A 41,531-nucleotide genomic window follows, 5' to 3' on the forward strand; every position below is an offset into this window, starting at 1 on the left:
GGCTGCCCGGACTCGACGTGCAGATCGTCGCGTTCCCGCAGTTCGGCCTGCTCACGAACCCGGGCAATGAGGAGGCCGTTCAGAAGGAGACACCAGCGATGGTGCCCCCTTCTGGGCGGCCTTTTCTATTATTGGCGCGTGGATGGCACGCGCAGGCACGAGGAGGCCACATGAGCAACGACCGCAACAACGACAGCGGCGACCGTCGAAACGACGGAGACCGGGGCAACCGCGGCGACCGCAACGGCCGGCGCGACTTCGGGTCCCGCGACTTCGGCTCGCGTGGCTCCTCCTCAGACAACCGCGGCGGGTACCGCGGCCCCAAGCGCGGCGACGGCCCGCAGGGCGGAAGCCGCAGCGGAGACCGCTTCAGTGACCGACCCGCACCGCGCCAGGACCGCCACGGCCGAGACGACCGCGGAGACCGCGGCGATCGCCCCCGCTACGACGGCGCGGCGCGCAAGCCCTTCCGCGACGACGACCGCCGCCCCCGCCGCGACGATCGCGCGCAGGGGGATCGGAGCTACGGCGACCGCCCCCGCCGCGACGACCGTCCCCAGGGCGACCGCCCCTTCCGCAGCAACGACCGCTTCCAGGGCGACCGTCCCCGTCGTGACGACCGTCCGCAGGGGGATCGTCCGTTCCGCGAGGACCGCCCGCGTCGCGACTTCGGGGACCGCCCGCGCCGTGACGACCGTTCCACCGGTGATCGTCCGCGTCGAGATGACCGCCCGCAGGGCGACCGCCCCTTCCGGGATGATCGTCCCCGTCGCGACTTCGGCGACCGTCCCCGCCGCGACGACCGTTCGCAGGGCGCCCGTCCGTTCCGCGACGACCGACCGCGCCGCGACGATCGTTCGCAGGGCGATCGTCCGTTCCGCGACGACCGCCCGCGTCGTGATGACCGTCCGCACGGTGACCGCCCGCGCCGCGACGACCGGGGCCAGGGGGAACGTTCCTTCCGGGATGATCGTCCCCGTCGTGATTTCGGCGACCGTCCTCGCCGTGACGATCGTTCGCAGGGCGATCGTCCGTTCCGCGACGACCGACCGCGTCGTGATGACCGTTCGTACGGTGACCGCCCGCGTCGCGACGACGGACCCCGTCGTGATTTCGGCGACGGTCCCGGCCGCGATGACCGCCCGCAGGGGGATCGCCCGTTCCGCGGTGATCGCCCGCGTCGCGACGACCGCGGATCGAACGACCGCTTCGACAACGCCCGCGGACGCGGCGGCACCCGCGGTGGCGGGCGCAGCGACCGCGGCGGTGCGGAGCGCGAGTTCACCGAGGCCGAGCGCCTGCAGCACTCGCTGCGTCCCGTCCGCGCCGAGCACGACGACCCCATCATCCCGGACGACATCCGTCCGAACGACCTCCACCCCGCCGCGCGCAACGAGCTCAAGACCCTCCAGGTCGAGCTGCAGGAGCGCGTCGCACGGCACCTCGCCATGGTGGCGCTCCTGATCGACACCGATCCCGCGCTCGCCCACGAGCACGCGCTCTCGGCCAGCCGCCGCGCCGGTCGGATCCCCGTGACCCGCGAGACCCTCGCGATCACGGCGTACCGCAACGGAGACTTCGGACTGGCCCTGCGCGAGCTCCGCACCTACCGGCGGCTCACCGGATCCGACGCGCACCTCGCGCTCATGATCGACTGCGAGCGCGGCCTCGGCCGTCCGCAGAAGGCGCTCGAAACCGGCCTCGAGGCCAAGGACGCCGAGCTCGACATGGAGCAGCGCGTGCACGTCGCCATCGCCATGTCGGGTGCGCGGCTCGACCTCGGCCAGACCCAGCAGGCCCTCTTCGAGCTCGAGATCCCCGAACTGGACCCGAAGCGCGCGTACTCCTGGAGCCCCGACCTGTTCGGTGCCTACGCGACCGTGCTCGAGGACCTCGGTCGCGAGGCCGAGGCCGCCAAGTGGTGGGCCAACGCCGAGCGCGCGGCCGGCGCACTCGATGATCACTTCGGCGCCCGCGACGAACTCGAGGTCTTCGAGGTGTTCGAGCACGACTACGTCGAGTCCGACGACGCGGATTCGACCGACGAGGCCGCTTCCGACGAGGCGACTTCCGACGAGGCCGCTTCCGACGCAGAGGCGTCCGAGGAGGACGCGCCGGAGGTCGCCGAGGCTGAGGCCGCACCTGCAGCCGACGCCGACGCCGATCGCATCGCGGATGCGGACGCGCCTGCCGACGCCCCCGAGGTCGAGGATGAGGTGCCCGCCGCCGAGGACGCAGCCGACGCGGCAGTCGAGCAGCCCGGGGCGGAGCCGAAGCAGTGAGTCTCTTCGGGCGCCGCGCGGCGGCCACGGGTCCCGCGCCGATCGAGGGACGCGAGCTGCTGCTCGCCGACCTCGACGGCGTGGTCTACCGCGGCGAGGGCGCGATCCCCGGAGCGGTCGAAGCCCTGAACCGAGGTGCCGCGCAGGTCCCGCTCGGGTACATCACCAACAACGCCGCCCGCACCGACGAGGCCGTGGCGGAGCACCTGCAGCGCCTCGGCCTGAACGCCGAAGCACGCGAGATCGTGACCTCCCCGCAGGCCGCCGTCGCACTGCTGCAGCGCACCGTCGCACCCGGCTCGCGGGTGCTCGTGGTCGGCGGTGAGGGCATCGAGCGCGAGCTCGAGCGCGCCGGGTTCGAGATGACGCGCAGCGCCGACGACCGGCCGGACGCCGTGATCCAGGGCTTCGCCCCGCACGTCGGCTGGGAGCACCTCGCCGAAGCCGCGTTCGCGCTCGCCGAGGAACCCGGTCGCGAGCCGATCCCGTGGATCGCGACGAACACCGACTGGACGATCCCCGTCGCCCGCGGCCTCGCGCCCGGCAACGGCACCCTCGTCTCGGCAGTGCACACCGCGGTCCAGCGCCTCCCCGTGTTCGCGGGCAAGCCCGAGACGCCGATTTTCGAGACCGCGTTCGAGCGGTTCGGGACCCGCAACGCGCTGATGATCGGCGACCGCCTCGACACCGACATGGCCGGAGCTCAGGCCGCGGGGATCCCCTCGCTGCACGTGCTCACGGGCGTCGACCGGCCCAAGCAGCTGGTCGCCGCCACGCAGAACATGCGCCCCGACTTCATCGTCGCGAGCCTCGACGAGATGTTCGAGCCGTACCCCGAGACGCGCACGCTGAAGGACGGCACCGTCGTCGTCGGCGACGCGAAGGTGCGCATGAGCGCGCACGTCGCCGAGGTCGTCTCCGAGGGCACCGACCCGCTGAACCTGCTGCGCGCCGGCTGCGCGGCGATCTGGGCCTCCGGGCTCGCGATCTACGGGCTGAAGGTGCCCGAGGTCCTGTACGCCGACCACTGGCGCTGACCGCGCCGACGGAACAGCCGTCACCGGCGCTGCGAACCGACACTACGAGGCCCGGTGGGGTCGATCCTCGGATCGGCTCCACCGGGCCTCGCTGCGTTTCCGGGCGGTGTCGGGCTAGGCCTGCCCGGTCGCGGTGAGCACGACGAGCAGCACGTTGAGCGCGACGATCGCGACGGTGATGAGGATCGCGACCACCTGCAGGGGGACGCGGTTCGAGAAGCCGCCCATGTCGGACTTCCGGCTCGTGAGCCAGACGAGCGGGATCAGCGCGAACGGGATGCCGAGCGAGAGGGCCACCTGGCTCACGATGAGCGAGAGCGTGGGATCGATGTTCAGGCCGAGCACCAGCAGCGCGGGGATGAGCGTGATCGCGCGGCGCAGCAGCAGCGGGACGCGGATGTTGATGAGTCCGGCCATGATGTCGGCGCCCGCGTAGGCGCCGACCGAGGTCGAAGCGAGGCCGGACGCGAGCAGGCCGATGCCGAAGATCACGCCGATGGCGGGGCCGAGGTGGGCGCTGATCGCGGCCGCGGCGCCGTCGATGGTGTCCGTGCCGTCGACGCCGGGAAGCGCGGACGCGGCGAGCAGCAGCATCGCGATGTTGACGCCGCCGGCCACGACGAGCGCGAGCGCGACGTCCCAGCGGGTGGCGCGGAGGAGACGACGCACGACGCTCGGGTTCTCGGAGGTGCCGTGGCGATCGCGGGACAGCGTGGAGTGCACGTAGATGGCGTGGGGCATGACGGTGGCGCCCAGCATGCTCGCGGCGAGCAGCACCGTCTCGGGGCCCTGGAATCGGGGGACCATGCCGCTCGCGACCCCGCCCCAGTCGAGCGGGCTGAAGAACAGTCCCGCGACGAAGCCGACGGTGATGATGGTGAGCAGCGCGAGGATCACCAGTTCGAAGCGGCGCTGGCCTCGGCCCTGGATCGCGAGGATCGCGAGCGACACGATGCCGACGATGACGCCGCCCACGAGCAGCGGGGTGTCGAACAGGATCTTGAGGGCGAGCGCACCGCCGACGACCTCGGCGAGGTCGGTCGCGATCACCACGACCTCGGCCTGCAGCCAGTACAGCACCCGGCCGGCCTTCGGCATGCGTTCGCCGAGCAGCTCGGCGAGGCTCTTGCCGGTGACGAGGCCGAGCTTCGCCGAGAGGTACTGGACGACGACCGCCATGGCGTTCGCGACCACGAGGACCCAGATGAGGAGATAGCCGTACTTGGCGCCCGCGGTCAGATTGGCCGCGACGTTGCCGGGATCGACGTAGGCGATGGCGGCGACGAACGCGGGTCCGAGCAATCGGAGCAGGCCTCGTTCGGGGCGGGCGGTCGTGGTCACTGCGGGAACCTCCGGATCGGTCGACGGCCGACGCTGATCGCCGGGTGCTACGACCATACGCGAGATCAAACTACGTCGCAACGTAGTTTCATTCTCGGGTGCAACGAAAAGCCCCGCGAACGGCGTGTTCGCGGGGCTCCGAGGTGATCGTTCTAGTCGGTGAGCACGGTGGCCCAGACGGAATCGAGGGCGACCTGTCCGAGCGGGAACGATTCGGCGGCACCCGCGATCGCCACCTCGACGGCGCCGGAGAACGGCGCCCCGGCGCGCAGCTCGATCTCGGTGCCGATGCCGATGCCGTGATCCGCGAAGAACTGCAGGAGCGCCGGATCCTCGTCGGAGATCCGCTCGATGCGTGCCCGGCTCCCGGCGGTGAGCGTGCTCAGCAGCACGGCGTCGGGCAGCTCGAGCGTGCCGTCGGCCGCGGGGATCGGGTCGCCGTGCGGGTCGCGGGAGGGGTGCCCGAGGTGGACGTCGATGCGGTCGACGAGGAAGTCGGAGACCGCGTGCTCGAGCGCCTCCGCCTCGTCGTGGACCTGATCCCAGCGGTAGCCGAGCACCTGCACGAGGAAGGTCTCGATCAGCCGGTGTCTGCGGACCATGGCGAGCGCGAGTTCGCGGCCCTCGTCCGTGAGCGAGATGGAGCCGTATCGGGCGTGGTCGATCAGTCCGAGGTCGGCCAGTCGGCGGACCGCGTCGGACGCGCTGGAGAGCTTGACTCCCGCCTTCGCCGCGAGGGTCGACGGGGTCACGGGGGCGTCCGACCACTCCTGCAGGCTCCAGATCGCCTTGAGATAGTTCTGGTTGCTGGCCGAGAGCGTGGAGACGGACATGCCTCGAAGGGTATCAACTCGGGGCAGCGGTACGCTTGGTCCATGAGTCCCGAGGAGATCCCCGAGCCGGTCCCGGAGCTCGCGAGCGCGGGCGACGACGGCCTGCTCGATCGCGCGGCGCTCGTCGAGGCGCAGCCGCTCGCGCAGCGCGCGGCCGGCTTCGACCAGATCGCGGAGGAGCTGCTGGCCGAGCTGCAGCGCAGCGACCACGAGGGCGCCGGTGGCTGAGCGCGACGCGAGCAGCGCGGTCTGGCAGGGTTCCGCCGAACGTCTCGATCGGGTGCTCCCCGAACTCGGCCTGGTCCGCTCCCGGAGCCGTGCGGCCGAGCTGATCGCGTCCGGGGAGGTGCGGGTCGATGGCCGCGTCGCGACGAAGGCCGGCGCGCGCGTCGCCGCCGGAGCGACGATCGTGGTCTCGGGGACCGACCGGTACGTCAGCCGCGGCGCGCACAAGCTCATCGCGGGTCTCGACGGCTTCGGGATCGCGGCCGCGGATCGCCTCGCCCTCGACCTCGGTGCGTCGACGGGCGGCTTCACGCAGGTGCTGCTCGAACGGGGCGCTCGCGAAGTGCTCGCGGTCGACGTGGGGCACGACCAGCTCGTGCCCGAGCTGCGCGAGGATCCGCGCGTGCGCGTGGTGGAGGGCTGCAACGCCCGCGAGCTCACCGCCGCGGGTCTCGCCGCCGACACGGGCGTCGCCGAGGCGCCGACGCTCGTGGTCGCCGACCTGTCGTTCATCTCGCTCACCCTGATCCTGCCGGCGATCGCCCGGGTCGCGGCGCCGCGCGCGGAGCTGATCCTGCTGATCAAGCCGCAGTTCGAGGTCGGCCGTACCGGGATCCGCGAGGGGATCGTGGTGGATCCGGCGCTGCGCGCCGAAGCGATCCGTACGGTTCTGGGATCGGCGGCCGAGAACGGCTTCGCGGTGCGGGGCCTCGCACCCTCGCCGATCGCCGGTTCGCACGGCAACCGGGAATTCCTCGTGCATCTCTCGCGCGGCGGAGACGCGGATCCGACAGAATGGGAAGCACGGATCGCCGAGCTCGTCCCGGAATCCACCGACTGACCGGAGCGCACCGGGAACCCCCGACAGGAGGCGACATGAGCCGAGCCGACGCGGCCGAGCGCCGCATGCTCGTGGTCTCGCACACCGCGAAGCGCGAAGCCATCGAAGCGACGATCGACGTGGTGTCCGCGCTGCGCGCCGCCGGGGTCACCCCGGTGATGGCCCCCGAGGATCGCATCGAGTTCGCGCCCCATCTGCCGCTCGACCGCACGGCGGAGCTGGGCGTCAACGCCGAGGTCTCGGCGCTCGAGATCGCCATCGTGCTGGGGGGCGACGGCACGATCCTGCGCGCGGCCGAGCTGGTGCGCGAGTCCGACTGCCCGATCGTGGGCGTCAACCTGGGCCACGTCGGATTCCTCGCCGAGATGGAGCGCCACGACCTCGCCTCCACCGTCGAGCAGGTGCTCGCGGGGGACTACACGGTCGAGGAGCGCGTGACGCTGGAAGTCCGCGCCACGCTCGACGGGGCGGTCATCGCCGAGACCTGGGCGGTCAACGAGGCCAGCGTCGAGAAGCGCCAGCGCATGCTCGAGGTCGCCGTCGGCGTGGACGGCCTCCCGCTCTCCTCCTTCGGCTGCGACGGCGTCGTGCTCGCCACGCCCACGGGATCCACCGCGTACGCGTTCTCCGCGGGCGGCCCGGTCGTCTGGCCAGGGGTGCAGGCCATGCTCCTGGTCCCGATCGCGGCGCACGCGCTCTTCAACCGGCCGCTCGTCGTCGGGCCCGACTCGGTCCTCTCGGTCGAGATCCTGCCGCAGAGCGTCGGCGAGGGCGTGCTCTGGTGCGACGGACGCCGCCGTTCGGAGCTGCCGTCGGGGTCCGTCGTCGAGGTGCGGCGCTCGGCTCGGCCCGTGCGCCTCGCGCGGCTCGACGAGGCCGTCTTCACCGACCGCCTCGTCAACAAGTTCAACCTGCCGGTCACGGGCTGGCGCGGACGCAGCGGAGGCGAAGCGTGATCGAGGAGCTCAGGATCCGCGACCTCGGGGTGATCGGCGACGCGACGCTCGCGCTCGGCCCGGGGTTCACCGCGATCACCGGCGAGACCGGTGCGGGCAAGACGATGGTGGTGAGCGCACTGGGCCTGCTCATGGGCGGGCGCAGCGACGCGGGCGCGGTCCGATCCGGCGCGAGTCAGGCGCGGGTGAGCGGCCTGGTGCGCACCGCAGATGCCGACGTGGTCGAACTCGTCGAGGAGGTCGGCGGCGACGTCGAGGAGGGCGAGCTCGTCCTCACCCGGACGGTCAGCTCCGAGGGGCGCAGCCGCGCCAGCGTCGGGGGAGCCGCGGCTCCGGTCGGTGCGCTCGGGCGTCTCGCCGATCGGCTGTTCGCCGTGCACGGCCAGTCCGAACAGCTGCGCCTGCGCAGCCGGTCGGCGCAGCGCGAGACCCTCGACCGCTTCGGCGGGGCCGAGGTCGCCGCAGCGCTCACCGCCTACCGGAAGCTGCACGAGGAGCGCGCCGCGCGTTCGGCGGAGCTCGCCGAGCTGCGCGCCGCGCACGACGCCCGAGCGGCCGAAGCGGTCCGCTTGCGCGAAGATCTGGACGAGATCGCGGCGCTCGACCCGCAGCTCGGCGAGGACGACGAGATCCGCACCCGGATCGAGCGGCTCAGCAACCTCGAGGCGCTGCGCGCCGCGAGCAGCGCGGCGGCGCGGGCCGTGGCGGGCGACGGCGACGACCCCTACGAGCGCGACGCGACGGGCCTCATCACCGAGGCCCAGCAGGAGCTCGAGCGGGTGGCCGCGCACGACGAACGGCTGGCCGCCGTGCTCGAGACGCTGCGCGGCATCGGATTCCAGCTCGCCGACGCGACGCGCGAGCTCGGCGGCTACCTGAGCGACCTCGACGAGGACGGCCCGGGCGAGCTCGAGCAGGCCAACGAGCGGCTGTCGGCGCTGAACGCCGTGATCCGCCGATTCGGCGGCGGACTCGCCGAAGTGCTCGAGATCGCCGAGACCGGCGCGCTGCGCCTCGCGGAGCTCGACGGCGACGACGAGCGGGTCGACGAACTGGACGCGAGGCTCGCGGTGCTCGTCTCGGAGGAGCGGGCCGCTGCGGATCGCCTCTCCGAGCTGCGCCGCTCGGCGGCGGTAGAGCTCGGCGAACGCGTCTCCGCCGAGCTCCGGCACCTGGCGCTGCCCGACGCGGAGTTCGCGGCGCTCGTCGAACCGGGCGAGCTCGGGGGAGCGGGCGCGGACGAGGTGACGTTCCTGCTCCGCTCGCATCCCGGCGCCGAGCCCCGGCCGCTCGCGAAGGGCGCCTCCGGCGGAGAGCTCTCGCGCATCATGCTCGCGCTCGAAGTCGTGGTCGCCGCCACCGATCCCGTGCCGACCTTCGTGTTCGACGAGGTCGACGCCGGCGTCGGCGGTGCGGCGGCCATCGAGATCGGGCGACGGCTCGCCCGGCTCGCGCGCACCTCGCAGGTGATCGTCGTGACCCACCTGGCGCAGGTCGCCGCGTTCGCGAACAACCACCTCCAGGTCGTCAAGGATTCCTCCGGCGGGTTCACCGAGAGCAGCTGCCGCCGCCTCGACGGCGACGAGCGGCTCGGCGAGATGGCGCGTCTGCTCTCGGGGCTCTCGGACTCCTCGAGCGCGCTCGAGCACGCCGCCGAGCTCCTCCAGCTCGGGCGCGAGGCGTAGCCGTTCCGACGTCGGTGCCGGCTGCTACGCTCCCTGCATGAGCAAGATGCCCTGGCGGCGCAGCCGACCCGCGGATCGCCCGAGCGCCCCCAGCAGCGCGAGCGAAGCGGCCGAGCGCGCGCACCTGCTCGACTCCCATCCGCAGGTGGTGCACGCCGACATCGAGCAGATGGACGCCGAGACGCGCAAGATGTACCGCGACGCGCGCAACGCGGCGATCGAGACCCGCGAACAGGATGCGCGCGAGAAGCGGACCCGCGAGTTCGTGGTGCGCGCCCCGTTCCAGCTCGGCTTCGTCATCACCCTCGGTGTGCTCGCAGCGCTGCTGGTCGGCGCCATGGTCAGCGAGCTGACGACCATCATCATGTACGTGGTCGGCGCCCTGTTCATCGCGCTCGGCCTCGACCCCGTGGTGCGCTGGCTCGAGCGCAAGGGCATCAAGCGGCCGCTCGGCATCGGCATCGTCTTCGGCAGCTTCATCCTGATCATCGCCGGGATCTTCGCGCTCGTCATCCCGATGCTCTCCAACCAGGTCGCCCAGCTGGTGCGCAGTGCGCCGAGCTACTTCAACGAAATCCAGAACCAGCCGTGGTTCAAGGACTTCCACGCCCGCTTCGACGGACTCGTCGACCTCGACGGCCTGCTCAAGATGGGCCAGGACTTCGTCGCGAAGCCCGAGAACTGGGCCCAGTTCGCCGGCGGCGTCTGGCAGGCGAGCATCGGCATCGCCAACGGCATCACCGCCGCGATCATCGTCCTCATCCTCAGCCTCTACTTCCTCGCCTCGCTGCAAGCCATCAAGCGCGGGTTCTACACGCTCGTCCCGCGGTCGGGTCGCGCCAAGGTGATGGACATCACGGAGCAGGTCACCAAGTCCGTCGGCGGCTACGTCAACGGCATGGTGATCCTCGCGCTCATCAACGCCGTGCTCGGTTTCATCATGATGACCATCGTCGGGGTACCGTTCGCCGGCCTCGTCGCGGTCGGGGTCTTCTTCCTCGCGCTCATTCCGCTCGTCGGCTCGCTCATGGCGACCGTGCTCGTCGCCGCGGTCGCCCTGTTCAACTCGCCGGGCGCCGCGCTCGCCGCCGCGATCTACTACCTCATCTACATGCAGCTCGAGGCCTACCTCCTCACACCGCGCATCATGAACCGTGTGGTGTCCGTCCCGGGCTCCCTGGTGGTCATCGGCGCGCTCGCGGGCGGCACGCTGCTCGGCCTGCTGGGCGCGCTCATCTCGATCCCGGTCACCGCGATGGTGCTGATGATCGTGAAGCAGGTCTGGGTGCCGCGCCAGGAACTCCACTGATCCGCGGGCGCGATCCGCTCCCTGATTGGGATCGCGGGGTCCGCGCCCCCTCCGTGCCCGAATGACCGGCGGCGAGAGCCCCAACAGTGATAGGATCGAAGCCCGTGGGAGCAGAGCGAAGCACGACGGACACGACCAAGCACATCTTTGTCACGGGAGGTGTGGTCTCCTCGCTGGGCAAGGGACTCACCGCCGCCAGCCTGGGCAATCTGCTCACGGCTCGCGGACTCCACGTGGTTATGCAGAAACTGGATCCGTACCTCAACGTCGATCCGGGCACGATGAACCCCTTCCAGCACGGCGAGGTCTTCGTGACCGACGACGGTGCTGAGACGGACCTCGACATCGGGCACTACGAGCGTTTCCTGGGCATCAACCTGTCCCAGGCCGCCAACGTCACGACCGGTCAGATCTACTCGACCGTCATCGCCAAGGAGCGCCGCGGCGAGTACCTCGGCGACACGGTCCAGGTGATCCCGCACATCACCAACGAGATCAAGCGCCGCATGCGGCTGCAGTCCGAAGAGGATCCGCGTCCCGACGTGATCATCACCGAGGTGGGCGGCACCGTCGGCGACATCGAGTCGCAGCCGTTCCTCGAGTCGGCGCGCCAGGTGCGCCACGAGCTCGGCCGCAAGAACGTCTTCTTCGTGCACGTCTCGCTGGTCCCCTTCATGGGCGCCTCGGGCGAGCAGAAGACCAAGCCGACCCAGCACTCCGTCGCCGCGCTCCGCTCGATCGGCATCCAGCCCGACGCGCTCGTGCTGCGCAGCGACCGCCCGGTCACCGACGACAACCTGCGCAAGATCGCGCTGATGTGCGACGTCGACGAGGACGCGGTGGTCAACGCCATCGACGTGCCGAGCATCTACGACCTGCCCCGCCTGCTCAACGACCAGGGCCTCGACCGCACCATCATCGAGCACCTCGGTCTCGACGAGCGCGCCGGCGAGGTCGACTGGACGGACTGGCAGCCGGTGCTCGACGCGGTGCACCACCCGAAGGGCGAGGTCACCATCGCGCTCGTCGGCAAGTACATCGACCTGCCCGACGCCTACCTCTCGGTCACCGAGGCGCTGCGCGCCGGCGGCTTCGCGCACTCGACCAAGGTCAACATCCGCTGGGTGCCCTCCGACTCCTGCGAGACGCCCGAGGGCGCGCTCGAACAGCTCGGCGAGGCCGACGCGATCTGCGTGCCCGGCGGCTTCGGCGTGCGCGGCATCGAGGGCAAGCTCGGCGCGCTGCGCTTCGCCCGCGAGAACGCCATCCCCACGCTCGGCCTCTGCCTCGGCATGCAGTGCATGGTCATCGAGTACGCGCGCAACGTCGCCGGGCTCGAGGGTGCCTCGTCGACCGAGTTCGATCCCGAGACCCCGACCCCGGTCATCGCGACGATGGCCGAGCAGGTCGAGATCATCGACGGCGGCGATCTGGGCGGCACCATGCGCCTCGGGCTCTACGAAGCGGCCTTCTCCGAGGGATCGCTCGCGGCCGAGCTCTACGGTGCGTCGAGCGCCAGCGAGCGCCACCGCCACCGCTACGAGGTGAACAACCGCTACCGCGATCAGATCGGTGCGGCCGGCCTGTCGTTCTCGGGCACCAGCCCCGACGGCGAGCTCGTCGAGTACGTCGAGCTGCCGCGCGACGTGCACCCGTTCTACATCGCCACCCAGGCGCACCCCGAGCTGCGTTCGCGCCCGGGCACCCCGCACCCGCTGTTCGCCGGGCTCGCCGAGGCCGCGATCGCGCGTCGTGAGGCCGCCCGCCTGTTCGACGTCGAGGGTCGTGACTAGCGACCGCTCGAGCGAGGGGCTCGTCCGCGTGCCGGAAGGGCACGCCGACGAACCCCTCGCCGACGCCTACGCCGCCGACGTCGGAGTCGAATCCAGCGAACTGCTGACGCGCGGCCACATCTGGGACGTGCGCCGAGACCGCTTCGCCTACGGCGGATCCGTGCTCGAACGCGACTACGTCGACCATCCGGGGGCCGTCGCGGTCCTCGCGCTCGACGATCAGGAACGCGTGCTGCTCATCCGGCAGTACCGGCACCCCATCGCGCACCGCGACTGGGAGATCCCGGCCGGCCTCATGGACGTCGCCGGAGAATCCGGCCTCGCGGGCGCGCAGCGCGAGCTCGTCGAGGAAGCCGACCTCGAGGCCGCCCGCTGGGATCTGCTGCTCGACGTATGCACCACTCCCGGGGGCAACAGCGAGGCGATCCGCATCTTCCTCGCCCGCGGCCTCGCCCCGGTCGAGCACGACTACGTCCGCACCGACGAGGAAGCCGACATGCTGCGGCGCTGGGAACCCCTCGACACGGTGATCGATGCGGTGCTCGACGGGCGCGTGCAGAACGCGCTGACCACGAACGCCGTGCTGGCCGCGGCCGCGGCCCGCGCCCGCGGATGGAGTTCGCTGCGCCCGGCCGATAGCCCGTGGACGCGCCGGGAGCTCGTGCGCGGCGACCGCTCGAAAGCATGAACGGGGCGCTGCCCCCGCGGACGGGCGTCGAACGGTTCCTGCGCCACATCGCGATCGAACGCGGACTCGCGGAGCACACCCGCGCCGCGTACCGGCGCGACCTCGACGCCTATGCCGACTGGCTCGAGTCCCAGCGCATCGACGACCTCGGTCGGGTGACCCCGGAGACGCTCTCGGCGTACGTCGCCGAGCTCGGTGGCGCGCCGGCCCGGCCCGGCGGACCCGGCGGGACGGCCGAGACCGCAGCCGGGGGAACCCCGGTCACGACGCCCGAGCACCCCCAGCGCCTCGCCCCGAGCTCCATCACCCGGCGCATGTCGGTCGTGCGGGGGCTGCACCGCTTCCTCTTCGAAGAGGGCGCCCTCGACGAGAACGCCGGGGGAGCGCTCCGCGCCCCGAAACCGACGAAACGGCTGCCCAAGGCGCTGTCGATCGAACAGGTCGAAGCGCTGCTCGCCGCGACCGCCGGCGACGACCCCGTCGCGCTCCGAGATCGCGCCCTGCTCGAACTCCTGTACGCGAGCGGCGCGCGCGTCAGCGAGGTCACCTCCCTCGACCTCGACGACCTCCTCGCCGGAACCGGCGACGGCGGCGACGCCTGGACCGACCCGGTCGCGGCCCTCGGCGACGGCGGTTTCATCCGCGTCACCGGCAAAGGATCGAAGCAGCGGATCGTGCCCTACGGCCGATACGCCGGCCAGGCGCTCGCCGCCTACCTGGTGCGGGCCCGACCGGCGATGGTCGAACGGGGACGCGGCACGCCCGCACTGTTCGTCGGGCCGCGCGGCGCACGGCTCTCGCGGCAGAGCGCCTGGCTCGTGATCCGAGCCGCGGCGGAGCGCGCAGAACTCGACATCGAAGTCTCACCGCACTCCCTGCGGCACTCCTTCGCCACCCACCTGCTGGCCGGCGGAGCCGACGTGCGCACCGTGCAGGAACTGCTCGGACACGCGTCCGCCACCACCACCCAGATCTACACCCAGGTCACCGCCGACACCCTGCGGGAGCACTACCTCATGTCGCATCCGCGTGCGCGGATCCAGCGCTGATTCGGCGCCGTGGGCGCCGGTTCGCGTCGGCGGGTGAACGCTGGCGCGTTCCCCCTGGCCGTCGCGCATCCGCGTGCGCGGATCCAGCGCTGATTCGGCGCCGTGGGCGCCGGTTCGCGTCGGCGCGTGAACGCTGGCGCGTTCCCCCTGGCCGTCGCGCATCCGCGTGCGCGGATCCAGCGTTGATTCGGCGCCGTGGGCGCCGAGAACTAGGCGACCGGGATCCTGACGCGCACGCTCGTACCCGATCCCTCGCGGGAGCGCACGGCGACGTCGCCGCCGTGCCGCTCCGCGACGATCCGCACGAGCGACAGCCCCAGCCCGCTGCCCTCGACGCGACGTGCGCGGTCCCCGCGCCACAGCTCGTCCCAGACCCGGGCCTGCTCGGCCTCGGGAATGCCCCAGCCGGTGTCCGCGACCTCGACCACCACGAAACCGGAGTCCTCCGAACCTCGGATCTCGATGCGGGCGTCCGGATCCGAATACTTCGCCGCGTTGACCAGCAGATTGCGCACGGCGACCGCGAGCAGGTCCGCGTCGCCCGCGACGGACGGCAGCGGCCAGGGCGCGGCCGGGAGCTGCACGCGGATATCGCGGCGGGCGTCGCGCACCTCGAGATCCTCGGAGAACGCCGCGGTCTCATCGCGGACGACCGCGGCGAGATCCACCGGAACCCGTTCGATCGCGGAGGTCTCGAGCGCCGAGAGCGAGCGCAGCTCGCCGATCAGATTCGCGAGACGGCCCGCCTGGGCCGCGGCGACGTCGAGTGAGGGGGACGGATCCGGGTCGAGCTCGAGCGCGGCGCGGATCGCGGTCACCGGATTCTTGAGCTCGTGGTCGAGCCGGGCGACGAAGCGCCGGTGCGCCTCCCGCTCCTGCTGCGCACCCGCCGCGAAGCCCCGCTCCTCGCGAGCGCGGAGCACCGAGCGCACCCCGAGGCCCGCCCAGATGCATGCGGAGAGCAGCGCGCCCGCCACGACGAGAACGGTCGCGAGCGGGACCGTGACCTCGAACGAACCGTTCACCCGGGCCGCCACCACCGCGACGGCCCCGAGGCCGCCGAGCAGAAGGGGCGCACCGATCCCGATGAGCGACGCGATGCGAACGCGGCTCACCGCTGCACCACCCGACCGCAGAAGCGGTATCCCGCGCCGGGCACCGTCTCGATCCAGCGCGGACGCTGGGCGTCGTCGCCGAGCACGCGCCGGAGCTCCGCGACGCGATGGTCGACGGCCCGCGTCGTGACCGCGAACTCGAACCCCCAGAGCGCCGACAGCAGGTGCTCGCGCGTGTGCACCTCGTCGGGGTGCGCCATCAGATAGTCGAGCAGCGCGACCGCCTTGGGCGTGAGATCGACAGTCCGCCCGTCGACGCGGGTGCGGCGGCCGGAACGATCGAGCTCGAGCGAGTCGCTGAGCAGCAGGTTCGCGGCCGAGAGCGGCCGCCCGCCGATGGTGCGCCGCAGCACGGCGCGGATGCGCGATACGAGCTCCGACGGCAGGAACGGCTTGCCGAGGTAGTCGTCGGCTCCCTCGTCGAGGGCGGCGGCCCGCTCGGAGGCCTCGTCGACCTGCGTCAGCAGGATCACCGGCGTCCAGGTCTCGCTCTGCCGCAGACGGCGGACGAGGCCGCGGCCGTCGAGCCCGGGCATCAGCACGTCCGAGACCACGATGTCGGGGCGGCTCTCGGCGTGGCGCTCGAGCGCCTCCTCGCCGTCCGCCGCGACGACCACCTCGAAGCCGGCCCGTTCGAGGTACGGGCCGAGCGTCGAGGTGATCGCCTCCTCGTCGTCGACGAGGAGCACTCGGGGGCGCTGCGGATCGGGCACGGGAGCGGCGCTCAGCTCGCGGGGGCGAGCACGTTGCCGATGCCCGCGTCGGAGATGGCAGGGGAACCGGATTCCCACGCGACGGTGTTGCCGTTGCCGGTGACGTCGACCGCGTCGAGCCGCTTCGTGAACACGGTCACCCCCGTCCCGGTGACCTGCAGCTTCGCGACGTCGTTCGCGAGCACGGAGGCTCCGTTCGCCGATACCTTGACCGTCGCGCAGTTGCCGTCGATCGCGACCGTGGTGCCCACGTTGACCACCTCGACCGTGCCGCCGACGCAGCTGGCGTGCTTCTCGACCAGGGGTTCGAGCGTGGCGCGGGTGATCCCTTCGGAATCATCGGAGCCGCTCGTCCCGGTGGCACCCGATGCGCTGCCGGCCGCGCTCGCGGCGCCCTCGCTGGCCGCGGCGGAAGCCCCCTCGCTCGCGGAGGTCGACGGTGTCGAGGGGGTCTCGGAGCTGGAGGACGAGGGCGCGGGTTTCTCGGCATCGGACTGCGGCGTGAAGCCGATCCCGCACCCCGTGAGCCCCGCGGATACCGTGAGCAGCGCGGCGATCGCCGCGGTGGAACGGAGGATCGCGGTGCGTGCTGCGGTGATTTCGGTCATGTCGAACCCCTTTCGAATTCATACTCGCACACCGGTTCCGGCGTGCGTCGTCCGGAGCGATCCGAACGCTTCCCACGCTAGGAACCGAGAGGGACGCGGTGGTCGCGGCGATGTCGCAGCCCTGTCGCAGTTCTGCGACATCTTCCGCGCGGGGGGCTCGTCGCCCGATTCGCGCACGGAACGGCGGATGCGCGCAGGATCCGAACGTTTCCCGGCGTCACGATCGCTCGGAACCCCCACGCTGGGATTCGACGGATCGATTCGGTGCGCCGCGAAGCGGCGCACCGCGACACAGGGGGAGACACATGAGAGATCGGCGCACTCGGCGAGGGATCAGGGCCGGAGGCACGCTCGCCTGCGCGCTTGCGATGGTGGCCGCGGCGACGGTCTGGGCCGGGGCGGCGGCCCCGGCTCGGGCGGCGCAGCCCGCGCCTGTCGTGCTCACGAGTCCGGGAAGCCACGCGGTCGTCGTGCCCGCCGGGGCGAAGTCGGTGCGCGTGGTCGCTCAAGGCGGTTCCGGGGCGAAAGCCTATCCGCACGTGTCGCCCACGCCCGGCGCGGGCGCGCGGGTGCTCGCGGACCTGCCGGTCGTGCCGGGGGAGACGCTCGTCGCGGTGATCGGGGGGAACGCCGAAGGTTCGACCGGAGGGGCGAACGGTGGCGCCAGCGGCACCCGGCCCGAGGCATCGACCGTCGTCCACGGGGGTGGTGGCGGTGGAGCCACGGACCTGCGCCGCGGAGGCTCCGCGCTCGCCGACCGGGTGCTCGTCGCGGGCGGCGGAGGCGGTACCTCCGGTCTGGGCGGTACGAACGGTGGATCCGCGGGGGGCCTCACCGGGGCCGCCGGAACGACCGCAGGAGGGTGCACCGGCGATGCCGGGGGCGGAACGCCGACTGGCGGTGGAGTTCCGGGAGATCCCTGCATCGGCGCGATCGGGACCCCCGGTCTCCTCGGGTCCGGCGGCGCTCCGGGGTTCTACGACAGCACGAACAACATGGGCGGTGGTGGTGGCGGTGGCCTCTACGGCGGCGGAGGCGGGAGCCCGTGGGGCGGCGGCGGCGCAGGTTCCAGCTTCGCCGCCGCGAACGCGACGAACGTCTCGATGAGTGCCGGCCCGCTCGGGGCGACGCCATCGATGGAACTCGAGTTCACGTTTCAGCCGGCCAGCCGGATCGCGCTCGCGCTCTCGGCGGGTAACGTCGTCGCCGACGGGACGAGCACGGTCGCGGCGACCGCGACGGTCAGCGACGCCGACGGCAATCCGGTCGCGGGCGAGAACGTCGTGTTCGAGAGCAGCGACTCGGGACAGCGGGTCGGCGACACCGTTGACCACGGTGACGGAACCTACTCGGCCGAGATCCGCGCCTCCGCCCGCGTCGGACTGACGACCATCACCGCTCGCGATCTCTCCGCGGATCCCGCGATCGCGGCGACCGCCTCCCTGCGGCAGGGACCGGGATCCGTCACTGAGATCGGCGGCGAGATGATGCCCGACCGGCTCGTCGCCGACGGTACTTCCACCACGGGGATCGATCTGTACGCCTTCGACGCGTTCGGCCATCGGGTTCCCGGCCAACGGATCACGGTGGAGGCGAGCGACCCGGGAGTGGGGATCGGTGAGGTTCGTGACCGCGAAGACGGCAGCTACCGGGTCCGGATCACCGCGTCGAAGCGGGCCGGGGAGGTGCAGCTCACCGCGATCGACCGATCCGTCTCGCCGGAGGTGCGCAGAAGCTTCACGCTCACGCTGCTTCCAGGAGCTCCGGTTTCGGCCCGGCTGAGTCTCGACCCCGGCACGATCGTCGCCGACGGCAAGTCGTCCACGCGGTTCCGCGCGGACGTCAGCGATGCGAACGGAAACCCGGTTCCCGGACTCGAGCTCGATCTGCGGTCCAGCGACCGCGGCCAGCTCATCGGAGGGATCACCGAGACCGGTCCCGGCACATACGCCGCGACCGTGCGTTCCTCGACCGCCGCGGGACGCAGCACGCTGACGCTCTCGACAGCGCAGGAACCGGAGGAACCGGAGGCGCCGCTCGAGCGCGCCTCGGCTCTCGATACGCTGATCGCCGCACCTGACGCAGTACTCGGAACCGTCGAGCTCGTCCAGCGCGCTCCCGCGGTCGACCCGATCGACCCGACCGATCCCCAGGAGCCGACCGATCCGACGAAGCCGGTACCGCCGGGCCCGGGCGATGCGCCGGATCCGAGCACCGAGGGATCGGGACGGACTCTGGCGACCACCGGCGGTGCGTCAGAGCCGGGTACGGTGGCGCTCGCCGCCGTGCTCCTCGGACTCGGCGGCGGCACGATGCTCGTGCTCAGGAGACGAGTAGAGGCGTGAGCCGGCGCGGTCCGAGGGGTTCCGAAGCGTAGGCTCGGGGTGTGAACGAGCGCGCGCCGGAACGGACGGTGGACATCGAAGGGCTGCCCGAGCGCTTCATCGCGGATCTCGACGCGGCCGATATCGCGCGCGGCGGTGCGCGCCCGGTGGGCGGCGCGCTGCGGATGCACTCGCGCATGCGCACGTTCGGTGCGGTCGTGCTCCATGAGGTGTTCGGATCGCTGACGGAGTTCGAACGCCGGCCGCCGTGGCCGGGATCGCCGACGTGGGATCTGGTGTTCATCGACAGAGGAACGTTCGCGTACCTGAGTGAGGGGACCTGGAAACCGGCGTCCGGACGGCTCATGATCGGCCCGAGCGGGATACCGGGGCGCGTGCGGCTCGGTCAGGATTGCCGCTTCCTCATCGTGCGTGTGCCGAAGGTCCTGCTGCCCGCACCGAGTCGGCTCCGCGAGGAGGTCAGATTCGGGACGCACTTGACGCTGATCGAGGAATCCATGCGCGCCTTCGTCGCGCGGGCCGTGCGCAGCGAGAAGGAGATCGCCGAGGGCGAGAGCGCCGCGGTCGACCGGATCCTCGTCGAGATGGCCGGTGCGGTGCTGCTCGGACGGCTCGGCCGGGATCCGGTGCGGGCCTCGCCCCGCGCGGCCCTGCGCGAGCGAGCACTCGGCGAACTCGCCCGCAGAGCGGCCGATCCGTCCTTCGCTCCCGCGGATCTTGCCCGGGCGACCGGCGCATCGCTGCGGCATCTGCAGGGCGTCTTCGCCGAGGCCGGGATCTCCGTCGCGGGGGAACTGCGCCGGGCGCGCGCCGAGGCCGCGCATGCGCTGCTGCGGGACCCCGCCCACGACGGTCTCGATATGGAGACGGTCGCGGCCCGCGCCGGGTTCGGGTCGGCGCGGGCCATGCGGACGGCCCTCGAACGTCAGCTGGGCAGCGGCCCGCGTGCGCTCCGGTCCGGGAGGGATCGGCTTTGAGCATGCCGGGCGGTCGCGCCTCCCGTCCGCATCAGGGCAGCAGCGCGAAGCCGGTCTCGTACCGGGTCTTGCCGAGCGCGGCCATGATGATCTGCAGGAAGCCCATCGCCTCCAGTTCCCGCGCGCGCGTCAGCGGGCCGACGTCGATCGCGCGCATGCCCGCCGCCTCGACGAGCGCCGCGACCTGCTGTTTGGCGTCCGCGTAGTCCCCGGCGACGAGCACGGTCGTGGGCGTCGTGCCGTTCGTGCCGCTGACGAGCGTGTCGCCGAGGTTGACGTTGAAGGCCTTCACGACCGCCGCACCCTCGGGCAGCTGCTGGGCGAGCTCGGCCGCGGTCGAGGAATCGGCCGGGGACAGCAGCTCGTCGTACGTGCTGAAGTCGATGGGGTTGCTGATGTCGATCACGACCTTCTCGCCGAGCTGGTCCCGATAGCGCTCCAGGATCCCCGGGTACGCCGAGTAGGGGACCGCGAGCACGACGAGATCGCCGGTGAGTCGATCGCCCAGCGCGCCGTACGTGAAGCCGGGCCGTGCGGCGGATGCGCTCGCCGCGCTGCGCTTGACGATCTGGACCTCCGCGCCGGCGCGCACGGCGACCTCGGCGATCGCCGCGCCCATCTTGCCGCTGCCGATGATGCTGATGGTGGTCATGCGGGAATCCTCCGGAATCGGGTGAGCGCCTGCTCGGCGACTTTCTGGGCGTCGTAGTCGAACACCGCGCCGCGTCGGAAGTCGCGCCCGACGCGGATGTCGGCGTCGCGCTTCTCCAGGTTCGCGAACTCGTACTGGGCGTCGAACATGGCGCCGGCGCGGCGCGAGCCGTTCTGCAGGATCGCGGTGCGCTGCATGCGGACGGCGGCGTAGCGGCGGAAGGCCTCGGGGATGCCGTCGACCCCGTCGGCCGCGGCGAGGAAGGTCGCCAGCGCCATGCTGTCCTCGATCGCCTGGTTCACGCCCTGGCCCTGATGGGGCAGCATCGTGTGCGCCGCATCTCCGAGGAGCGTGATCGGACCGTTCGACCAGTTCGTGAGCGGCTCGTGGTCGAACAGGCCCCACCAGAAGGTCCGCTCGATGGCCGCGATGAAGCTCTGGAGGCGCGGATCCCAGCCGTCGCCCGCGAACTCGGCGGCGAGCTCGCTCACCTCGGCCGACCCGGACCACGGGCCGTTCAGCGGCCGGTCGCTCGGGATGCCTGCGACGAAGTTGAACAGCTTGCGCTGCTGCAGCGGGTAGCACATGAAGTGGCGGCTGTCGCCCATCCAGACCTGGCTGATCATGGGCCAGTCCTCGGGGAGGCGGGACGCGTCGACGACTCCGCGGTAGACGATGTAGCCGGAGTAGACGGGGTCGGGGTGCTGGTCGACGGACTTCCGCACCACCGAGTGGATGCCGTCGGCACCGATCACCGCGTCGAAGTCCTCCTCGACGCCGTTCTCGAACGCGAGACTGACGCCGGATCCGAGGGGCTCGACGGATTGCAGTCGATGCCCGAGCCGGATGCGTTCGGGATCGACCTCGGCTGCCAGGGCGCCGATGAGGTCCGGCCGGTACATGCCGATGTTCTGGTACCGCTTGGCGGAATCCTCCCAGGCGGCGTCGGTGACGAGGCCGCCCATCGCGTCCAGGTAGACGCCGTGCCCGTCGGGGACGGCCCCGAGCGAGCGGATCCGGTCGAGGACGCCGAGCGCATCGAGCACCCGCGCCGCGTTGGGGGCGACCGTGACGCCCGCGCCGACCTCGCCGAGCCGGCTCGCCTGCTCGAACACGGTGACGTCGACTCCGGCGATTCGGGTGAGCGCGATCGCGGCGGTGAGGCCGCCCATCCCGCCGCCGATGATCGCGACCCTGGTGGACTGACTTACCATTTCTGCTCCTTGACTGAATTGCGAGGCACGGACGGCGACCTAGCGCGCCGGTGCCGGTTCGAGCGCTTCCGCCCGCGCGGTGAACACGGTGGCCCCGGCGGCCTGCTTGGCCTCGTGGTCGGGACCGAGGGGGATGCCGCTCCGGTCCCGGAGGCAGAGGGTCGCCGCGCCGCCGATGAGGGAGGCGGCGAGGAGGTAGCCGGAGACGGCGGTCGTCGAACCCGTGGCCTCCAGGAGCATCTGCGCGATCATGGGCGCGAAGGCGCCGCCGAGGACCGCCCCGATCGCGTAGGTGATCGAGACGCCCGAGAACCGGATCGATGCCGGGAAGATCTCGGAGTACCACGCGGCCAGCGGGCCGTAGGTGAGGCCGAGCCCGATCGAGATGAGGACGAGCGCGGTGTAGAGCCCGGGCAGTCCGCCGTTGTCGACGAGCCAGAAGACGGGGAACACGACGAGCGCCTGCAGTGCGAAGCCGATGAGGAAGGTGCTGCGCCGGCCGATCCGGTCGGAGAGGATGCCCGCGACGAGCGTCGAGAGGAACCAGACGGCCGCGGCCGTCGCCGCCGCGACGAGCACCGCCGTGGTGTCGAGGCTCTGCACGTTGATCGCGTAGCTGTTGAGGAAGCCGCCGGTGGTCATGTAGCCGAGCGTGCCGTTGCCGGCGAAGACGAGCGCGGCGAGGAGCACGAGGTGCCAGTGCCGCTTGAACACCTCGACGATCGGAACGCTCGGCTGCGCGCCCCGCTCGGCGAGCTCCGCGAACACGGGGCTCTCCTCGACCGTGCGGCGGATCACGAAGCCGACGACGATGAGCACGACGCTCAGGAGGAACGGAACACGCCAGCCCCATTCGAGGTAGGCGGCGCCGGGGGAGACGACGCCGGTCATGAGCGCGGTCACGCCGGAGGCGAGGAGGAAACCGAGGGGCACCCCGAGCTGGGGCCAGGATCCCGCGCGGCCGCGGCGGTCCGCGGGAGCGTGCTCGACCGCCATGAGCACGGCTCCGCCCCACTCGCCGCCGGCGCTGAGGCCCTGGAGGATGCGGAGGAGCAGGAGGAGGACCGGTGCCGCGGTGCCGATCTGCGCATAGGTCGGCAGCAGGCCGACGAGGGTCGTCGCGGCACCCATGAGGACGAGCGTGAGGACGAGCATCGCCCGCCGCCCGAGGCGATCCCCGAAGTGCCCGGCGAGGAACGCGCCGAGCGGGCGGAAGAGGAACGAGATGCCGACCGTCGCGAAGGAGAGCAGCAGCCCGATCTCGTGCCCGGCCGGCTGGAAGAAGAGCTGCGCGAAGACGAGCCCGGCGCTCGTCGCGTAGATGAAGAAGTCGTACCACTCGATCGTGGTTCCGATGATCGTCGCGAAGGCGATCCGGCGTTGCGAGGTCTGCGCGCTCGCGGAGGCTGAAGAGGTCATCGAGGTCCCTAACGTCATTGTTGTCCCTGCGGGAGGGAGGGCTGCCATCCATCGTGATGCGCACGACTCTGCGTGTAAATCACGGTTCTTCGAGGATATAATTCGGTTGAATCGAAGAAGATGCATCGAGGAGGAACCGTGGCCGATGTGAGTCTGCGCCAGTTGGAGCTGTTCGCCGCGCTCCCGAACTTCGCCACGCTCAGCGCGGCGGCGGCACACCTGCACATCTCGGAATCCGCGCTGTCGCAGGCGATCACGGTGCTCGAACGCACCGTCGGCGAGCAGCTGTGCGTCCGCCGGAAGGCTCGCGGGCTCACGCTGACCCCGACCGGGCAGCAGTTCGCCAAGCGGGCCCGACGGATCGTCGCCGAGACGCAGGAACTGGTGCTGGGGGCGGGCCTCGGGCAGGAGCTGCACGGGCCCGTGAAGCTGGGCTGCTACTCGACCTTCGCGACGAACGTGGTGCCCGAGCTCCTGGAGGAGTTCCCGAAGCTCCACCCCGGCGTGCGCATGGAGATCATGGTCGGCACCAACGAGGAGCTGCTCTCGGCGCTCGAAGCGGGGCGCCTCGACGTCGCCCTCGTGTACGACGTGTCGCTGCCCGTCGGATACCGTCGCCGCAAGATCTACGCGACCGAGCTCGAGGTCCACCTGCACCCGGATCATCCGCTCGCGTCGGCCGGAACGGTCGACCTGCCGGACCTCGCCCATCAGCCCTACATCCAGTTCGACGCGACCCCCGGCACCGTGAACGTCACCGACGCGTTCGCCGCCCGCGGCCTCAAACCGTCGATCGAGGCCCGGGTCAGCGAGATCGGGCTGGTCGAGGCGCTCGTGGGGCGCGGGCTCGGCTACGGCCTGCTCATGTCCCGGCCCAACGCGGCCACGACGAGCCTCGAGGGGCGGCCGATCGTCATCCGTCCGCTCGACCCGCCCGTCACGGTCACCCATGTGGTGGGGATCTGGCCCGAGGACATGGACCTGACCTCGCGGGCGCTCGCGCTGCTGGACTTCGCCGCGGAACGGCTCGGCGGTCGCGACGGCGGTCGCGACCGTGGTCATGACCGCGCAGAATCCGGGGCGGTCGCCGCACGCTAGGATGGATCGTTAGCGACTCGAGAGGAGGGCCGGAATGGCGAAGCAGCAGGTCGAGCTCGGTCCCACCGGGCGACCCGAGCGGATCATTCCGGCACCGAAGAAGCTCGATCGCCACGGCCCCGCGCGCATCATCGCGATGTGCAACCAGAAGGGCGGCGTCGGCAAGACGACGAGCACCATCAACCTCGCCGCCGCGCTCGCGCGCTACGGCCGTCGGGTGCTGGCCGTCGACTTCGACCCCCAGGGCGCGCTCTCGGCCGGCCTCGGCGTGCCCGCGCACGACGTGCCGACCATCTACGACCTCATGCTCGGCAAGGTCAAGGACCCGCGCGAGGCGATCGTGCGCACCGCGACCCCCGGTCTCGACGTGATCCCGGCGAACATCGACCTGTCGGCCGCCGAGGTGCACCTCGTCACGGAGGTCGCGCGCGAGCAGATCCTCGCGGGCGTGCTCCGCAAGGTCGTCGACGACTACGACGTGATCCTCATCGACTGCCAGCCCTCGCTGGGCCTCCTCACGGTGAACGCCCTTACCGCGAGCCACGGCGTGCTGATCCCGCTCGCCTGCGAGTACTTCGCGCTGCGCGGTGTCGCGCTGCTCGTCGAGACCATCGACAAGGTGAAGGACCGCCTCAACCCGGCGCTCGAGCTCGACGGCATCCTCGCAACCATGTACGACTCGCGCACCCTGCACGCGCGCGAGGTGCTCGAGCGCGTCGTCGACACCTTCGACGACCAGGTGTTCGACACCGTCATCGGCCGCACCGTGAAGCTGCCCGACGCGCAGATCGCGGCGAAGCCGATCCTCGACTACGCGCCGTCGAACGCGGCGTCGGAGGCCTACCTGAAGCTGGCGCGCGAGCTCGTCGCCCGCGGCGTGGTCGCCTGAGCGGTCCGATGGGCGCGGCATGACCGAGCTCGGCACCGCGGAGGCGGGCGGCCCGGAGGCTCCCGGGTTCCGCGTCTCGCTCGAGGTGTTCGACGGCCCCTTCGACCTGCTGCTGAACCTGATCGGCAAGCACGAGCTCGACATCACCGAGGTCTCGCTGAGCCTCGTCACCGACGAGTTCATCGCCTACCTCTCGTCGCTCGACGGGCAGGGGCTCATCGAGCTGGATCAGGCCTCCGAGTTCCTCGTGGTCGCGGCCACGCTGCTCGACATGAAGATCGCCAGTCTGCTGCCGCAGGGCGAGGCGGTCGACGCCGAGGACATCGCGCTGCTGGAGGCGCGCGACCTGCTCTTCGCGCGACTGCTGCAGTACCGCGCGTTCAAGCAGGCCAGCGCCTGGTTCCGCGGCCGCATCGAGTCCGAGGAGGCACGGCACCCGCGGCAGGTGCCGCTCGATGCGCGGTACCGCCAGCGCGGGCCCGAGCTCATCTGGACCCTGTCGGCCGACGACTTCGCGGCGATGGCCGTGCTGGCCTTCACACCGCGCGAGCTCCCCACCGTGGGGCTCGACCACCTGCACGCCCCGCTCGTGTCGATCCGCGAGCAGGCGGCCATCGTCGTCGCGATGCTGCGCACCGACGGCGCGCACACCTTCCGGCAGCTCATCGCGGGACTCCAGGTCGGGTCGGAGCGCGGCGTGATCGTCGCCCGGTTCCTCGCGATCCTCGAGCTGTACCGGCGCGACGCCGTGGGCTTCGAACAGGCGGAACCGCTCGGCGAGCTGACGGTGCGCTGGACGGGCGCGCACTGGTCGGACGACTCTCTTGCGACACTGGGAACGGACTATGACGGATAACGAGACGACACCGGCCGCGGGCGCTCCGGCCGACGGGACGCAGGCGCCCGGTGCGGCGGGCGAGCTGGAGCGGGCGCGCGCCGAGCACACCCTCGAGCAGCAGCTCGAGGCGCTGCTGCTCGTGGCCGACGAGCCGCTGAGCATCGTGAGCCTCGCGACGGCCACCGACCGCCCGGTGCGCGAGGTGCGCCGCGCGGTCGACCTGCTGGCGAACGACTACGCGGGTGCGCTGGACGGACCGGTGCGCGGCTTCGAGCTGCGCGAGGTCGCCGGCGGGTACCGCTTCTACGTGCGCGAGACGCTCGATCCGGTCGTGTCCGACTTCGTGCAGCAGCAGACCCCGGCGCGGCTCTCGCAGGCCGCGCTCGAGACGCTCGCCGTGGTCGCCTACCGGCAGCCGATCTCGCGGGGCGCGATCGCCTCGATCCGCGCGGTGAACGTCGATTCGGTCGTGCGTACGCTGGTCGGGCGCGGACTCATCACCGAGGTCGGGCACGACGGTGAGACCGGCGCGATCCTCTACGGCACCACCGACACGCTCATGGGGCACCTCGGCATCTCGAGCGTCGAGGAGCTGCCGCCCATCTCGCCCCTGCTCGACGACGGACTGGAAGGATTCGAACATGAGTCGTTCTGACGAACGCCCGAAACAGCGACGCACCGGAGGTTCCGGCGGTGAGTTCTCGGTCGACGGGCAGGCCGTCGAGATCGACCTCGCCGAGTGGGGGTGGCCGGGGGACGCAGCCGCCGACGGTGACGCGGAGCCCGAGGTTCCCGCCGACGAACGCCCGCGCCTGCAGAAGGCGCTCGCGCACGCGGGCGTCGCGTCGCGTCGCGCCTGCGAGACGCTGATCACGGGCGGCCGGGTGACGGTGAACGGCGAGATCGTGCGCGAGCTCGGCAGCCGGATCGATCCGGGCGACGAGGTGCGCGTCGACGGCGTCGTCGTGCAGCTCGACGCGAGCAAGCGCTACTTCGTGCTCAACAAGCCGCGCGGCGTCGTCTCGACCATGTCGGACGAGAAGGGGCGCCGCGACCTGCGGGAGTTCACCGACCGCGTCGAGGATCGGCTCTACAACGTGGGCCGCCTCGACACCGACACCTCGGGCCTGCTCGTGCTGACCAACGACGGCGACCTCGCGCACAAGCTCGCGCACCCCAAGTTCGGGGTGCAGAAGACCTACATCGCGAAGGTCGCGGGTCGCGTGACGCCGGCCACGATCCAGCGCCTGAAGAACGGGATCGAGCTCGAGGACGGTCCGATCCGCGCCGACGCGGCGAAGCTGCTCCCGGGCGAGGGCAGCCGGCACTCGCTCGTCGAAATCACGCTGCACTCGGGCAAGAACCGGATCGTGCGGCGCATGCTGGCCGAGGTGGGGCATCCGGTCGAGGAGCTGGTGCGCCGGCAGTTCGGCCCGCTGAATCTCGGCACTCTGCGCCTCGGCGAGATGCGCGAGCTGTCGGACGCCGAGCGGGGCGCGCTGCTCACGGCCGCCGAGGGCGACTCCGACGCGAACGGCCGTGCGCCGTCCGCGGGTCGCCCGGGAGACGGCAAGGGTGCGCGCGGCATGCGCGGGATCGCGGCGCGCGGCAATCCGAACGGGCGCGGCGGCAAGCGCCCGGCGCGCTAGCGGGCCCGAGCCGGCTCAGGCCGCCGCGGGCCGACTCGGCTCGAGCGCCGCGAGAGTGCCGAGCAACGAGTTCGGCACGAGCTCCGGATCCGCGGCGCCGTCGCGTACGATCGCGGCGATGCGCGATCCCAGTTCGGCGGTCGACGCGCCCATCTCGGGGCCCGAGAGCGCGGGGAGCGATCCCAGCACCTCGACGGTCGCGGCCTCGACCGCGCGCGCCGCGTCGGCCTCGCCGAGATGGCCGAGCAAGAGGGCGAGCGAGAGGATCGCGCCCGAGGGGTTCGCCCAGCCGGTGCCGGCGATGTCGGGAGCGGAGCCGTGGATCGCCTCGAACATGCTCGGCGCCGAGCCGTCGAGGTTGAGGTTCGCGCTCGTCGCAACGCCGAGGCCGCCCTGGATCACGGCGCCGAGGTCGGTGATGATGTCGCCGAAGAGATTGTCGGTGACGACGACGTCGAAGCGCTCGGGGGCGAGCGGCAGGTGGAAGCACATCGCATCCACGTGCACGTAGTCGGTCTCGACCTCGGGGTACCGGGTCGCGACGTCGGCGACGACCTCCTGCCAGAGCTGCCCGGCGGCGACGAGGATGTTGGTCTTGTGGCACAGGGTGAGGCGCTTGCGTCGACCGGCGGCGAGGCGGAACGCGAAGTCGACGACGCGCTCGATCCCGGCGCGCGTGTTGAGCGATTCCTGCATGGCGACCGCGTTGGGGGTGCCGGCGTGCACGGTGGATCCGCGGCCGACGTAGGCGCCCTCGGTGTTCTCGCGCACGATCACGAGCTCGCAGCGCTCCGGGGTGAGGCCCGAGATGGGCGTGGGGACGCCGGGGTAGAGACGCACGGGGCGCACGTTGGCGGCCTGCTGGAAGCGCTGACGCATCTCGAGGATGAAGCCTCGTTCGAGGATCCCGGGCGTGACACGGGGATCGCCCATCGAGCCGAACAGGATCGCGTCGGCGCCGCGCAGCTCGTCCTCGAGCTCGGCGAACAGCTCGCCGGTTTCGAGGTAGTGGGCGGCTCCGGCAGCGTACTCGCGGCGCTCGGTGCGGAAGCCGTAGCGGGCCTCGGCGGCGTCGAGCACCTCGAGCGCGCAGCCGACGACCTCGGGGCCGATGCCGTCGCCGGGGAGCACGGCGATCTGGTGGGAGCGCGTCATCGTTGAGTCCTTCCGCGGAATGCCGGTGGGCGCGCGGGGATCCTCCGCCGCGGCGCACAGTGTGAACCATATTAACTGGTCAGGCCACTCGTGGCGAGTGCCCGACGAGCGGTTCCCAGCCGGTCGCGCGCCGCGATCAATAGCATGGTTGGCATCGCGGCGGCCGTGAGCGGCCGCACTGAGAGACGAGATGGAGCCGAGACGATGAAGCCTCTGCGAGAGCGGGTCTCCGCACCCGATGCCCTGCGCCTGCCCGCCGACGTCGCGGGGGTGACCTGGCGGCGTATCGCGCCGAGCGACCTCCCGCTGCTGCTCGAGCTGGCGCAGGCCTGCGACGCGGTCGACAACCCCTGGGCGACGACGACCGAGGAGGAGTGCGCGCTCTGGTTCGAGGACCCCAAGCTGCGGCTCGAGCGGGACTCGGCCATCGCGCTCGACGCGGAGGGGCGCGCGGTCGCCTACGGCTTCGTGAGCCAGGGGGACGAGCGCGGCGCCGAGGTCCGGATCGGACTCGACGGCGCCGTCCACCCGGGGTGGCGTCGGCGGGGGATCGGCGGTGCCCTGCTCGACTGGCAGGACGAGCGCGGACGGCGGATGCTGTCGGCGGAGGACTCGGAAGCGCCCGGCTGGCTGACGCTCGGGGCCGACGAGCACGAGGCCGGCACCATCGCGCTCGCGCAGTCGCGGGGATACCGGATCGCGCGGTGGTGGCTGGAGCTCGAACGCGACCTCGCCGGTGCCGCGGCGGAGCCGGTGCTCGCGCCCGGACTGCGCATCGAGGGCTACGCGGGCAACGAGGAGGCGACCCGGATCGCGCGCAACGACTCGTTCCGCGACCACTGGGGATCGCAGCCCGTGAGCGAGCGCGAGTGGCAGGAGGCGGACGAGCTCGAGTCCGCGCGCCCGGACCTCTCCTTCGTCGTGACGGAGGGCGACGGGGACGCGCGGCGGGTGCTCGGGTTCGTGATCGTGTCGGTCTACCGCGAGGACTGGGAACTGCGCGGGTACTCCTTCGGGTACATCGATCTGCTCGGCGTGGTCGCCGACGCGCGGGGGCGCGGCATCGCGAAGGCGCTGCTCGGGCGCGCACTCGGTGCGCTCCGGGAGGATGGGCTCGAGCGCGCGGTGCTCGACGTGGATTCCGAGAGCCCGACCGGAGCGGTCGGCCTCTACGAGAGCGTCGGATTCGAGACGGTGCGTCGATCGATGACGCTGGGACGGGAATTCTGAGCGCGGGGAGCGCCGGGCCGGAGGGACTGCGGATCCGCGACGCCGAGGCCGGCGACCTGGACGCGGTGCTCAGGCTGTTCGACGACGCGTTGGCCTGGTTCGTGTCGAACGGCAACACCGAGCAGTGGGGGGCGGAACCCTGGTCCGGTCAGGAGCGTCGGATCGCGCAGGTGGGCGATGCGCTGCGGTTGCCCGGGGCGCGGGTCGCCGAGCTCCCCGGTGCGGGCGTGGTCGGTCTGCTCGTGCTCGGTGGGGCCATGCCCTACGTGCCGCCGGCGGAGGAGCCCGAGGTGTACGTCCGGATCCTCATCGGATCGCGCGACCCGCGGGCCAGGGGAGCGGGGCGCGCGCTGCTCGTATTCGCCGACGCCGAGGCCGAGCGGTCGGGCATCGATCGGCTGCGCGTGGACTGCTACGCGGGCGGCACCGGCGCGCTCGTGCGGTTCTACGAATCGTGCGGGTACGAGCGGACCGTCGGATTCGACGTCGACGGGTGGCCGGGTCAGGTGCTCGAGCGCCGGCTGGGTGCCATGGCCTGATTCCGGCCGGGTGCCGACCCGGTTCCTCCGTGCGCTTGGAGATGGCCCGCGTGGTGATCTATATTAAATGGTAAGACCACTCGAATCGGGGGTGCGTCGGCAGCAAGGAGGCCAGCCATGTCAGATCCGCTCGACCTGATCGCGCCCGCGGGCGCCCTCCCGATCGGCGACGGCTGGCTGCCCGTCGACGGCACCTCGAACGTCGTCTTCCCCTACGACGGCAGCGTCGTCGGACACGCTCCCGTCAGCCGGGTCGCCGACTCGCTCGCCGCGCTCGACGCCGCCGAGGCCGCCCGCTCCGAGGTCGCCGCGCTCACCACCGCGCAGCGCAAGTCGATCCTCGCCGCCGTGCACGACCGACTCGCAGCCGACGCGCAGCGCTTCGAGGATCTGCTCGTGCTCGAGACGGGCAAGCCCCGGGTCGACTGCCGCACCGAGGTGAACCGCACCATCGTCACGCTCCAGGCCACCGCCGAGGAGGTCTCGCACGTCCACGGCGAGACCGTGCCGCTCGACCTTCAGGAGCTCGGCCGGGGCATGATCGGCTACTACACGCGCAAGCCCGCCGGCGTCGTCGTCGGGATCGCCGGATTCAACTACCCCGTGCTGCTCGCCACCCACAAGCTCGCCCCCGCGATCGCGGCCGGCTGCCCCGTGATCATCAAGCCCGCCCCCAACACCCCGCTCGCCACGATCGAGCTCGTCGCCATCGTGCGCGAGGTGCTCGCCGAGCACGGCGTCACCGGTGCGGCCGTGCAGCTCGTCAACGGCGGCCCCGAGGTCGGCGAGGTCCTCGTGCGCGACTCCCGGGCCCAGGTCGTCTCGTTCACCGGATCCGCCGCGATCGGACACCTCATCGCCGGGCAGGCGGCGCCCCGCAGGACCCTGCTCGAGCTCGGCTCGAACACGGGATTCATCGTCGCGGCCGACGCCGACCTCGAAGCCGCCGTCGACGCGGTGCTGCGCGGCGGCTTCTACGCCAACGGCCAGGCCTGCATCTCGGTGCAGCGCGTCGTGCTCGAACGGCCCATCGCCGAGCGCTTCACCGAGCGCCTCGTCGCTCGCATGAGCGAGCTCCGGGTCGGCGATCCCCGCGACATCGCGACGAACGTCGCCCCCGTCATCAACGCGGCCTCCGCCGATCGGATCCGCGCCACGGTCGAGCGTGCGCTCGCCGCCGGCGCGCGCGTGCTCACCGACGTCGAGATCCCGGCCGAGGGCGGGCTCGTGCCGCCGATCGTGCTCGGCGATGTGCCGGTCGACGCCGACGTCTGGCGCGAGGAGATCTTCGGCCCGGTCGTCTGCCTCACCGCGGTCGACTCGGTCGACGCCGCGGTCGACCTCGTCAACGACTCCCGCTACGGTCTCCAGGCCGCCATCTACACGGCCTCGCTCGAGAGCGCGTTCGCCGCGATCGAGCGGCTCGAGGTCGGCGGCGTCGTCGTCAACGAGATCCCCGGATTCCGCTCCGACATCATGCCCTACGGCGGCGTCAAAGACTCCGGCATCGGCCGCGAGGGCCCGCGCTACGCGATCGAGGAGTTCACCGTCACCCGCATGGCCATGATCCGCCCGGCACCCCGAAAGGTCACCGCATGAACGCCCCTACCCCCGCCGTCGACTACTCCCGCCTCTTCCGCCTCGACGGCCGCACCGTCGTGGTCGTCGGTGCGGGGAGCGGGATCGGCCGGGAGGCCGCGCAGGCGCTCGCCGCGCAGGGCGCGCACGTGGTCGTCGCCGACTACTCGCTCGAGGGCGCGGAGGCCACGGCGGCCCTCATCGCGGAGCTCGGCGGCGTCGCCGAGGCCTATGAGCTGAACGTGCTCGACGACGACGCGGTCGAGGCAGCGGCCGAGCGCTTCGGCACGGCCTCCGCGCTCGTGTTCACGGCCGCGACGAACGTGCGCAAGCGCATGGACGACTACTCGATGGACGAGTTCGACCGGGTGGTGAACCTCAACCTGCGGGCCTCGTTCCAGTTGATCCGCCGGTTCGGGCGTCGCTTCGCCGACAACGGCGGCGGATCGATCATCGGCTTCGCGTCGATCCGTGCCCAGGTCGTCGAGCCCGGCCAGGGCGTGTACGCGGCGACCAAGGCCGGCCTCGTGCAGCTCGCGAAGACCGCGGCCGCCGAGTACGGAGCCGCGGGCGTGCGGGTCAACGTGGTCGCCCCCGGCGTCGTCGAGACCCCGCTCACCGGGCAGATCCGGGCGAACGAGGAGTGGTACCGCGCCTACGCCGAGAAGAGTGCGCTCGGGCGTTGGGCCCGTCCCGACGAGCTCGCGGGCGCGGTCGTGTTCCTCGCCTCGGACGCCTCGACATTCGTGACCGGGTCCACGGTCAGCGTCGACGGCGGTTGGACCGCGATCGACGGGCGCTTCACTCCGCCGGCCTGAGGAGGGACGCGCTCGCACGCGCGGGCCTCGCCGAGATGACCCGTTCGCAGGTTATGAGTCCGCATAACCCGCGAACGGGTCATCTCGGCGTCGGGAGCTCACGCGTCGGTGCGGTGGATCCCGAGGTCGGTGCGACCCGGGGCAACCTCGTCGCGCAGCACGCGCTCCGGCGTGTAGTCGCCGCTCTCCAAACTGCGGAACGGGATCGGGGCCTCCGCGGCGAAGCCCGCGATTCGCTCGCGCAGGCGGGTGATCTCGCGCGCGACGTCGCGGGAGTCGAACCCGTCGACGCCCTCGATGCCGTGCAGCGGCAGCACCTCGCAGCCGGTGTAGAACAGCACGCCGTGCGTGAGCCCGTAGAGGATCGTGTCGAGGTCGCCGGCGATGCCGCGGGGGCCGAGCGCCGCATCCGACTCGCCGTACGACACGACGATCAGCACGCGCTTGCCGGTGAGGAGGCCGTCGCCGTACCTGCGGGTGAGGCCGGTCTCGGGATCGACCACGTCGAAGCCGAAGCCCGCGGTGAGCACGCGGTCGAACCAACCCTTGAGGATCGCCGGCATCGAGTACCACCAGAGTGGGAACTGCAGCACCACGAGGTCCGCGTCGAGCAGCTTCTGCTGTTCGACGCGGATGTCCTCGGGCAACTGCGATTCGGCCGTGGCGCGGGTCCAGCGCGAGATGAAGCTGCCGCTCGCTCGCGCGAGGGAACCGAGATCCCGGTCGTCGAGCAGCGGATCGAATCCCATGGCGTAGAGGTCGCTCGCGACGACGTCGTGGGTGAGCTCGAGCTCCGCCCGGGCGGCGTCGAAGAGCTCTCGGTTGAACGAGCGCGCCTCGGGGTGCGCGTAGAGGTAGAGGGCGTTCGGCCGCGATTCGGTCATGCGCCTATCTCAGCAGGTCGGGGTGCGCGGCGCGAGCGCCTCAGCGCACGGAGCCCCAGTCGACCGTCGCCTCCGGGCCGCGCACGGTCTCGAACCAGTGGGCCACCCGCAGCAGGCGGTCGTCGGAACCGATGGGGCCCGCGATCTGCAGGCCGACGGTTCGGCCGTCGGCCTGGATGCCCGCGCCGATCGACACGGCGGGCTGCCCCGACATGTTGTAGGGCGCGGTGAACGAGATGTGCCCCATGGTGCGCAGCGGATCGGTGATCGGCATCGGATCCTCGGCGGCGAACGCCGCGACGGGGGAGACGGGGGAGAGCACCAGATCGTAGGGCGTCGTGGCCGCGCGGGTGAGGCGGGCCATCTCGTCGGCGCAGCCCCGGTTGCGCACGGTCTGCGCGGCCGAGAAGTCGGCGCCGGCCGAGCACCACCGGGCGATGAACGGCAGCACGAGCGCGCGGTCCGCGTCGCTCAGCAGCTCCAGATCGGCGAAGGAGCGGCTGCGCCAGAAGTCGACGAGCCCGTCGAGCACGTCGGCGGGGACGAATGGATCGAGCGGCTCGACGACGGCGCCGGCCGCGGCGAAGCGCTCTGCCGCGGCCTCGATGAACGCGCGGGTCTCCGGCTCGACGGGGAGGCCCGATCCCGCGTCGAGCTGCACGGCGACACGCAGCCCTGCAGGCGCGAGCGGTTCGAGCGACCAGTCCATCGGCGGGTAGGCGCGGGTCAGGTAGTCGCGCGCGTCGGGCTTCGCGATGATCGACATGAGGCGGATCGCGTCGGCCGCGGTGCGGGTGAGCGGGCCGGCCGCGCGGCCCGTGTAGGGCACGTCGAGCGGGATCAGGCCCTCGCTCGGCTTGAGCGCGGTGAGGCCCTGCCAGGTGCCGGGCAGGCGGATCGATCCGCCGATGTCGGTGCCGACGTGCAGCGGGCCGTAGCCCGCCGCCGCCGCGGTGCCGGCGCCCGCGCTGGAGCCGCCGGAGGTGAGCGCGGGATCGAGCCCGTTACGGGTGATCCCGTGCCGGCTCGAGACGCCGGACGAGAGCATGCCCCAGTCGGGCATCGTGGTGGACCCGAGGATCACGACGCCGGCCTCGAGCAGCCGGTCGGTGGTCGGGGCGTTGGCCGCCGCGATCGGCGGGTTCGGCAGCGCGGTTCCCGCGGGCTTCGGGCGGCCGGCGCGCGCGATGTTCTCCTTGACCGTCGCCGGCACCCCGTCGAAGGGGCCGAGCTGCTCGCCCGCGGCCCAGCGCGCGGTCGACGCGTCGGCGTCGGCGCGCACCTCCTCGGGTTCGTGCAGGTAGAGCGCGTTCAGCTCGGGCTCGCGATCCGCGATGCGGGCGAGCACGCTCTCGGCGACCTCGCTCGGCGTGAACTCGCCGCTCGCGTAGCCGTCGGCGAGCGTTCCGGCGTCGAGCGCGAAGAGATCGTTACGAGGCATGGGTGAGCTCCTGACGCAGGGTGAGCGACGAATCGATGAGGCGCTTCGTGTACGGGTGCTGCGGATCCCGGTAGACGGTCTCGGTGTCGCCGGCCTCCACGATCTCGCCCGACTGCATGACGATCACCGAGTCGCAGAGGTGCCGCACCACGTTCAGGTCGTGCGAGACGAACACGAGCGTCAGCCCGTACTCGTCGACGAGGTCGGCGAGCAGGTTGAGCACCTGCGCCCGAACCGAGACGTCGAGCGCGCTCACCGGCTCGTCGGCGACGACCACTTCGGGTCGGCAGATGAGGGCGCGGGCGATCGAGATGCGCTGCCGCTGCCCGCCCGAGAACTGGTGCGGGTAGCGCGCGGCGGACTCGGCGGGGAGCCCGACGGCCTCGAGCATCTCGGCGACCATGCGCGAGCGCTCGGCGGCGGTCTCGTTCCGCCCGCGGACGAGCAGGGGCTCGGAGATGATCTGCTCGACCGTCATGCGCGGATCGAGCGACCCCATCGGGTCCTGGAACACGATCTGCAGCTGCTGCCGGAGCTGGCGCAGCTGCGACTCCTTCGCCCCCGCGACCTCGTTGCCGGCGACCACGGCGCTGCCGGAGGTCGGCTGGTCGAGGCCCGCGAGGATCCGCAGCAGCGTCGACTTGCCGGAGCCCGATTCGCCCACCACGCCGAGGCGGCCGCCGCGCGGCACCTCGAACGAGATGCCCTTCAGCGCGTGCACCTCGGGGGCCGGCTTGAACAGGCTCGTGCGCCCGCGGGTGTAGGTGCGCACGAGATCCGTGACCTTCATGACGGTCTCGGCGGGAGCATCGGGTGCGGCGGGGATCTCGGCCGGCTCCGGGGGAGCGGCCTCGGCGGATGCGGCTGCCGGATCCGCATCGACCGTCGGCGGCACGTAGTCCTGCGCGCTCGCGACGGTGAACAGGCGCCCGTCGGCGTCGGTCGCCTCGAGGTCCGATGCGGCGAGCAGGCCGCGGGTGTAGGGGTGCTGCGGCTTCGTGAAGATGTCCTCGGTGGGGCCCTCCTCGACGACGACGCCCTGGTTCATCACGAGCACGCGGGTGCACATGTTGGCGACGACGGCGAGGTCGTGGGTGATGAACAGCAGCCCCGTGCCGCGCTCGCGCACGAGCTCGAGGATCAGGTCGAGCACCTGGCGCTGCACGGTGACGTCGAGGGCCGTGGTGGGTTCGTCGCAGAGCAGCAGCGCCGGGTCGTTGGCGAGTGCCATCGCGAGCATGACGCGCTGCCGCTGCCCGCCCGAGAGCTGGTGCGGGTAGGCGCGGGCGGCCTGCGCCGGATCGGGCAGGTGCACGGCGTCGAGCATCTCGATCGCGCGCTTGCGCGCCTCCGCCTTCGACGGGGCGAGCCTGTGCTGCAGCATGATCTCGGCGACCTGATCGCCCGCCCGCATGAGCGGGTTGAGCGCGGTCAGCGGCTCCTGGAACACCATGGCCATGTCGCGGCCGCGGATCCTCATGAGCTCGGACTCGGGCGCCTCGAGCAGGTTGCCGTCGTGGCCGTCGAGGTGCACGGAGCCGTCGGCGGTGACGCCGTTCGGCAGCAGGCCGAGCAGGGCGGTCGTGGTCATCGACTTGCCGGATCCGGATTCGCCGATGAGGCCGATCCGCTCCCCGTGCGCCATGTGCAGCGAGAAGTCGTGCACGAGCGTGCGGTGCGGGGTGCGGACGTTGAGCCCGTCGACGGCGAGCAGGGTCTTCGTTTCGGTGGTCATCAGCCGCGGCTCCCGTTCAGCTTCGGATCGAATCGGTCGCGCAGCCCGTCGCCCAGCAGGTTGAAGCCCATGACGGCGATCGCGATGGCGATGCCGGGCACGATGGCGAGCAGCGGGTGGGTGCCGAGGAACTGCTGCGACTCCTGCAGCATGCGGCCCCACGAGGGGGTGGGCGGCGGCGTGCCGAGCCCGAGGAAGCTCAGGCCTGCCTCGGCGAGCACCGCGAGCGCGAACGACACCGAGCACTGCACGACGACGATGCCGATGATGTTCGGCAGCACGTGCCGCACGGCGATCCGGGTGCGCGACTGGCTCGCGGCGCGGGCGGCGAGCACGTACTCGGTGTTCATCACCTGCAGGGTGCCGGATCTCGCGACGCGGGCGAAGGCTGGGATCGTCGAGATGCCGATCGCGACCATGGCCGTGAGCGTCGATGCGCCGAAGACCGCCGCGAACATGATGGCGAGCAGCAGCGCGGGGAACGCGAGGGCGATGTCGGACGCGCGCATCACGACCTCCTCGATCCACCCGCCGCGGATCCCCGCGAGGATGCCGAGCGGCGTGCCGATGAGCAGCGCGATCCCGACCGAGATGACGCCGACGAACAGCGTGATGCGGGCGCCGACGAGCATGCCCGAGAACAGGTCGCGGCCGTACTTGTCGGTGCCGAGCAGGTGCGCGCCGCTCGGGCCCTGGAGGCGGTCGGCAGCGTTCACCTGCACGGGGTCGTAGGGGGTCCAGACGAACGACACGACCGCGGCGAGCACGACGATGCCGACGAGGATGAGTCCGGCGATGAGCGTGGGGGAGAGCCGGCCGCGGGAGCGTCGCGCGGGGCGGGCGGGAGCGGCCGCGGGGGACGCGATCGCGCTCGTGCGCGGCGCCTGGGACGGGGGAGTCGGGATGTGCTGGGTATCCATGGTCACGCGCTCTTTCGCATCCGCGGATCGACGATCGTGTAGACGACGTCGATGACGAGGTTCAGGATGAGGGTGATGGCGACGAGCACCATCACGACGGACTGCACCGTGAGGAGATCCCGGTTGCCGACGGCGTCGAGCAGCATCGAGCCGAGACCGGGGATCACGAACACGCGCTCGATCACGACCGCGCCGATGATCAGGGCCGCGATCTGCACGCCGGTCACCGTGATGACGGGGATCGCCGCGTTGCGCATGCCGTGCTTGAGCAGCGCCTTGGTCGGGCTGAGACCCTTCGAACGGGCGGTGCGGAGGTAGTCCTCGCTCATGATCTCGAGCACGGCCGAGCGCACGTAGCGGGTGAGGATCGCGCCCTGCACCGAGGCGAGCGCCAGCACGGGGAGGATGAGCCTGCGCAGGAAGTCGCCGAAGTTCTCGCCGGGCGGGGTCCAGCCGCCGGCCGGCAGCCAGCCGAGGCCGACCGCGAAGACGAGCACGAGGAGGATGCCGGCGAGGAAGCCGGGGATCGCGACGCCCAGCTGCGAGCCGGCGCCGATGAGGATGCCGGAGGCGTTGCGGTGCTTGACCGCCGCGATGGTGCCGAGGGGGATCGCGGCGAGCAGCGCGACGACCATGGCGGTGAGCACGAGGATCAGGCTCACCTGCAGGCGGTCGACCACGAGCGGGCTGATGTCGGCGCGGGTGACGTAGGACGTGCCGAAGTCGCCGCGCAGGAGGCCGCCGATCCAGTCGAAGTACTGCACGGCGAGGGGGCGATCGGTGCCGAACTCGTGCCGCGTCTTCGCGAGCAGCTCGGGGCTCGCGTTCACGCCGAGCGCGACCTGTGCCGGATCGCCGGGGACGAGACGCATGAACAGGAAGACGACGACGGTCGCGACGAGGAACGTCACCGCGAACCGCGCGAGGTTGATGAGTATCCGGATGGCCATGCGTGATCCTCTGGACGGTGGGGCCGCGGCGTGCGACCGCGGGCGGGTTTCGAGTCGGGGGCGACGGGGCGGTCGCGGTGCGCGGCCGCCCCGTCAGCGGGTCACTTCCAGGAGAGGCCGGTGAGGTCCAGCGACTCGACGATGGAGTTCTTCGGCATGCCGGTGAGCTCCGACTTGGTGATGACGATGTTCGGGAACAGGAACAGCACGCCCGACGCGGCGTCGTCGACGATCTGCTTCTGCACCTCCTGCATGCCCGAGATGTAGCCCTGCTCGTCGGCCGCGTCGGCCTTCGCAGCGATGGGGGCGATCTTCGAGTTGTCGTAGCCGATGTAGTAGTCCGGGTTGTTGAACACCGTGAGCAGATCGCGCGCCTCGACGGCGAGCACCGTGGTCATCTGGAAGTCGTGCTTGGTGAACACGTTGTCGAGCCAGACCGCCGGGAACTCGGACGACTGGATCTTGACGTCGATGCCGACCTCCTTGAGCTGCGACACGACGATCTCGGACACGGCCTGCGCGTAGGGGCGGGTGGGGACCGTGTAGGTGATCGAGAGGTTCTCGGCGCCAGCCTCCTTGAGGAGCTGCTTCGCCTTCGCGGGATCGTGCGGGTACTTCGCGTTGAGGTCGACGTAGTAGGGATCGGTCGGGGTCGCGTAGGTGGCGACGAGCGAGCCGTAGCCGTTCCACGCGGTGTCGATGATCGCCTGACGGTCGAGCGCGTAGAGCACCGCCTGGCGCACGCGCTTATCGTTGAACGGCGCGACGCGGTTGTTGAACGAGAGCGAGACCTCACCGCTCGAGGTGCCCGAGGTGACGGTGAACTTGCCGTCGTCCTTGAACGTGTCGACGAGCTCGGGTGCCTGCAGGTTGACGATCGCGTCGACGTCGCCGGTGCGCAGCGCGTTGGTGGTGGCGGTCGCGTCGGCGAAGTACTTCAGCGTGACCTCCTTCACCTTGGGCGCGGTGCCCCAGTAGTCGTCGCGGGTCTTCAGCACGATGTTCTCGTTCTGCTTCCACGAGGCGACGGTGAAGGGACCGGTGCCGACGGGCTTGTTCGCCAGGTCGGCGACGCCGGTGGACGAGAACATCGCGCCGACGGGGGTGGCCATGTCGAACAGCCACGCGTTCGACGGGTGGCTCAGGTGCACGGCGACCTCGGTGTCGTTCTTCACCTCGACGTCCTGCACGACGTCCATCTTCGCCTTGAGCGTGGTGGTCCAGTCCTTCTTCACCCGGTCGAGGCTGAACTTCACGTCGTTCGCGGTGAACTTCTCTCCGTTCGAGAAGGTCGCGCCGTCCTGGAGCGTGAAGGTGTAGGTCTTGCGGTCCTCGCTGATCTTCCACTCCTTCGCGAGAAGGGGGACGACCTTGCCCGACTGGTCGACGCGCACGAGGCCCTCGTAGACGTTGGTCATGAGCGCCTGCGGGATCGCGGATCCCGCGGTCTTGGTGAAGTCGAGGTTCACGGGTGCGCCCGTGAGCGCGACCGTGACCGCGGTCTGGCCGGAGCCCGTGCTCGATCCGGATCCGGTGCTGCCGCCGGATCCCGCCGAGCAGGCGGTGAGGGCGAGTGCGCCGGCCGCGACGAGCGCCGCGGCGAGGGTGAGAGGAGTCTTGCGTCGCATCATTGCTTCCTGTCGCAGGGTGGGCCGACCAGCGGTCGGCTTCTCGGTGCTCCGGCTCGGGGTGTGCTGCCGGGGGTGGCTCGAACGGTGCGGGTGGCACCCCTCGGCGGTCATCTTCATCGATGTTCGCCTTCGAGTCGTGAGGTTCGAACCAGGATACATGGTAAGACCACTGCTCGCAGCGTTAGGATGAGGGGCATTTCCGGCAGACCCGTCGTTTCGGCGGGCGGACCGGGCCAGACTTCGCGAAGGAGCACCGTCGTTGTCCACTCCGCACAGCTTCGCCCCGGCGGTCCCCATCCACACCTACCAGCGCATCGTCGAGCAGATCGAGCAGGCGATCGTCTCGGGCGAGATCCCCGTCGGAGCCCAGCTCGCCAGCGAGCGCGAGCTCATGGTGCAGTTCGACGTGAGCCGCCCCACCGTGCGCGAAGCGCTGCGGGTGCTGCAGAGCATGGGGCTCATCGAGTCGCGTCCCGGCACCCGGGGCGGCCCGCAGGTGCTCGCGCCCTCGCCCGAGACCCTGCGGCGCTCGCTGCGCGCCATGCTCGGCACCGCGGCGCTCGACCTCGCGGAGCTCGTGCAGTACCGCGTCGTGCTCGAGGGATCCGCCAGCGCGCTCGCCGCGCTGCAGCACACCGATGCGCAGCGGGAGGAGATGCGGGCCGCGGTCGAGGGCATGCAGGCCGCCGCCGAGGCCAACGCCGAGGAGTTCGCCGACCTCGACCTCGCGTTCCACACGCTCGTCTGGAACGCGAGCGGCAACCGGATCTTCGCGCTCAGCGGCGAAGCCGTCTCGGGCGTGCTCCGCGGCCTCATGCACCGCGACGCCGAGGGCACCCACCACGACAACCGGGTCAAGCTCGAATCCGCGGCCATCGACCGCGGTCTGTTCGACGCCATCGCCCGCCGCGACGCCATCGAAGCCGGCACCATCGCCCGCCGTGCCGTCGCCAATCGCTTCGGCCCGCTGCTCGAGCCCGGGCAGCAGGAGGCGCTCGCGCTGCTCGTGGGCTAGCGGGCGCCTGGGGCGCCGGGTGCCTCGCGCCGCACCGCGGTGCGGCGACGCGCTCCGCGCGGTCGCGGTGCTCAGCCGC

Annotated in this window: 38 protein-coding genes; 22 read left to right on the top strand and 16 right to left on the bottom strand. The window is 71.5% G+C overall.

Annotated elements, in window-relative coordinates:
• Positions 1-293 precede the first annotated feature (293 nt).
• Positions 294-1,442, bottom strand: a complete 1,149-nt coding sequence (locus tag XM48_RS16835; RefSeq protein ID WP_052961297.1) for a hypothetical protein — start codon at positions 1,440-1,442, stop codon at positions 294-296.
• Between the two features lie 6 nt (positions 1,443-1,448).
• Between XM48_RS16835 and XM48_RS04675 the strand changes: the two genes are divergently transcribed.
• Entirely contained in the window at positions 1,449-2,282 is an 834-nt protein-coding gene (locus XM48_RS04675) for a hypothetical protein (protein WP_046454638.1), read from the top strand.
• Positions 2,279-3,319, top strand: coding sequence for an HAD-IIA family hydrolase (locus XM48_RS04680; protein ID WP_046454639.1), 1,041 nt, complete (start codon positions 2,279-2,281; stop codon positions 3,317-3,319). Before XM48_RS04675 ends, XM48_RS04680 begins: the two co-directional genes overlap by 4 nt.
• 114 nt (positions 3,320-3,433) lie before the next feature.
• On the opposite strand, the gene XM48_RS04685 is transcribed toward XM48_RS04680, so the two are convergent.
• Positions 3,434-4,717: an Nramp family divalent metal transporter gene (locus tag XM48_RS04685; protein WP_084820992.1), complete on the bottom strand. Its 1,284-nt coding sequence runs from the start codon at positions 4,715-4,717 to the stop codon at positions 3,434-3,436.
• 95 nt (positions 4,718-4,812) lie between these two features.
• On the bottom strand, positions 4,813-5,493 hold the full coding sequence (locus XM48_RS04690; protein ID WP_046454640.1) for a metal-dependent transcriptional regulator: 681 nt from the start codon (positions 5,491-5,493) through the stop codon (positions 4,813-4,815).
• Positions 5,494-5,535: 42 nt separating this feature from the next.
• On the opposite strand from XM48_RS04690, the gene XM48_RS04695 reads away from it, so the two are divergent.
• The 8 genes from XM48_RS04695 (at position 5,536) to XM48_RS04730 (ending at position 14,039) form a co-directional block, all read left to right on the top strand.
• On the top strand, positions 5,536-5,721 hold the full coding sequence (locus tag XM48_RS04695; RefSeq protein WP_046454641.1) for a hypothetical protein: 186 nt from the start codon (positions 5,536-5,538) through the stop codon (positions 5,719-5,721).
• Positions 5,714-6,559: a TlyA family RNA methyltransferase gene (locus XM48_RS04700; protein ID WP_046454642.1), complete on the top strand. Its 846-nt coding sequence runs from the start codon at positions 5,714-5,716 to the stop codon at positions 6,557-6,559. The genes XM48_RS04695 and XM48_RS04700 overlap by 8 nt, the downstream gene beginning before the upstream one ends.
• Positions 6,560-6,594: 35 nt before the next feature.
• Complete coding sequence (locus XM48_RS04705) at positions 6,595-7,515, top strand: NAD kinase (RefSeq protein WP_046454643.1); 921 nt, start codon at positions 6,595-6,597, stop codon at positions 7,513-7,515.
• Complete coding sequence (gene recN / locus XM48_RS04710; protein ID WP_046454644.1) at positions 7,512-9,200, top strand: DNA repair protein RecN; 1,689 nt, start codon at positions 7,512-7,514, stop codon at positions 9,198-9,200. Before XM48_RS04705 ends, recN begins: the two co-directional genes overlap by 4 nt.
• A gap of 37 nt (positions 9,201-9,237) precedes the next feature.
• Positions 9,238-10,509, top strand: coding sequence for an AI-2E family transporter (locus XM48_RS04715; protein WP_046454645.1), 1,272 nt, complete (start codon positions 9,238-9,240; stop codon positions 10,507-10,509).
• Between the two features lie 104 nt (positions 10,510-10,613).
• Positions 10,614-12,302, top strand: a complete 1,689-nt coding sequence (locus XM48_RS04720; RefSeq protein WP_046454646.1) for a CTP synthase — start codon at positions 10,614-10,616, stop codon at positions 12,300-12,302.
• Positions 12,303-12,330: 28 nt separating this feature from the next.
• On the top strand, positions 12,331-12,990 hold the full coding sequence (locus tag XM48_RS04725) for an NUDIX hydrolase (RefSeq protein ID WP_046454667.1): 660 nt from the start codon (positions 12,331-12,333) through the stop codon (positions 12,988-12,990).
• A complete protein-coding gene (locus XM48_RS04730; protein WP_046454647.1) occupies positions 12,987-14,039 on the top strand; it encodes a site-specific tyrosine recombinase XerD in 1,053 nt (350 codons plus the stop codon). Before XM48_RS04725 ends, XM48_RS04730 begins: the two co-directional genes overlap by 4 nt.
• A 209-nt stretch (positions 14,040-14,248) precedes the next feature.
• Here the strand turns inward: XM48_RS04730 and XM48_RS04735 are convergent, their stop codons facing one another.
• The 3 genes from XM48_RS04735 to XM48_RS04745 are packed head-to-tail and all read right to left on the bottom strand — an operon-like array spanning position 14,249 to position 16,475.
• A complete protein-coding gene (locus XM48_RS04735) occupies positions 14,249-15,154 on the bottom strand; it encodes a sensor histidine kinase KdpD (RefSeq protein ID WP_052961298.1) in 906 nt (301 codons plus the stop codon).
• Entirely contained in the window at positions 15,151-15,867 is a 717-nt protein-coding gene (locus XM48_RS04740) for a response regulator transcription factor (RefSeq protein ID WP_231580803.1), read from the bottom strand. The genes XM48_RS04735 and XM48_RS04740 overlap by 4 nt, the downstream gene beginning before the upstream one ends.
• Positions 15,868-15,878: 11 nt before the next feature.
• Positions 15,879-16,475, bottom strand: coding sequence for a DUF3060 domain-containing protein (locus XM48_RS04745; RefSeq protein ID WP_046454648.1), 597 nt, complete (start codon positions 16,473-16,475; stop codon positions 15,879-15,881).
• A 305-nt stretch (positions 16,476-16,780) separates the two neighbouring features.
• Between XM48_RS04745 and XM48_RS16840 the strand changes: the two genes are divergently transcribed.
• Positions 16,781-18,820: an Ig-like domain-containing protein gene (locus XM48_RS16840; RefSeq protein WP_197074144.1), complete on the top strand. Its 2,040-nt coding sequence runs from the start codon at positions 16,781-16,783 to the stop codon at positions 18,818-18,820.
• Between the two features lie 41 nt (positions 18,821-18,861).
• Positions 18,862-19,797 carry a helix-turn-helix domain-containing protein gene (locus XM48_RS04755; protein ID WP_046454649.1) on the top strand — a complete coding sequence of 312 codons (936 nt, stop codon included), beginning with the start codon at positions 18,862-18,864 and terminating at the stop codon, positions 19,795-19,797.
• A 31-nt stretch (positions 19,798-19,828) separates the two neighbouring features.
• On the opposite strand, the gene XM48_RS04760 is transcribed toward XM48_RS04755, so the two are convergent.
• From XM48_RS04760 to XM48_RS04770, 3 genes are read right to left on the bottom strand one after another with little or no spacing between them, the layout of a single operon-like run.
• Positions 19,829-20,449, bottom strand: coding sequence for an NADPH-dependent F420 reductase (locus XM48_RS04760; protein ID WP_046454650.1), 621 nt, complete (start codon positions 20,447-20,449; stop codon positions 19,829-19,831).
• A complete protein-coding gene (locus XM48_RS04765) occupies positions 20,446-21,663 on the bottom strand; it encodes an FAD-dependent monooxygenase (protein WP_046454651.1) in 1,218 nt (405 codons plus the stop codon). The genes XM48_RS04760 and XM48_RS04765 overlap by 4 nt, the downstream gene beginning before the upstream one ends.
• A 39-nt stretch (positions 21,664-21,702) precedes the next feature.
• Positions 21,703-23,082: an MFS transporter gene (locus XM48_RS04770; RefSeq protein ID WP_084820995.1), complete on the bottom strand. Its 1,380-nt coding sequence runs from the start codon at positions 23,080-23,082 to the stop codon at positions 21,703-21,705.
• 138 nt (positions 23,083-23,220) lie between these two features.
• On the opposite strand from XM48_RS04770, the gene XM48_RS04775 reads away from it, so the two are divergent.
• Genes XM48_RS04775 through XM48_RS04795 form a run of 5 tightly spaced genes read left to right on the top strand, consistent with a single transcriptional unit; the run spans position 23,221 to position 27,556 of the window.
• Positions 23,221-24,180 (top strand): LysR substrate-binding domain-containing protein, encoded by a 960-nt coding sequence (locus XM48_RS04775; protein ID WP_231580804.1) that lies wholly within the window; start codon positions 23,221-23,223, stop codon positions 24,178-24,180.
• A gap of 34 nt (positions 24,181-24,214) precedes the next feature.
• A complete protein-coding gene (locus tag XM48_RS04780; RefSeq protein ID WP_046454653.1) occupies positions 24,215-25,069 on the top strand; it encodes a ParA family protein in 855 nt (284 codons plus the stop codon).
• A gap of 19 nt (positions 25,070-25,088) precedes the next feature.
• Positions 25,089-25,925 (top strand): ScpA family protein, encoded by an 837-nt coding sequence (locus tag XM48_RS04785; RefSeq protein ID WP_046454654.1) that lies wholly within the window; start codon positions 25,089-25,091, stop codon positions 25,923-25,925.
• Entirely contained in the window at positions 25,915-26,562 is a 648-nt protein-coding gene (gene scpB / locus XM48_RS04790) for an SMC-Scp complex subunit ScpB (RefSeq protein WP_084820997.1), read from the top strand. The genes XM48_RS04785 and scpB overlap by 11 nt, the downstream gene beginning before the upstream one ends.
• Complete coding sequence (locus XM48_RS04795) at positions 26,549-27,556, top strand: pseudouridine synthase (protein WP_084820998.1); 1,008 nt, start codon at positions 26,549-26,551, stop codon at positions 27,554-27,556. The genes scpB and XM48_RS04795 overlap by 14 nt, the downstream gene beginning before the upstream one ends.
• Positions 27,557-27,571: 15 nt before the next feature.
• Here XM48_RS04795 and XM48_RS04800 read toward each other — a convergent pair whose 3' ends face one another.
• Complete coding sequence (locus XM48_RS04800) at positions 27,572-28,711, bottom strand: 3-isopropylmalate dehydrogenase (protein WP_046454655.1); 1,140 nt, start codon at positions 28,709-28,711, stop codon at positions 27,572-27,574.
• 204 nt (positions 28,712-28,915) lie between these two features.
• Here XM48_RS04800 and XM48_RS04805 point away from each other — a divergent pair, with 204 nt between their 5' ends.
• The 4 genes from XM48_RS04805 (at position 28,916) to XM48_RS04820 (ending at position 32,876) form a co-directional block, all read left to right on the top strand.
• The gene (locus XM48_RS04805; RefSeq protein WP_046454656.1) at positions 28,916-29,941 is read left to right on the top strand and encodes a GNAT family N-acetyltransferase; all 1,026 of its coding nucleotides are present in this window, start codon (positions 28,916-28,918) and stop codon (positions 29,939-29,941) included.
• Positions 29,942-30,006: 65 nt separating this feature from the next.
• Complete coding sequence (locus XM48_RS04810) at positions 30,007-30,480, top strand: GNAT family N-acetyltransferase (protein ID WP_231580805.1); 474 nt, start codon at positions 30,007-30,009, stop codon at positions 30,478-30,480.
• Positions 30,481-30,597: 117 nt separating this feature from the next.
• A complete protein-coding gene (locus XM48_RS04815) occupies positions 30,598-32,079 on the top strand; it encodes an aldehyde dehydrogenase family protein (RefSeq protein WP_046454657.1) in 1,482 nt (493 codons plus the stop codon).
• The gene (locus XM48_RS04820; RefSeq protein WP_046454658.1) at positions 32,076-32,876 is read left to right on the top strand and encodes an SDR family NAD(P)-dependent oxidoreductase; all 801 of its coding nucleotides are present in this window, start codon (positions 32,076-32,078) and stop codon (positions 32,874-32,876) included. The genes XM48_RS04815 and XM48_RS04820 overlap by 4 nt, the downstream gene beginning before the upstream one ends.
• A gap of 98 nt (positions 32,877-32,974) precedes the next feature.
• On the opposite strand, the gene XM48_RS04825 is transcribed toward XM48_RS04820, so the two are convergent.
• The 6 genes from XM48_RS04825 to XM48_RS04850 form a co-directional block, all read right to left on the bottom strand.
• Positions 32,975-33,760, bottom strand: coding sequence for an NAD(P)H-dependent oxidoreductase (locus XM48_RS04825; protein ID WP_046454659.1), 786 nt, complete (start codon positions 33,758-33,760; stop codon positions 32,975-32,977).
• Positions 33,761-33,800: 40 nt separating this feature from the next.
• Positions 33,801-35,201, bottom strand: a complete 1,401-nt coding sequence (locus XM48_RS04830) for an amidase (RefSeq protein WP_046454660.1) — start codon at positions 35,199-35,201, stop codon at positions 33,801-33,803.
• Positions 35,191-36,936 carry an ABC transporter ATP-binding protein gene (locus XM48_RS04835; RefSeq protein WP_046454661.1) on the bottom strand — a complete coding sequence of 582 codons (1,746 nt, stop codon included), beginning with the start codon at positions 36,934-36,936 and terminating at the stop codon, positions 35,191-35,193. Before XM48_RS04835 ends, XM48_RS04830 begins: the two co-directional genes overlap by 11 nt.
• Positions 36,936-37,856, bottom strand: coding sequence for an ABC transporter permease (locus XM48_RS04840; protein ID WP_084821000.1), 921 nt, complete (start codon positions 37,854-37,856; stop codon positions 36,936-36,938). Before XM48_RS04840 ends, XM48_RS04835 begins: the two co-directional genes overlap by 1 nt.
• A 2-nt stretch (positions 37,857-37,858) precedes the next feature.
• Entirely contained in the window at positions 37,859-38,806 is a 948-nt protein-coding gene (locus tag XM48_RS04845) for an ABC transporter permease (RefSeq protein ID WP_046454662.1), read from the bottom strand.
• 101 nt (positions 38,807-38,907) lie between these two features.
• The gene (locus XM48_RS04850; protein WP_046454663.1) at positions 38,908-40,437 is read right to left on the bottom strand and encodes an ABC transporter substrate-binding protein; all 1,530 of its coding nucleotides are present in this window, start codon (positions 40,435-40,437) and stop codon (positions 38,908-38,910) included.
• Positions 40,438-40,696: 259 nt separating this feature from the next.
• Between XM48_RS04850 and XM48_RS04855 the strand changes: the two genes are divergently transcribed.
• Complete coding sequence (locus tag XM48_RS04855) at positions 40,697-41,452, top strand: FadR/GntR family transcriptional regulator (protein ID WP_046454664.1); 756 nt, start codon at positions 40,697-40,699, stop codon at positions 41,450-41,452.
• Positions 41,453-41,531 lie beyond the last annotated feature (79 nt).

The sequence above is a fragment of the Leucobacter sp. Ag1 genome (genome assembly GCF_000980875.1).
Lineage (GTDB): Bacteria > Actinomycetota > Actinomycetes > Actinomycetales > Microbacteriaceae > Leucobacter > Leucobacter iarius.

Excerpts from the sequence above, each read along its gene's own strand:
- XM48_RS04705 (WP_046454643.1), top strand. The coding sequence starts at position 6,595 with ATGAGCCGAGCCGACGCGGCCGAGCGCCGCATGCTCGTGGTCTCGCAC.
- XM48_RS04675 (WP_046454638.1), top strand. The coding sequence starts at position 1,449 with ATGGTGGCGCTCCTGATCGACACCGATCCCGCGCTCGCCCACGAGCAC.
- XM48_RS04825 (WP_046454659.1), bottom strand. The coding sequence starts at position 33,760 with ATGACCGAATCGCGGCCGAACGCCCTCTACCTCTACGCGCACCCCGAG.
- XM48_RS04715 (WP_046454645.1), top strand. The coding sequence starts at position 9,238 with ATGAGCAAGATGCCCTGGCGGCGCAGCCGACCCGCGGATCGCCCGAGC.
- XM48_RS04830 (WP_046454660.1), bottom strand. The coding sequence starts at position 35,201 with ATGCCTCGTAACGATCTCTTCGCGCTCGACGCCGGAACGCTCGCCGAC.
- XM48_RS04840 (WP_084821000.1), bottom strand. The coding sequence starts at position 37,856 with ATGGATACCCAGCACATCCCGACTCCCCCGTCCCAGGCGCCGCGCACG.
- XM48_RS04730 (WP_046454647.1), top strand. The coding sequence starts at position 12,987 with ATGAACGGGGCGCTGCCCCCGCGGACGGGCGTCGAACGGTTCCTGCGC.
- XM48_RS04850 (WP_046454663.1), bottom strand. The coding sequence starts at position 40,437 with ATGATGCGACGCAAGACTCCTCTCACCCTCGCCGCGGCGCTCGTCGCG.
- XM48_RS04695 (WP_046454641.1), top strand. The coding sequence starts at position 5,536 with ATGAGTCCCGAGGAGATCCCCGAGCCGGTCCCGGAGCTCGCGAGCGCG.
- XM48_RS04690 (WP_046454640.1), bottom strand. The coding sequence starts at position 5,493 with ATGTCCGTCTCCACGCTCTCGGCCAGCAACCAGAACTATCTCAAGGCG.
- XM48_RS16840 (WP_197074144.1), top strand. The coding sequence starts at position 16,781 with ATGAGAGATCGGCGCACTCGGCGAGGGATCAGGGCCGGAGGCACGCTC.
- XM48_RS04765 (WP_046454651.1), bottom strand. The coding sequence starts at position 21,663 with ATGGTAAGTCAGTCCACCAGGGTCGCGATCATCGGCGGCGGGATGGGC.
- XM48_RS04780 (WP_046454653.1), top strand. The coding sequence starts at position 24,215 with ATGGCGAAGCAGCAGGTCGAGCTCGGTCCCACCGGGCGACCCGAGCGG.
- XM48_RS04805 (WP_046454656.1), top strand. The coding sequence starts at position 28,916 with ATGAAGCCTCTGCGAGAGCGGGTCTCCGCACCCGATGCCCTGCGCCTG.
- scpB (WP_084820997.1), top strand. The coding sequence starts at position 25,915 with ATGACGGATAACGAGACGACACCGGCCGCGGGCGCTCCGGCCGACGGG.
- XM48_RS04820 (WP_046454658.1), top strand. The coding sequence starts at position 32,076 with ATGAACGCCCCTACCCCCGCCGTCGACTACTCCCGCCTCTTCCGCCTC.
- XM48_RS04835 (WP_046454661.1), bottom strand. The coding sequence starts at position 36,936 with ATGACCACCGAAACGAAGACCCTGCTCGCCGTCGACGGGCTCAACGTC.
- XM48_RS04815 (WP_046454657.1), top strand. The coding sequence starts at position 30,598 with ATGTCAGATCCGCTCGACCTGATCGCGCCCGCGGGCGCCCTCCCGATC.
- XM48_RS04795 (WP_084820998.1), top strand. The coding sequence starts at position 26,549 with ATGAGTCGTTCTGACGAACGCCCGAAACAGCGACGCACCGGAGGTTCC.
- XM48_RS04760 (WP_046454650.1), bottom strand. The coding sequence starts at position 20,449 with ATGACCACCATCAGCATCATCGGCAGCGGCAAGATGGGCGCGGCGATC.
- XM48_RS04845 (WP_046454662.1), bottom strand. The coding sequence starts at position 38,806 with ATGGCCATCCGGATACTCATCAACCTCGCGCGGTTCGCGGTGACGTTC.
- XM48_RS04770 (WP_084820995.1), bottom strand. The coding sequence starts at position 23,082 with ATGACCTCTTCAGCCTCCGCGAGCGCGCAGACCTCGCAACGCCGGATC.
- XM48_RS04745 (WP_046454648.1), bottom strand. The coding sequence starts at position 16,475 with ATGACCGAAATCACCGCAGCACGCACCGCGATCCTCCGTTCCACCGCG.
- XM48_RS04800 (WP_046454655.1), bottom strand. The coding sequence starts at position 28,711 with ATGACGCGCTCCCACCAGATCGCCGTGCTCCCCGGCGACGGCATCGGC.
- XM48_RS04685 (WP_084820992.1), bottom strand. The coding sequence starts at position 4,717 with ATGGTCGTAGCACCCGGCGATCAGCGTCGGCCGTCGACCGATCCGGAG.
- XM48_RS04785 (WP_046454654.1), top strand. The coding sequence starts at position 25,089 with ATGACCGAGCTCGGCACCGCGGAGGCGGGCGGCCCGGAGGCTCCCGGG.